Genomic DNA, 56,183 nt, shown 5'->3' with positions numbered 1-56,183 from the left:
CCCGGTGTTCCCGCCCCCTCCGGAACTGCCGCCGCTTCCTCCGCCAGAGCCTCCGCCGCCGGAGTTCCCTCCGCCGCTACCGCCTCCGCCGGCATTTCCGACGCCTGCGCCTCCGCCGCCTGCGCCGCCGCCACCGTTGTCGCCGCCATCGCCTCGGCTGTCAGCGACAGTGCCTCCTCCCGAGCCTCCAGCCTGACGGCCGGGCAATCCGGTTGCGGGGTTCACCCAGCCATCGTTGTACATGTAGTGGCTATCCGAGAAGCGGACGGCCGGCGGAGCGCCGACGGGTCCAAGGCGGCCCAAGGGAGCGGGGGCGACATTCACCGAGCCGGTGGCGGTCACGTCGGGCCCGAGTCCAGGATGCGCCTGCGGGACGAGCGCGCAGCTGCAGGTCTCCTCGCCCCGGATGATGCGAACGCGGCAATCGCCATAGGCTGACGGATTGGGAACCGCCGGCACGCATTGTTGAACTGGCCTCCGCCAATTCGCCGCCAGATCGGCTGCATACAAAGATGAGGAAGATGTCAGGAACAGACCGGTGCAAGACAAAGCGATAGCGTGCGAACGCTTCATGGTTCACCTACATAGTTGAAGATATGATGATTATCCGCGAATGAGCGAACGGCTTTGTAGAATGACGTTGCTTTAGGAATATCGTTCCCGAATTGGACTAAAAACTACTTTAAGTAGGAATGCTTGCTTGCGGGACTATCGCTGTGGTTGATAAATATAACTGGAATATTGCCAAGGTTAAAATGTTGGCTGTTGTTCGCTGTGAGAGCAGGTGGTCAATGCTTTCCGTTGCACCGTGCCTGCCAGAGCCAGACCGGCAGCGCACCGACGCGCCCGCGGATCGAAGTCTGAATGGTTCCGTCGAGCACGCCGGAATCGAAGACGGAGCAGGCTGCTCCGGCGGCCTCATATAGCTCGTCCGTGAGGGCGACATGGGCATGGTGGGCCGCCGCCACTTCCATCAACCGGCTTGCCACGTTCACCGTGTCGCCGATGGCAGTGATATGCTGATGGCTGCCGCCGCCCAGGCGCGATGCGACGATGACGCCGTAATGCGCCCCGATCTTGAACCCGATGCGCGACGAGAGGTGCTCCGGCAATGAAGCCAGCCAGGCTTGCATGCGCGAGCAGAGCCCGACGCAGGCCTCCACGGCATGGCAGGCATCTTCCGGGCCGGGCTCGGGCAGGCCGAAGATCAGCATTGCGCCGTCGCCCATGAAGCTGACGACAGGGTCGTGGTGGAGCACGGCCTCGTCATCGACGAGCGCGTGAAAACCCTTGACGATCTCCCGCGTCTCATCCGGGCTCAGGTCTTCGCTCAGACCCGTGAAGCCGGAAAGATCAATGAAAACCAGGGCAGCCTTCTGTCTGACCGGTTGCGTGAGGAAGCCTGGATCCTGCGCCAGCCGCGCGGCCAGTCGCGGCGGCTGGAACTGCCTGAGGGTGGAACTCTCCGCTGCGAACTTCTCCGCTCGCCGTCGGTCGAGCCAGAGGCGAGCCGCGCCAAAGAGGGTGGCCGGCGGCGCTGCTGCAGCCAGGGGAAGCGTGGCACTCAGCCAGATGCCATGCGAGAAGGCTATGGCCGTCGCGCCAATCCAGAGCAAGGCGACGGTGCCGATGAGCGCAAAACCCAGGGAACTGCGGTGCCAGGCGAGCAGCAGCACAAGGAGGATCGGCAGCAGAACGGCCACAGCGGCGTCGGCCATCCGCACGCGCCGGTCGCGGATCAGCCCGTCGCCTGTCGTTAGATGCGCAATCGCAGTGGCCATGACCTCCACTCCCGGCAGGACGGGATCGAAGGGCGTCGGAAAGACGTCGCCGCCTCCCGTGACGATGCCGCCCACCACCACGATCCTGTCGCGAATGTCCTCTGCGTTCGGCCTGTTGCGAAGGACCTCGATTGCGCTGATCGTGCGGATGGCGCCGCGCGGACCATAGAAGCGCAAAGGCAATGCGTAGCCGAGATCGGTGCCGATCCGAACCGGTCCGAGCATGATGAGGCCGCGGTCGAGGACGGGATCCTGCGCAATCGCGACGGAGGCTGCCCTTAAGGGAAATGAGGGGACCAGCTGCCCATCGGAGCGGAGCAGGAGGGGAATATGGCGCGGAGTGCCTGAGGGGTCCGTTGTGACATTGACCACGCCGAGGGCGGCGCGCATTCCAAGCGAAGATACAGGGACCAGCAGGTCTTTCGCCACCGGCACGCTCGCGAGATCGTTTCCATCCGAAAAGGAAAGGGTCTGGACGGCGCGCTCGAAAGTGCCCGCTGCGGCGAGCACGCTCGGCGTCTTTTCGAGGCTGCGGGCGAGGGCCTCGTCGCCGTCCTGTGGCCCGGCATCGACAAACAGAATGTCTATGGCCACGACCTTGGGGTTATGTCGTCCGATCCCGTCGAGGAGTTTTGCGACGGTGATGCGAGGAAGCGGGTAGGAGCCTGCCTCCTGCACCGTTTCGTCGTCGATGGCGACGATCGTCACCGTATCGGGCGCTGGCCGCTCGCCCTGGATCAGAAATCGCAGATCCGTCAATGTCCCTTCAATACGGTCGAGAAAGGAAATGCCGCCGCGCCAGTGAGAAAAGGCGAGGGACGCGCCCCAGAAACCCGCAAGTCCGGCTGCGATGAGAGTGGCGAAATGGCGCTTGCCGCGCATTGGTTCTTCAGCGCCCGAAGCGGGCCAGCAGGGCATTGGCGCGGGCAGCGGGCCAACGCCTGACCGTCAGGGGACCCGTGCCGGCTTCGACGTCGACGCCCTCACCGGGGCCGAGACGCACGCCGGTGCGGGCGGGGGGACGTCTGACCACGACCCGGCCGGTAACCACGAAGACTGAGCTTCGTCCGCCTGCCACGTCCACCACCCATTGCGTGCCGCGCACGGCCGCAATGGCCTGGGGCGTGAGAACGCGGAAGCCGCCTCGCCGGACGCTGTCCTGGACATCGATCAGGAGCGCGCGGCTGCGCAAGGTTGCGGAGTCGGGGCTGCCGTCCCCGCTGCTGTCGAGAAGCGTGTAATTGGCCCCGGCTTCGGCCTCGATCGTCAGCCCATCGCGGCAATGCAGAATCTGTCGCGCCGGAGCCCCGGCCGCTGGCTGCAGCACACAGGCCGGGGCCTGCGCTCCCGCTTCGAACGCCGCCAGCAGGAAGCCAAGAAGGGCGAATGCCGCCAGGGCCTGCGGGCTTGCGATGCGGACCGGGCAACGCGCCAATGCCCATCCCATGACATATCTCCCTGTTCGTGACAGGTGCTCCGCATGATAGCCCAGCTCGCCAAGGGAAGCAGGATATTCCGTATGATATGATCCTGAGACAGATGAAAGGCTCATTCCTTGGGCGTCACGGTGATTGCGATCCGCCCATCGGTCTGACGGTCGAACGTTGCCGCATATGTCGCATCCTGTCCGGAGGCTTCGCTTTGGCCTTTGTCGAGCGCGTCGTTCGTCAACTCCGAAATGAGTTCAACGCGTTTCTCCGCGGGAAGGCCAGGATCGAAGCTCACCACCGTTGCACCGAGAGACAGAACCGTATCGGTGATCGCCGCAACCGCATCCGCACCGGGGCGGTCCTGCAGGAGATCCGCTTCGAGCACAATTCTGCCGGTACGCGGCGGATTGGAGCGTCCCTGCACGAGAACAGCAACATGATCCGACGAGAAACGGCATTCCAGGCTGTCGCTTCCGCTGCAAGCCTCGAGTTTGAAGCGGAGATCCGAATCGACTTGCTTCAAAGCCTTGTTCGCAAGGGCGTCGAACTCCCGTGGCGATTTGCGGAAGGGCGCAGGAGAAGCGGATCCTTCCCCACCCATCGCGATTGCGAAGGCTGCCGTCACGAGCGCCTCGCGTCCTGCCTGTTTCATGCCGGCTCCGGAAAAGCTGCAAGAGCCGCCATTGCAATCTCGATCATGCCTCCCTCCGATACAGGAAAGTGCGGCGGACCATCGGCCTGCAAAGGAACGCAACGGTGAATCTCCGTGGCAGGCAATTCACCTCAGGAGGTAACCAGGACGGGCAATCGAAAGGGCTTTCGCATTGCGGATGAAATATTATCAACAGGAGGCGAGTGGATGACGCCTCCCAGAATTTTTTTGCCCGCGAGCCGGTCGGAAAAGATGCGGCTTTTCCAGGCTTTCAACCCCTTTCTTAATGCTTTCTCGCGATCCGTCCCGGAGTTCCGGTGCCTCGGACTCTTGGCGGACCGGGAATTGCTCTCTAAGATTCGTCCAAGCGAAGCAATGTGAGGACACGCTGATGGCGCGCAAGGATCTCGTGGCCCTTTACGGGCGACTCGGACTGATTGTCGCTGCGTTTGCGTTTATTGCGAGCATCGTTGCAGGACCTATCCTGCAGAGACTCTGGCTGTCGCCAGTGACCGTGTCGGAGCATAGCACCGAGCCCGTGTTCCGCTTGCCTGAGCCCGTGGCGCTCCAGGTCGAAAGTCAGGGCTAGCGCCCCGCTTCTTTTCCTTGCCGCAGCTCCTTAGGCGAGATCGCCTGCCAGAGGCGGGCATGTGGTTTTCGTTTCTCTCGAAATGACGCGATGAACATCAACAAGGTTTTGCGGCAGGAAACCCGGCAGGCGCTCGATGGCGCGCGCGAAATGATCCGTCACTACAACGGGTTGTATCCGCACGAGGATCTCGTACGCGATGTGCTGCGGATCTGCGATCGCCTGACGCCGGCGCTCATACCCCATCCGCGTCTCGACGAGACCAGGCGCATCGTCGAGGAACGGTGCGGCTTTCTCGTTCGCGTGGCGAATCGCTTTTCCGAACGCGATCCTGCGTCGATCGCCCTTGCGCGTGCGCAGGCCATCTCCGCCGTCGATCTCTTCCAGGATGCAGTGCTTGCATTGCGCCGGGCCTCCATTCCCGTTCCGCGAACGGGCATGTTGCTGAGGCGGAAAAGCCTCTGAAGACCCGGTGCGGTCGGACGGAGCGAAAGCCGTAGCTTGGCGTTGAACCTGAGGCGATATCGGGACCGAAGGGGAGGCGCACGGAATGACCAAGGCCAGAGATGCACTGGTTCAACGCCTTTGGCGCGGTCAGGACCCGCTCCGGGATTACCCGGCGCGACTCTACCGGCCCGACCGGCAGGGCTGGGGCTCGACCCATCACTATCTCACCGAAGCAATCGAGAGCCTGAAGCCTTCCATTGTCGTCGAAATCGGCGTCTGGAAGGGTAATTCCACCATCACGATGGCATCGGCGATGAAGGCGCTCGATCTGGATGGCGTCGTCATCGCAGTCGATACATGGCTCGGGGCCTGGGACCACTGGATCACCGACGAGTGGTTCGAGCACCTTAACCTCGTCAACGGGTATCCTGCGCTCTACCGCACCTTCGCCACGAATGTGGTCGAGGCCGGTCTGCAGGATTATGTGCTGCCTCTGCCGTTGGACTCCACCAATGCCGCCAATGTCCTCCGGCATTTCGGCGTGGAGCCGGATATCGTTCACATCGACGGCGGGCATGACTACAACGCCGTCGTCTCCGATCTCTCGGAATGGTGGCCCATGATCCGCCCCGGCGGCATTCTCATCGGCGACGACTATCCCTACTGGGACGGGGTCAGGACAGCCTTCGACGACTTCTTTGCGGAACTCGGCAAGACGCCGCTCGAATTCGATCCGCCCAAGTGCCGCATCACCAAGTAGGGCCCGCGATCGGGAGATGTGCAACCGGCATCGGCGAGCGGCGTTGACTTCCCTGCCGTCCACTACCCGTCTCAAGAGTTTGTCATGGAAGCGAAGCCCGCCGTGCCGCAGGATATCAGGCGGATCGACCTCTCCTTGCCGCCCTCGGCAGGGCTGCACGCGGTTCGCCTTATCGGCTGGGCCGAGGAGGCTGGGCCGGGCGGGCTGATCTATATAGCGGAGGATGAGCGCCGGGCGGAGCAGGTGGCGCAGGCCTTGAAGGGGCTGGCTCCGGATCTGGACGTGCATCTCCTTCCGCCTTGGGATTGCCTTCCCTACGACAGCGTGTCGCCCTCCCGCGAGGTGATGGGACGACGCACATCGGTTCTTCGCCGTCTGGCCGGGCCCGGACTGGGCCCGCACCTGCTGATCACGAGCCCGGCCGCTCTCGTTCAGCGTGTGCCGCCACGCGAAACCTGGGCGAATTCGACCTTTACGTTCAGAGCCGGTGAGGCCTATTCGCAGGCCGCACTTGAAACCTATCTGCATCGTACCGGCTACATCCTCGACGAGCGGGTCGACGAACCGGGCGAGGCTGCGATCCGCAGTCAGGTCATCGACCTTTTTCCGGCCGACAGCCGGCTCCCTTACCGGGCCGAGCACGACGAGGACCGTATCGTCGCGATCCGCTGCTACGATCCGGTTTCGCAGCGCACCCTGTCCGACGTCGAAACACTGGATCTGGAACCTGCTTCCGAGGTCCTCTTCGAGGATGCCCCTGGAGGTGATGAGCAGACCGAGCGCGCTTCTGGAATCGAACATCGCCTGCCGGAGTTCTATCCCTGTCTCGAGACCATTTTCGATTACCGGCCCGAGGCCGCAATGGTCATCGAGGAGCGAGCAGAGGAGCGGCGAAGGCTCGTGATGCAGCAGATTGCCGACGCCTACGAGAGCAGCACGCGATTTCGCAGGGAGACGTCCGCAATGCCGTCCGCCGTCGCGCCCGAGCGCCTTTTCATCCAGGATGACGAGTGGAATGCCTCGACGGCGCAACGCCGCCTCACGTTTCTTAAGTCGCTCCCTCGCGATGAGGCGGAGAAAGTCGCCGTTCCACGCTTTGCGCGCTTGCCGCGGCCGTCGCGGGCTCTAGCCGACTTCGCGCAGGCGCAGATGAAGGCAGGCCGGAAGATCGTTCTCGCAGCAGCGACGCGTCAGGATCTCAACAGGCTCAAGCGCCGGGTGCAAAATCTGCAGGTCGTGCCCGCGCTTGCCGAACACTGGCGCGAGGTTGCCGGTGGGGACTCCGGAGCATGGTTCATGCTGGAAGCTGACCTGACGGGCGGCTTCGTCGATCAGCAGAACGGCGTCGCCGTCATCGCAGCGCCTGACCTCTTGGGCAGTCGGACAACGCACGATTCCGAGCGCGAGGCCAATCTTGCTGCCCTGCAATTCACCGATCTTGAGTTTCGTATCGGCGACGCCGTCATTCATACCGATCACGGCATCGGCCTTCTGGAAGGGATCGAGACCATCTCCGTAGGGGAGACGGAAAGCCACGACACGATCAGGCTGTCCTATGCAGGTGATGACAAGCTCATGGTTCCCGTCGCCGAGATCGGTCGCATCTGGCGTTACGGGTCGGCTTCGGAATCCCTGACGCTCGACAAGCTGAATGGGGAATCCTGGCCGAAGCGACGGGAAAAGGTCGATGCCGATCTTCAGGAAACGGCGAGACGGCTGACCGAGACGGTCGAGGCCCGCAAGACCAGGAAACTCGAGCCGCTCGTTCCGCCGGGTCGCGATTACGAGCGCTTTGTCGCCCGCTTTCCGTATCCCGAGACGCCGGACCAGCAGCGCGCTATCGACGAGGTCCTCGACGACCTGACATCGGGCCGCCCGATGGACCGGCTCGTCTGCGGCGATGTTGGTTTCGGCAAGACGGAGGTTGCGCTGCGCGCGGCCGCGGCGGCTGCGCTTGCCGGACGGCAGGTAGCCGTCGCCGCGCCGACAACGGTTCTGGTGCGACAGCACCTGCGGACGTTCGAGCGCCGCTTCGCAGGCCTGGGCATCGAGGTGGCGCATCTCTCGCGCCTCGTGAAACCGGCCGAGGCGCGCTTGGTGAAGAAGGGGCTGGCCGACGGATCGATCCGCGTCGTCATCGGGACGCATGCGCTTGCGGCCAGGGGCGTGACCTTCAAGGATCTGGGTCTTCTCGTAATCGACGAGGAACAGCGCTTCGGGGTCGCCCACAAGGGAAAGCTGCGGGACATGGCGGCGGGCGGGCATATCCTGACGCTCACCGCAACGCCGATTCCACGCACGATGCAATCGGCCCTGGTGGGCTTGCAGGAACTCAGCATCATCGCGACCCCTCCGGCCCGACGCCAGCCGATCCGCACATTCCTGACAGCCTTCGATCCCGCGGCCGCTCGCGAGGCGCTGATGCGGGAGCGTCGCAGGGGAGGGCAGAGCTTCGTGGTCTGTCCGCAGGTGGAGGATATCGAGCCGATGCGAGAGCAACTGGCCCGGATCGTCCCGGAACTCGATGTTCTCGTCGCCCACGGCCAGATGCCGCCCGCCGAGACGGATGAGGCCATGGTGCGCTTTGCCGATGGCGAGGGCGACGTCCTGCTCGCCACCAATATCATCGAGAGCGGCCTCGACGTGCCGCGCGCCAACACCATGCTGGTCTGGCGCGCCGACAGGTTCGGTCTGTCGCAGCTGCACCAGTTGAGGGGACGCGTCGGGCGCGGGCGCGTTCGCGGTGCGGCGTATCTGCTGACGGAGCCGGGCCAGACACTCTCCGAGGCGACGGAAAGGCGCCTCAAGACACTGGAGGCGCTCGACCGGCTCGGCGCAGGCTTCGCCATCAGCGCGAAGGATCTCGACCAGCGCGGCGCGGGCGCGCTTCTGGGCGAGGAACAGGCGGGCCATATGAAGCTCATCGGGGCCGATCTCTACCAGCACATGCTCAAGCGCGCCCTGCGCGGCGAAGCCCTCGGCGACCACTGGACGCCTGAGCTCAATATCGGGCTCAACGGGACGATCCCGGAGGATTACGTCGCCGAGCCGGAGGTGCGGATCAATCTCTATGCCCGCCTTACGCGATCCGATGCGAGCGAAACGATCGACGATCTCGCCGCCGAGGTCGAGGACCGCTTCGGGCCCATGCCGGAGCCGGTGCAGAACCTGCTTGATCTCACGAACCTGAAACGGCTCTGCCTTCGCATCGGCATCGCCCGCATCGATGCCGGGCCGCAGGCCATTGCCTTGACATTCCGGCCCGGGGCCGTGCGCCGGTTCCCGGTCGAGCAGGTCATCGGCGATGCTCCGGACGAGCTTCGCTGGAGCGGCGAGCGGCTGATCTTCGAGCGTTCCGACGAGCGGCCCGAGAAGCGCCTGCAGCAGATCGTCGAACTGCTGGACCGTCTCGAGGGATGAACCTATTTCACCGACCCGACTTACCCCTGCAACCGATGGAAGGGCGAGGAGACGATGACGCCTGAGGAAATCAAGGAACTGAATGCAGCCCGCGAGAGCCTCGTGAAGCGCCGAAGCGAGATGGCGCGGCATGTTGCCGAAGCTCCGCTGCCCTCGGTCGAGATGGCCGAGGAGCTGACCAAGGTGCTCGTCGCCATCGAGACCCTGGATCGGGCCCTGAACGAGGCCGGACATCCCTATATGAGCCAGGGAATGGTCGATCAGTGGCAAGCCGGGGATTGAGGCCTTCCCTCACATCCTGATCCTGCCCACAAGGTCGAAGCCGTCTTCGGCCTTCGGCCTCAGCACGATCACCTCGCCCTCGGCCGGAAAGACATCCGTCAGCGCAGTGATGTTGACCTGATGCGTGACGAGGACCAGTACGCCCTCGGAGCTCCAGCCGCGGACGAGTTCCCGGACAGCCTCCGTCTGGGCCTCCCGATCTCCCCGGCTGCGGAAGAAGGAATCGAGAGGCGGATAGGGCTCGGCCCTGTCGCCGAAGGCGAGGCGGGCGGTGTCGAGCGAGCGGCACCACCGGCTCGAAAGCACCCGTGTGACGGGAATCTGCCTGTCCCCGAACGTCTCGCCCAGCTGGCGCGCCTGCTCCCGGCCCTCCTCGGAGAGATTACGTTGGGTGGAGCAGTCTTCGAGCTTGAAGCCTGCCGGGTCGCCGGTGCCCGGCGCGCGGGCATGACGGAGGAGGGCGACGGTGCCGCCATCGCGCAACGCCTGCCATGCGGCTTCCGATGCGGCGAGCGGCTGCGCGAGCGCTGTTGCAGCCAGGATCGTCAGGGCAAGAGCAAAGCGCATCGGTCACCTCCATGAAGGACGACACGGCAGATGGAGCAGGCTCGCGCGATGGGGAGGGGCTAAAGCATCGGATGGGATCCCAAAAGTGGACTTGCACTTTTGGGATCCCATCCGATGCTTTCTCTTATGATGACAGCATCGCTGAGTGCGGAAAACCGAATCCACTTTTCCGCACGATGCTCTAAGCGTCCGCGGCAAGATCCACGAGAATACCGACGAGCGGGTCCGCAGGCTCCGCGAGCCCGGCGATCACGTCGAAGTGATGCGCACCCGGCACTTCATGGTAGCGCGTGGCGACGCCCGCCTTGCCCCAGCCCTCGACGATGCTGTGCGACTGGCGCAGGAATTCGCTGCTCTCTGCGCCGCCGACCACGGCGACGAGGCGACCAGCTGCCGGAGGATCCCAGGCGAGGGGACTCATCTCACGAGCCTCACCCTCGTCGAGCCCGAGCGCCCGGTTGATCGAAGTCGGAATGAGAGGCGCGAGGTCGAAGAGGCCGGAGATCGGCATGGCGGACCGCACCGGCATCGGCGCAGGCGTGCGCCGCGCCATGAGGCAGGCGGCAAGGTGTCCGCCCGCCGAGTGACCGGTTGCAACGAGGGGGCGGCCGGTGCGCTGCATGACGAAATCCGCCGCCGCTTCGATCTCTGCGACGATGTCGGCGAGTTTCACGGAGGGGGCGAGATCGTAGCTCGGTATGGCGACCATTAGCCCCCGCTCGTTCGCCCCGCGCGCGAGGTGGCTGGACGACGACTTGTCGAAGGCCTGCCAGTAGCCGCCATGAATGAACAGAACGACGGGGCCGCCGCTGTCGCCGCCGGGCGGGTGGAACAGGTCGAGCCGGTGGCGCTCGCCCGGCCCATAGGCGAGATCGAGTTCGCAGGAGGCCTTTTCGCGGTAGGTGGCGGCATCCCGCTGCCAGCCTGCGATGTGGGCGGGATGATCGGGAACGCGGGCCCGGTTGTTGTATTCCGCCTCGAAGTCGATGTCGCTCACCATGCTGCGCCCCGTTCAGACGTGGAGATACCGGTCCTTGAGGCCTGCATCGGCCACCAGCTCCGCGCTCGTGCCGGTCCAGACCGAGCGGCCTTTCTCGATGATGACATGCCGGTCGGCGAAGCCTGCCAGCGCATCCACGTTCTTGTCGATCACCAGGATGGATTGCTGCTCGCCGCGAAGCCGCTTGAGACAGGACCAGATCTCCGCGCGGATCAGGGGTGCCAGACCCTCCGTCGCTTCGTCGAGGATGAGGAGCTTCGGGTTCGTCATCAGCGCGCGCCCGATGGCGAGCATCTGCTGCTCGCCGCCGGAGAGCTGCGTTCCCAGATTGCCGCGCCGCTCCTTCAGGCGCGGGAAGAGCTCATAGACCGAATCCAGCGTCCAGCGCCGGGCGCCGCTGCGGGCGGATGCGGTCGCAACGAGGTTCTCCTCCACCGTCAGGGTCGGGAAGATCTGCCGCCCTTCCGGCACGAGCCCGATGCCCGCCTTCGCCACGCGATAGGGTGCGAGCCCCGTCACGGCGACGCCGTCGAAGCGGATCTCGCCGCCGCGCGGGCGCAGCAGGCCCATGATGGAGCGCACGGTGGTGGTCTTGCCCATGCCGTTGCGGCCGAGCAGTGTCACGACTTCGCCTGCGCCGACATCGAGCGAGATGTCGAAGAGGACCTGGGCTGCCCCGTAGGATGCCTGGAGCTGGCGCACGGTGAGCATCAGACCGTTTCCTCCTCGCCGAGATAGGCGGTGCGCACGTCCTCGTTCGCCCTTACGCTTTCGGGTGTATCGGTTGCGATCACGCGGCCATAGACGACGACGCTGACCCGGTCGGCGAGCGAGAACACCGCGTCCATGTCGTGCTCGATCAGCACGATGGTGATGCGCCCCTTCAGACGCCGCAGCGTTTCGACGACCCGCAGGGATTCCTCATGGCCGGTGCCCGCCAGAGGCTCGTCGAGCAGGAGAAGCTTCGGCTCCGTCGCCAGCGCGATGGCAAGTTCGAGCTGCCGCTTCTCGCCGTGAGAGAGAAGACCCGCAGGGATGCTGGCGCGGCCACCGAGCCCGACCGTGTTCAGGTGCTGCATGGCGGGCTCGTTCAGCGCCTGCTCCTGTGCCGCGTTGCCGAAGAAGCGGAAGCTCGAGCCGTGCCGCGCCTGGACTGCGAGCGCCACGTTTTCGAGCGCCGAGAAGCCCGGCAGGATCGAGGTGATCTGGAACGAGCGGGCGAGCCCTCTCCTTACCCGCTGGGGCATGGAGAGATGGGTGACGTTCTCCCCATCGAACAGGATCTGTCCGGAATCGGAAGGCAGCATGCCGGAAATCTGGTGGATCAGCGTCGTCTTGCCTGCACCGTTCGGGCCGATGATGGCGTGCAGTTCGCCGGGCCTGATGGACAGGCTCACGTCGTCCGTGACGGCGAGCGCGCCATAAGCCTTCCGCAGGGAGCGCAGTTCGAGCAGGGGCTCAGCCATGGGAACCTCTCCGCAACACGCCCATGATGCCGCCTCGGGCGAACAGCACGATCAGGATCAGGATGGGGCCGAAGGCCATCTGCCAGTTTTCCGTCAGCCGCCAGCGGACGTCGTCGTTCAGGAAGAAGCTCGCCGCATGAAGCATTTCCGGCAGGAACTCCTCGAGGAGCAGGAATGCGGCGGCCCCGATGATCGCGCCATGCAGGGAGCCGAGCCCGCCGAGCACCACCATGAAGATCAGCTCGCCCGAGCGCTGCCAGGTCATGAAGGCCGGGCTGATGAACTCCGCCTGGTTGGCCATGAGGCAGCCTGCAAGTCCCGCGATCATGCCGCTGACGACATAGGCTGCAAGCTGGAAGCGGAAGGGCTGGAAGCCGATGGCCTCCATGCGCACGGCGTTCTCCTTCGTACCGCGCAGCACGCGCCCGAAGCGCGACGTGACGATGGCTCGCGACAGCAGATAGGCCCCGATGAGGCAGAGGAGGGTTGCGGCGTAGAAGGCGTAATCGTTCTCCAGGAATCCGGCGCCCGCCACGAGGCTGCGGGTCGGGAGCGTCATGCCGTCGTCGCCGCCATAGGGTCCAAGGGATGTGGCGAGGAAGAACAGCATCTGCGCGAAGGCGAGGGTGATCATGATGAAATAGACCCCCTTCGTCCGCAGCGAGATCGCGCCCGTCGCCAGCGCGAAAAGGGCGGAGGCCGCGAGCGCGACCGGGATCTGGATCAGCGCGTCCTCCACCCCATGGCTCGCCAGGATGCCGACGGCATAGGCCCCGATGCCGAGGAAGGCCGCATGCCCGAAGCTCACGAGCGCGCCGTAGCCGAGGATGAGATCGAGCGACATGGCCGCAAGGCCGAAGATCATCACGCGGGTGAGGAGCGAGAGGACATATCCCTCCGCACCCGAGGCGGAGGCCAAGAGGGGGGCGGCGGCAAAGGCGGCGAACAGAATGATAGGGATGATGTCGATCCGCATGCCCGAGGAGGGCGCCGGGGCTGTCTGCGTTCCGGTGAGTTCCGTCATGGCCGCGCGTTACCTTTTCACCGGGAACAGGCCGGAGGGGCGGAAGAACAGCACCGCCGCCATGAAGATGTAGATGAGCATCGGCGCAATCGCCCGTCCGGTCTGGCTCGCCGCCGAAGGGTCGAGAACGAGCCTGAGCAGGTTCGGGGCGAAGGAGCGGCCGATGGTGTCGACGAGGCCGATCAGGAGCGCCGCCAGGAAGGCCCCGCGGATCGAGCCGATGCCGCCGATCACGATCACCACGAAGGCCAGGATGAGGATGTTGTCGCCCATGCCGGGCTGGACCGAGAGGATGGGGGCGACCATGGCGCCCGCAAAGCCCGCGAGCATGGCTCCGAAGCCGAAGACGATCATGAACAGCCGCTTGATGTTGACGCCGAGCGCCGACACCATCTGCGGGTTCGTTGCGCCCGCGCGCACCAGCATGCCGACCCGGGTGTAATTGACGAGCACGTAGAGCAGGGCGGCGACGAGGAGGCCCGCCGCAATGATGGCGAGGCGATAGACCGGATAGAGCAGCCCGTCCGCGATCTCGACGGAGCCCGACAGGATCTCCGGCACCGGCACGCTGAGGGGGGCTGCGCCCCAGACGAACTTCACGCCCTGGTTCAGGAACAGGATCACGCCGAAGGTGGCGAGCACCTGATCGAGGTGATCCCTCTCGTAGAGATGACGGAAGATGAGCACTTCGAGAAGAAGCCCGAAGGCCAGCGCCGTCGGAAGGGCGAGGACGAGCCCCCAGCCGAAGCTGCCTGTCCACGCGCTGAAGGCCGCGATCAGGTAGGCGCCAATCATGTACTGGACGCCGTGCGCCAGATTGATGAAGTCCATGACGCCGAAGACCAGCGTCAGCCCGGCGGCGATCAGGAACAGGATGAGGCCGAACTGAAGGCCGTTCAGGGTCTGGATCAGAAGGAGGGTTGCGGTCATCGGCGCTTCACTGGCGGCGGACGTTCACCGGCGAGCCTTGGCTCGTCAGCCCTGCGGCGAGAATGCCGGCGGCGTACGCGGGATAAAGGGCCGCCCCGTATCAGGCGCAGGCCTGAACGGGGCGGGCAGGTGTCGGAATGCGGCTCAGTTCGTCGCCGCACATTCCTTCGCATAGGCGTCCGCGTAATCGTCGAACACCTTCTCGACGATCTCGGTCTGGAACTTGCCGTCGTCGCGCTTTCCGACCTTCACGAGGTAGAAGTCCTGAACGGGGAAGTTGTTTGCGCCGAACTTGAAGTCGCCGCGCAGGGACTTGAAGTCCGCCTTCTTGAGGGCGGCGCGCAGGGCCTCCTTGTCGTCGGTCTTTCCGCCCGTCGCCTTGAGGGCACTGTCGATGAGGAGCGCCGCATCGTAGGCGTGCATGGCGTAGGAGGCCGGCACGGAATTGTAGGCCGAAACGTAGTCCTGCACGAACTTCTTGTTCTGCGGCGTGTCGAGGTTCGGAGCCCAGTTGGAGCCGCCGAACATGCCGAGCGCCGCATCCTGCTGCGCCGGCAGCGTCGATTCATCGACCGTGAAGGCGGAGAGGAACGGCACGCGATCCGCAAGGCCCGCCGCGCGGTACTGCTTGACGAGGTTCACGCCCATGCCGCCGGGCATGAAGGTGAAGATCGCATCCGGCTGCAGCGCCGCGATGTTGGCGAGCTCCGACTGGAAGTCGAGGGTGTTGAGCGGAACGTAGGATTCCTCGACGATCTCGCCCTTGTAGTGCCGCTTGAAGCCCGAGAGCGCATCCTTGCCCGCCTGATAGTTCGGGGCGAGGAGATAAACGCGCTTGTAGCCGCGGTTCTCGGCGACCTTGCCCAGAACCTCGTGGTTCTGGTCGTTCTGGTAGGACGTCGCGAAGAAGTAGGGGTCGCAGCTCTTGCCGGCGAGGTTCGACGGGCCGGCATTGGGACTGATGTAGAAGGTCTTGGAGTCGGTGATCGGCTTGTGGGTGGCGACCGCCACGTTGGAGAAGATCGGCCCGACCACGAAGTCGACCTGGTCGCGCTCGACGAGGCCCTTCGCCTTCTGCACGGCAACGTCGGGCTTGAGCTCGTCGTCGACGACGATCAGTTCGACCTCGCGGCCACCGAGCTTGTTGCCGAGATCCTTCAGGGCGAGCTGGAAGCCGTCCCGCGCATGCTGGCCCAGAACCGCCGACGGGCCGGAGAGGGTCAGCAGCAGGCCGACCTTCACCTTTTCCTGCGCCAGGGCCGGTACGGCGGCGATGCTGAAGGCGGCCGCGAGGCCAAGGGTTTTGACAGTCAGTTTCATCATGAACTCCCGAATGGCTGTTCCCTGCGCACGGTGTGCCGTGCTGCGTGATTGTCTCCGGCGGACCTTGTGGCCTCTGCCGAGGTCGGCGGTACTCTGCCGTAATTTGAGCCTGCCGAACACTCCTTTCGTTCGAGCCGGTTGCCCGCATCCCCATGTTTGGGATTGCCAAGCAATATTTGAAGCTTTAAATAATTTTAAGATTTCTTCAAGCGGATTCCGCAGAGGAAGACAGGCGGGCTGACGGAGACGTGACCGGTGCTCACGGCAAGGTCTCCCGCAAAAAAAATCAAGACCAGAGGAGCGGACGATGGCGTACACGGCTCATGTCGACACCTTCGCGAGGGACAACCTTCCGCCTCCAGGCCTTTGGCCGACTTTCTTGTTCGACCGGCCGGAGCTGCAGTACCCGGACCGCCTCAACTGCGCTGCGGAGTTTCTCGACCGCTGGGTCCGGGAGGGCAGGAGCGACGAGCCCTGTCTGATCAGTCCCGCCGAGACGCTCACCTACCGCCAGCTTCAGGAGCGGGTGAACCGGATCTGCAACGTGCTCGTCCAGAAGCTCGGCTTCGTGCCGGGCAACCGGGTTCTGCTGCGCTCCGCCAACAACCCGATGATGGTGGCGACCTATCTTGCGGTGCTCAAGGCCGGAGGCGTCGTCGTCGCCACCATGCCGCTGCTGCGTGCGAGGGAGATCGCCTATCCGATCGCTAAGGCGAAAATCGCCATCGCCTTCTGCGACCACCGCCTCGCGGATGAGATGGAGCGTGCGAAGGCGCTGTCTCCCGACCTAAAGCACGTCGTCTATTGGGGCTCGGGAGCGCCGGACAATCTCGAAGGTCTGATGGAGGACGTGCCGCCTGACTTCGAGGCCGTGGATACGGCGGCGGATGACGTATGCCTCATCGGCTTTACTTCGGGCACCACGGGCGAGCCCAAGGGCACGATGCATTTCCACCGCGACATGCTGGCGATCTGCGACGCCTACGGGAAGAACGTGCTGCGCGCAGAGCCGACAGACCGCTTCATCGGTTCGCCGCCGCTCGCCTTCACCTTCGGGCTCGGCGGCATCGTGCTCTTCCCCATGCGGATCGGCGTATCGACGGTGCTTCTCGAGAAGGCGGGCCCGGACGATCTCCTGCCCGCGATCATGCAGTACAAGGCGACGATCTGCTTCACGGCGCCCACTGCCTATCGCGCCATGCTCTCGAAGCTCGACAACTACGACATTTCCAGCCTGCGCAAATGCGTCTCCGCCGGAGAGCCGCTGCCGAAGGGTACCTACGAGGCGTGGCGCGCCGCCACCAATATCCGGCTGATGGATGGCATCGGCGCAACCGAGATGCTCCACATCTTCATCGCCGCGCGGGAGGAGGAGATCCGTCCCGGCGCCACCGGCAAGCCGGTCCCCGGCTACGAGGCGCGGGTGGTGGACGAGGAGGGAAGGGAGCTTCCGCCGGGGAGCATCGGCCGCTTGGCCGTTCGCGGCCCGACCGGGTGCCGCTATCTCGCCGACGAGCGGCAGGCCAAGTATGTCCAGAACGGCTGGAACGTCACCGGCGACACCTATCTCATGGATGAGGACGGGTACTTCTGGTATCAGGCGCGCTCCGACGACATGATCATCTCGTCGGGCTACAACATCGCGGGGCCCGAGGTGGAGGCTGCGCTCCTGACACATCCGGCGGTTGCGGAATGCGGCGTGGTCGGCGCCCCGGACGACGGACGGGGCATGGTCGTGAAGGCCTATGTGGTCCTGCGCTCCGGCCACGCGCCGGGCGCCGACCTCACCAAGGCGCTCCAGGATCACGTGAAGGCCGAGATCGCCCCCTACAAGTATCCGCGCATCATCGAATTCGTGGAGGCTCTGCCGCGCACGCAGACTGGCAAGCTCCAGCGCTTCGCGTTGCGCCGCATGGCGCAGGAGCAGGGCAGGCCGGGTCTCGCCGCGAGCGCATAGGACGGCAGCCTGCCACGGTTGATCGGCAGTTATTTCAAGCTTAAAATAAATTCGGAAACGTTCGGATTGGGTTCTCATGAAAACGGCGATCATCGGCGGCGGCCCCGCGGGACTTTATTTCGCGATCCTCATGAAGAAGCTCCGTCCGGAGGCGGAGATCACGGTCTATGAGCGCAACCGCGCCGACGAGACCTTCGGCTTCGGCGTCGTGTTCTCCGACGCCACCCTCGACAATTTCGAAAAGCACGACCTGCCGAGCTATCAGCGCATCACGCGCGAATTCGCCTACTGGGACGACATCGCCATCCACTTCAAGGGAAGCGAACACCGCATCGGCGGCAACGGGTTCTGCGGCTGCTCGCGCCGCACGCTGCTCCTCATCCTGCAGGACCGCGCGGCCGAGCTCGGCGTGAAGCTGCGCTACGACGTGGACGTGGACGACGAGAGCCTGTTCAGCGATGCCGACCTCGTGGTGGTGGCGGACGGCATCAACAGCCGCTTCCGCGACCGCTATGCCGAGCACTTCCAGCCGGAGGTGGATCTTCGCCCCAACAAGTTCGCCTGGATGGGTTCGACACGGCCGCTCGACGCCTTCACCTTCATCTTCCAGGAGACCGAGTGGGGCCCGTTCATCGCCCACGCCTACCAGTACGAGGCGAACCGCTCGACCTGGGTCTTCGAGACCGACCCCGAGACCTTCGCCCGCGCCGGCCTCGACCGGATGAGCGAGCTGGAGTCGGCGGCGCTGATGGAGCGGATCTTCGGCTGGTTCCTCAACGGCCACAAGGTCCTCACCAACCGCTCGATCTGGCGCAATTTCCCGATGATCCGCAACAAGCGCTGGGTCATGGGCAACAAGGTGCTCCTGGGCGACGCCAAGGCCTCCGCGCATTTCTCCATCGGGTCGGGCACCAAGCTCGCCATGGAGGACGCGATTGCGCTCTACGAGGCCTTCCGCCGCGATTCCACCGTCGAGGGTGCGCTCTCGCTCTACGAGACGGGACGCCGCGAGGAGGTGGAGAAGACCCAGCACGCCGCCGACGTGTCGCTGGTGTGGTTCGAGCATGTGGCGCGCTTCTGGGATTTCGATCCCGTGCAGTTCGCCTTCGGCGTCATGACCCGCGCCAAGGCCATCACCTACGACAATCTGCGCCTGCGCGCGCCGGATTTCGTGGAGGCCGTCGACAAGACCTTCGCGAGCCAAGTGAAGGCGAGCGGCTTCGATGTCTCCGTCGAGAAGCCGCAGGTCCCCATGTTCCAGCCCTTCCGCCTGCGGGACATGGTGGTGCCCAATCGCGTCGTCATGTCCCCGATGGACATGTATTCGGCCACGGACGGCGTTCCCGGCGATTGGCATCTCGTCCATTACGGCTCCCGCGCCACGGGCGGCGCGGGACTCATCTTCACCGAGATGACCTGCGTCTCGCCGGAGGCCCGCATCACGCTCGGCTGCACCGGCCTGTGGAACGAGGAGCAGGAGGCGGCCTGGAAACGCATCGTCGATTTCGTTCACGCGAACTCGGCGGCGAAAATCTGCCTCCAGCTCGGCCATGCGGGGCGAAAGGGCGCGACGAAGCTCATGTGGGAGGGCATCGACCGCCCGCTCGAATCCGGGGCCTGGGACATCTGCTCCGCCTCGCCCATTCCCTACTTCCCCGACAGCAAGGTGCCGCGCCAGGCGACCCGCGCCGATATGGATCTTGTCAAGAGCCAGTTCGTGGCCGCAGCCGAGCGCGGCGACCGCGCCGGTTTCGACATGCTGGAGCTGCACTGCGCCCACGGCTACCTGCTGGCGAGCTTCATCTCTCCGCTCACCAACCGCCGCACGGACGAGTACGGCGGCTCCCTGGAGAACAGGTTGCGCTTCCCGCTCGAGATCTTCGACGCCATGCGGGAGGTGTGGCCCGCGAATAAGCCCATGTCCGTGCGCATTTCCGCCACCGACTGGGCCGAGGGCGGCGTTACTGGCGAGGATGCGGTCGAGATCGCCCGCGCCTTCTCCGAGCACGGCGTCGACCTCGTCGATATCTCCACGGGCCAGACCGTGCGCGAGGCGCGGCCGATCTACGGGCGCATGTTCCAGACGCCGTTCTCGGATCAGGTCCGCAACGAGGCGCAGGTCGCCACCATGTGCGTCGGCAACATCACCACGGCGGACCAGGTCAATACGATCCTGGCGGCCGGACGTGCCGATCTCGTCGCGCTCGGCCGGCCGCATCTGGTCGATCCCTTCTTCACCATGAAGGCGGCGGCATGGTACGGCGCGACCGACATCCACTGTCCGCCGCAATATCTCGCGGGCAAGGATCAGATCGTCCGAAACTCCGTGCGCGACCGGCAGGACCTCGAGGATCTCAAGATCAAGGCCAAGCCGAAGACCCGGGCCGAACTCAAGATGGAGGCCGGCGAGAAGCCTCTCGCTGCTGAATGACATGGGCACGAAAAGCTTAAAGGGCCGTCATGCCCTCGTCACCGGCGGCGGCCGGGGCATCGGACGCGCGGTGGCCGCCTCCCTTGTGAAGGCCGGCGCCACCGTCACCATCGTCGGGCGCAAGCCCGCTTCTCTGGACGAGGCTCTGAACGCGGGCGACGCCCATGCCGCCGTCATGGCCGACGTGACGGATATGGCGGCCGTGCAGGCTGCCGTGCATGAGGCCGTCGAACGGTATGGCCCCATCGACCTGATGATCGCCAATGCGGGCGCGGCGGTCTCTGCACCCTTCCTGAAGTCCGGTCCCGAAGTGTTCCGGAACATGCTGGACGTGAACCTCCTCGGGGTCACCAACGTAGTGCAGGCGGTCCTCGGCTCCATGAGCGAACGCGGCTTCGGACGTATCGTGGCCGTGGCCTCCACGGCAGGCCTCAAGGGCTATCCCTATGTGAGCGCCTATTGCGCCTCCAAGCACGCCGTCATCGGCTTCGTGAAGGCGCTCGCGCTCGAGACTGCGAAAACCGGCGTGACGGTCAATGCCGTCTGCCCCGGCTTCACGGATACGGATCTGGTGGCGGAGAGCCTCAGGACCATCATGGCGAAGACTGGCCGCAGCCGCGAGGAAGCTCTAAGCGAGCTGACGAGGCACAACCCGCAGGGCCGGCTTATCGACCCGGCGGAGATTGCGAATACCGTGCTCTGGCTCTGCGGCGAGCAGGCCCGTTCCGTGACCGGGCAGGCCATCGTGGTGGCCGGTGGAGAGATCTGACATGGACGACAGGATGATCCCCCTCGACGCCGAGACCAAGGCGGTCGAAATGCCGGAGCACCACCGGGACGAGCTGCGCCTGTGGCTTCGCCTTCTCACCTGCACCACCCTCATCGAAGGCGAGGTGCGCCGCCGCCTGCGCGAGAGCTTCGACGTGACGCTGCCCCGCTTCGACCTGATGGCTCAGCTCGACAAGGCCCCCGACGGCATGACGCTGTCCGACCTCTCCAGGCGCATGATGGTATCGAACGGCAACCTGACCGGTCTCGTCGACCGGCTCATGGCTTCGGGCCATCTCGACCGACGCGTCTCCTCGACCGACCGGCGGGCGCAGGTCGTCAGCCTGACGGAAGCCGGGCGGGCGGAGTTCCGCGCTATGGCGGCGGAGCACGAGGGCTGGATCGCCGAACTCTTCGCGGACCTGACCCCGAAAGACCAGAAGGACCTCATGCGCCTGCTCGCCAAGACCAAAGGGTCGGCCCGGCGCGCCATCGTGGGAGACGCCTCGTGACGACTTACGCCAACTCAGTCACCCTGCCGCTCGCTTCCTACGAGCCCCGGCACTTTCTGCTGTCGGTCGACGGGCCCGTTGCGACCGTCACGCTCAACCGGCCGGAAAAGAAGAACCCGCTCACCTTCGAGAGCTATCGCGAGCTGACGGATTTCTTTCACGCCTGCGCCAAGGACGATCAGGTGAAGGCCATCGTCATCACCGGGGCAGGGGGCAACTTCTCGTCCGGCGGCGACGTGTTCGAGATCATCGGGCCGCTGGTGGAGATGGACACCAAGGAGCTGACCGCCTTCACCCGCATGACCGGGGAGCTGGTGAAGGCGATGCGCGCCGCGCCTCAGCCCATCGTCGCCGCTGTCGAAGGCGTCTGCGCGGGCGCCGGCGCGATCATCGCCATGGCCTCGGACGTTCGGCTTGCCGCGCCCGGCGCCAAGGTGGCGTTCCTGTTCAACAAAGTGGGGCTCGCAGGCTGCGATATGGGAGCCTGCGCCATCCTGCCCCGCATCATCGGCCAAGGCCGCGCTTCGGAACTGCTCTATACCGGCCGCTTCATGTCGGCTGAGGAGGGGGAGCGCTGGGGCTTTTTCAGCCGTCTTGCCGATGCTGGCAGTCTCCTGAGCGAGGCCGGCGGTCTCGCGCGCGCCATCGGCACCGGCCCGACCTATGCCAACACCATGACGAAGCGGATGCTCGCCATGGAATGGGCCATGTCGGTGGAGGAAGCCATCGAGGCGGAAGCCGTGGCGCAGGCCCTGTGCATGACAACGGAAGACTTCGCCCGCGCCTACCGGGCCTTCGCCGCCAAGGAAAAGCCGGTCTTCCAGGGGGATTGAGATGATCGATGCAAGCTTTCTCTCCTGGCCGTTCTTCGAGGATCGCCATCGGCGCTTCGCTGAAGTTCTGGCTTCCTGGGCCGAGAAGGAGGTCAGCCTCGTGGTCGATCACCACGACGTTGATGCCTCCTGCCGCCGCCTCGTGCGGAGACTGGGCGAGGGCGGCTGGCTGAAGGCAGTGGTGCCGCAGGCCTATGGAGGGCTCTATCCCGCTTTCGACGTCCGCACCCTCTGCCTTGCCCGCGAGACCCTGGCCTATCGGGACGGGCTGGCGGATTTTGCCTTCGCCATGCAGGGCCTCGGCACGGGGCCGATCACGCTCTTCGGCTCGGAGGAGCTGAAGAGCCGCTACCTGCCGCCGGTAGCGCGGGGCGAGGCCATTGCCGCCTTCGCGCTCTCGGAGCCGGAAGCCGGTTCGGACGTGGCCGCCATGAGCACCACCGCAACGCCCGACGGGCCGGATCACGTCCGCCTGGATGGCGCGAAGACCTGGATCTCGAATGGCGGGATTGCCGACCACTATGTGGTCTTCGCCCGTTCGGGGGAGGCTCCGGGGGCGAAGGGGCTGTCGGCCTATGTGGTCGATGCGGAGACGCCGGGACTGACCGTCCAAGAGCGCATCGACGTGATCGCGCCGCATCCTCTCGCGACTCTGCGCTTCGAGGGCTGCCGGCTGCCCCTGTCGCAAAGGGTCGGCGGGCCGGGGGAGGGATTCAAGGTCGCCATGGGGACCCTCGACGTGTTCCGCTCCACGGTAGGCGCAGCGGCCCTGGGCTTCGCGCGCCGGGCCATGGACGAGGCCCTGAGCCATGCCTCCTCCCGCAAGCTGTTCGGTGCGCCCCTGTCCGACCTTCAGATGACCCAAGGCGCACTTGCCGACATGGCGACCGGGGTCGATGCGGCGGCTCTGCTCGTGTACCGCGCCGCCTGGACCAAGGATCAGGGCGCAGAGCGGGTCACCCGCGAAGCCGCCATGGCGAAGATGCAGGCAACCGAAACCGCTCAAGCCGTCATCGACAGGGCGATGCAGATCTTCGGCGGACTCGGCGTCACCAAGGGCGTGAAGGTCGAGGAGCTCTACCGCGAGATCCGGGCCTTGCGCATCTATGAGGGTGCGACCGAGGTCCAGAAGATCGTGATCGCCCGCGAGCTTCTGAAGATGCTGGAGGGCCAGCGCGCTGCGACAAGCCGCACGGCCGCCGAATAAGAAACGATGGAGAGACGCCAGTGACCGCCTTTGTGGGCTCAGCGGATAAACTCGAATCCGACGACGGACCCGAGACCCTTCACCCCCGAAACTGGCCCGTCCCGAAGGGCTATGCCAACGGGATGATGGGCGAGGGCCGTGTGCTCGTCACCGGCGGGATCGTCGGGTGGGACGAGAACGGCGTCTTCGCGGATGGCTTCGTCGCACAGGCGCGGCAGATCTTTACCAACATCTGCGCCATCCTGGCCGAGGGCGGCGCGCAGCCCCGGCATCTCGTGAGGCTCACATGGTATGTCGTCGACATCGATGAATACCTCGCCAATCTGCGCGAGCTGGGCCGGGCCTACCGGGAGGTGTTCGGCACCCATTACCCCGCCATGGCGCTCGTCCAGGTCGTGCGCCTCGTGGAGAAGGCGGCCCGGGTCGAAATCGAGGCGACGGCGATCGTGCAGCGTTCCGAATGACGCCCAGGCTGCCGCCGATCCTGTTGCCTGTGTGCACCGTTTCAACACAACGTTCACCTATGCCTAAAAAGGCATCAGGCTTGATCTAGTGTTACACAGGCCAAAGAGTGTGAATTGCGCCTGTGAATCCGCACAGGCTGCAGGTCTTCCATGCTCCGACTCAACGACAACCGTTCGGGCACCTCGTCCGAAGGCGAGCTCCATGACTATGCCGAGATGTTCGAGCTGGCGCCGGTCTCGCTCTGGCTCGAGGATTACAGCGGTCTCAAACGCCTCTTCGACGAGTGGCGTGAGGCCGGCGTCACCTCCTTGAGGGAGTACCTGCTGGCGGATGTGGGACGCGTAAAGGCCTGCTCGGATCAGATCCGCGTCCTCAAGGTCAACAGCAAGACGCTCAGTCTCTTCGAGGCGGACAGCCTGAACCATCTGGTGGAGAATCTCGGCCGTATCCTCAGCAAGGACATGTTCACGACCTATGTCGATGAGCTCGTTCAGCTGTGGGACGGAAAGGCCGAGATCTCCAGCAATACCGTGAACTACACCCTGTCGGGCAAGCGGCTCGACATCCAGCTGAAGGCAACGATCCTGCCCGGCCACGAGGACAACTGGGACCGGGTTCTCGTCGCAATCGAGGACGTGACGGAGCGCGAAACGGCAAGGCGCAAGCTGACCATCAGCGAGGAATATGCGCGGGGCCTCTTCGAGCACTCCCCGGTGTCGCTCTGGGTGGAGGATTTCAGCGCCGTGAAGCAGCTGCTCGACGAGGTGCGTCAGCAGGGCATTTCCGATTTCCGCGTCTTCACCGACGTGCATCCCGAATTCGTCGAGCGCTGCATGGCCGAGATCCGCGTCGTCGACGTGAACCGCCACACGCTCGAACTCTTCGCCGCCCCGGACAAGCAGATGCTCCTGCGCCGCCTCACCGACGTGCTCAGGGAAGAGATGAGTGACCACTTCCGGGAGCAGCTGGTCGATCTCTGGCATGGCAGGATCTTCCAGCAGCGCGAGGTCGTGAACTACACGCTGGACGGCGACGAGCTGCACCTTCACCTGCAGTTCTCGGTGCTCCCCGGCTACGAGCACGACTGGTCCCTGGTCCAGGTGGCGCTGACGGATATCACCGCCCGCAAGCGAGCCGAGGCCTATTTGGAATATCTCGGCAAGCACGACGTGCTGACCAAGCTCTACAACCGCTCCTTCTTTGCCGACGAGCTGAACCGCCTGGAGCGCAAGGGCCCGTTCCCCGTCACCATCATCATGATCGACCTGAACGGCCTGAAGGCCGTCAACGATCAGCTGGGTCATGCCGCGGGCGACGACCTGCTGCGCCGAGCGGGCGAAGTGCTGAGCAAGGCGGTCGACAAGCCGTCCTATGCGGCCCGCATCGGCGGAGACGAGTTCGCGCTGCTTTTGCCGGCCACTGACGAGCGCGACGGCAAGACGGTGCTGGAGAGCATCGAGAACCTGCTCGAGGTCAACAACCAGTTCTATTCCAGCCTGGAGCTAAGCTTCGCCATGGGCGCGGCCACCAGCCAGCCCGGCGAGCGGCTGGAATCCGTGGTGACGCGGGCCGACCTGATGATGTACGAGGCGAAGCGGGCCTATCATAAATCCATCAAGGATGGCAGCCGGGCCGCAGCATCATAACGCGCGGGATTCCGCTCGTTGGAGGGGATTCCCGGTTGGGCTAGGATGAGGGCGGGCGATCTTCTGGCCAGAACGATGAACGGGAGGATCCCATGACCATCTCTTCGCGACGGCCTCTCCGCGAGGCGGCAGCGCCCCTGGTCGCTGCCCTTCTCGTCGTCCTGTTCGTCGCCCTTCAGTTCCTCGGATCGCCCCAGGCCCTCGGCAGTCTCGGCTTCATCGCTCCGGCGCAGACCTCGAGTCCCCGGGCGACCCTGGAGGGCTTCCGGGCCGACGTCTCGCAGGCGACGGCCCTGCTCATGGGGGCCTACCGGCAGAACGTGTCCGAGCCGGGCGTCTCCTGGAGCGAGAGCGTTTCAGCAAAGGTGGCGGAAGCCGATGCCCTCCTGGCAAAGGCCTCCCGGTCCCTCGATCTGCGAGACATTCCGCCGGTGGAGCTCGAGCACCGGCGGCTCGAATCCGTCCTTCTCCTGCAGGAGGTCCTCGACCGGGTGCCCCTGCCGGACCCGAGCGCCGTCCCCGGAGACGGGGAGATCGCGGCAAAGCCGGTGCCGGCCTGGAATGTGCCGGGCACGGAAATCAGGATCATCCGCATCGCCGACGGGCCGCGGGCGGGGGAGTATCTCTTCTCCAGCGAGACGGTTCTGCGGCTGGAGGACTTCTATCGCCTGATCCGCAGTGAGCCGAAGCTGAGCGGCGTTCCGGGCGATTTCTACGACTTCTTCAGCCAGTCGCCCGGCCACCTGCTGCCGCCGAAATGGTACAGCCTCGTCGAGGCTCTGCCGGCTCCGCTGAAGGTCGAGATTGAGGGCCAGGCGGTCTGGCAATGGATCGCCTTCGCCCTGGTGACAGGCCTCGCCATCGGCGCGGTCCTTGGCATGCGCTCTCTGGCACGAGGTGCCGGCTCCTCCCGGAGCGGAACGGTGCAGCTCCTGCCGCCGATGATCCTGCCGGGCAGTCTCGCGGTGGCCGCTCTGTTCGTGCGCTATATGACCGACAGCCAGATCAACCTGACGGGCCGGGTCAACAACGGTGTCGAGGAGATCGCCCAGGGGATCGCCTACATTGCCATGATCTGGGCGGTTCTCGCCTTCTCGAACGCCCTGGCGGGACGTCTCTACTTCTCCGCCACGAAGAGCATCGACGCCCACCTCGCGAGGGCCGCCGTGCGCATCGGGGGGATCGCGGTCGCTCTCGTGCTCCTGATCTACGGCGCCTCCCATCTTGGCATTCCTCTCGCAGGCCTTCTGGCAGGTCTCGGCGTCGGCGGTCTGGCCGTCGCCCTTGCCGCCAAGCCCACCCTGGAGAACTTCATCGGCGGCCTGATCCTCTATGCGGACAGGCCGGTGCGCGTGGGCGATCTCTGCCGGTTCGGCAATCTCGAAGGCAGGGTCGAGGAGATCGGGATCCGCTCGACCCGGATCAGAGGGCTCGACCGGACGCTGATCACGATCCCGAACGCCACCTTCGTGAACATGAACATCATCAACCTGACCAGCCGCGACCGGATGCCCTATGACCGGGTGGTCGGCATCCGCGCGGCCGATACCGCAGCCATCCGCCACGAAATTGAGGCCGTCGCAGCCCTGGTGGCGGAGCATCCGAAGATCGAGCCCGGCTCGGTCCAGGCGCGGCTGCGGGAAGGACACGAGGAAAAGCCGAAGGTGGAGATCCACGCCCTGATCGCGACCTCGAAATGGGACGACTTCCTGAGGATCCAGCAGGAGATCGATCTCATGCTGCGGGACAGGATGCTTGCCGCGGCCAGAGCCGAGGAGGCTCCCTCGGCCGACAACGTCGTGCCGCTGAAGGACCCGGCCTGAGCCAGTCCCCGCGCCCTCAGATGTCGATGGCGACGATCTCCGCCTGACCCTGTCCGACAGGCACGGTGTCTCCGACCTCTTTCCCCATGAGGGACTGGGCGAGCGGAGAGACATAGGAGATGGTGCCCTGGGCCGGGTCGGCCTCGTCCTCTCCCACGATCCGGTAGCTCTGCTGGCGGCCACCGTCCCGCTCGAAAGTGACCTTCGAGCCGAAGCGGACGTGCTCCGTATCCGTGGGAACGGGAGCGACCTCCGCCGTCGTCCGGCGCAGGGACCAGTAGCGCAGGTCGCGGGAGACGCGCGCGATCTCGGCCTTGTCGTCCGCTTCCTGGGCCTCGGCGAGACGCTTGTTCAAGGCCTCGATCTCCTCGTCCATCCGGGCAAGGCCCGAGGGCGTGACGAGATGATGCGGGCTGACGGTCCGGTCGGGCAGATCCTCGAAGGCTTCTCCGCCTTCGGATTCGCGAACAAAGGCACGGCTCATCGAGGTTTCCTCCGTTCTGTCACGCCTCGTCTTTCCCAGAAGTGGAATCCAGGTCCGGGGCGATGCTTGAGGAGGTAACGGCTCGAACTCTGCTTAAGTTTCCCGAATTAGCCTTTATTGCTTCGCTTGCCTCAGGCGGCCGACAATTCCGCCCGGGAAGGCATAGACGCTGATGATGAACAGGGCGCCGAGCCAGAGGAGCCAGCGATCCGGGTGGATGAGGATGGGAAGGATCGGAATACCCTCCAGGGCTTCGCTCCCGGCCGCCATGAGCACCTGCAGGTAGCTCTGCGCCAGGACGAACAGGGTCGCGCCGATGACGGCCCCGTACATGGTCCCCATGCCGCCGATCACGACCATGAGCAGGATGTCGATCATGATCGAGAAGGAGAGGGTCGTATCGGGCCCGTTATAGCGCAGCCACAGGGCCATCAGCGCGCCCGCGACCGTCGCGGCGAGCGCCGAGAGCACGGAGGCGGCAGTCCGGTAGGCGACCACCCGGTAGCCCAGGGCCTCGGCGCGGAACTCGTTCTCGCGGATGGCCTGGAGCACGCGCCCGAAGGGCGAGTTCACGATGCGCAGCAGAAGCAGGAAGACGAAGAGCGCGACGAAGAAGATCAGGTAATAGGCGAGGATGCGCCCGTTGACCGTGACGCCGAAGAGCTGGTCCTCGAGAGGGCGGAAGGCGGGGCGAAGCTCGAAGGGAAGCTGGAACGACAAGCCGTCCTCGCCGCCCGTGATCTCCGACATCTGGGAGGCCAGCACCGCGACGGCGGAGGCGACAGCAAGGGTGATCATCGAGAAGAAGATCGCCCGGACCCGCAGCGACAGGAGGCCGATGGCGGCGGCCAGGACGGCTGAGAGAGCAAGAGCTGCCACAAGGCCGATCCCGGCTGAGGCCCAGGTGGGCTCGATTTGCTCCAGCGCAATGGCGATGCCGTAGCCGCCGATGCCGAAGAACATGGTGTGGGCGAAGGAAACGATGCCGGAATAGCCGAGCAGAAGGTCGTAGCTCGCGACCAGAACGATGAAGACGCAGATCTTCGCCGCCGTGCTGAGGGGCTGGCTTCCCGAGAACAGGAAGGGGGTTGCTGCGAGGACCAGGAGGATGGCCAGCAGAATGAGGCTCAGGACCCACGACCGCGGGGGATCCGACGAGAGGATCCGGCTGAAGAACCCGCTGCGGCGGGTCTCGTCGGGAGGGAGTGTGAGGGCGGAGGACATGCTCATCGGCGCGCTACCGGAAAGAGGCCCTGCGGACGCCAGATCAGGACGAGGGCCATCACGAGGATGTTGGAGATGAGCGCCAGCTTCGGCGCGACGAAGCCGACATAGTTCGCCACCAGCGCGACCAGGATCGAGCCGACGAAGCAGCCGCCCACGGAGCCGAGGCCGCCGACGATGATGACGATGAAGACCAGCACCATCACCTCCATGCCCATGCCGGCGGTGAGGGTCTGGCGGTAGAAGGCCCACATGACGCCGCCGAGACCGGCCAGCGCAGAGCCCGCCACGAACACGCTGACGAAGAGGCGGCGAATCCGATAGCCCAGGGCCTCCACCATTTCGGGGTTCTCGACCCCGGCCCGGATCAGGAGTCCGATGCGGGTGCGGTTGAGCAGCAACTGCATGCCGATGAAGACGACGAGGCCGATTCCGACCGCGACGACCCGGTAGCGCTCCACGACGATGTCGCCGAAGACGAAGGCCCCGCGCAGGGTCTCCGGCAGAGGGATCGGGATCGGAGAGGCGCCCCAGATGGCGTGGATGGCCTGCTCGGCCACGATCAGGCCGCCCATGGTGACCAGGATCTGCTTGAGATGGCTGCCATAGACCGGGCGGACGATGACCCGCTCGAAGACCGCCCCGACAACCCCCGTCACGGCCATGGCCGCGACGATGCAGAGACCCAGGAGGGCGAGGTTCAGCCCGAGGGATTCCGCCGCTGCCCAGCCGGCCAGAGGCCCCAGGACGAGGAGGGTGGCGTAGGCTCCGAGCGAGATGAAGACACCGTGGCCGAAATTGATGATGTCCATCAGGCCGAAGACGAGGGTCAGCCCCGAGGCCATCAGGAAGATCATCATGCCCATGGCGAGACCCGCCACGGTGAGCGTGACCCAGGTCGAGCCGCTGCCGACGAAGGGCAGGGCGGCGAGGGCGAGGGCCGGCACGAGGAGAAGCGGAAGCCAGTCCGTCTTCGTGCGCGGCAGCTCGGCGGTCGCGGAGGTATCGACGGCCATATCGGTCATTGGTGAGCATCCAGAGAAAGGCCGAGCAGGCGCTGTTGCAGGGCTTTGTCCGCCACGAGATCGCTCATGGCGCCGGAATGCACGATGCGGCCATCGTCCATCACCAGCACATTGTCGCCAAGGGCGGAGGCCGCATAGAAACTCTGCTCCACGAGCAGGATCGTCTCGCCGGCTGCCTTGAGGGCCTTGAAGGCCTCGATCATGCTGCGCACCATCACGGGCGCGAGGCCCTTGGTGGGCTCGTCCACCAGCAGGAGGCGGCGCGGCTCGGCAATGGCGCGGGCAATGGCCAGCATCTGCTTCTGCCCGCCGGAAAGATTGCCGGCCGGCAGGTTCCAGAACCGCTTGAGGGCGGGCAAGAGGCCGAGGATCCAGTCGAGGCGCGCGCTGTCCACGGGGCCGCTGCGGGCCGCCAGCACGATGTTTTCGCGGACGGTGAGATCCGTGAAGATGCCCATGGATTCCGGCACGTAGGCGATGCCCGAGCGGGCAATGTCCGGGGTCGACATCGCCGTGATGTCCTTCTCCCCGAAGCGGATCTCGCCGGAGGAGGCCTTCCAGAGCCCCATGATCGTGCGCAGGGTTGTCGTCTTGCCCGCTCCGTTGCGCCCGAGCAGCATGGTCAGCTCGCCCTCGGGAATGTCGAAATAGACACCGTGCAGGATGTGATAGGGCCCGACATGGGTGTGGACGTCGCTCAGCTTGAGGAGGGGCTCAATCACGGGCGGCCTCCAGTCCGAGATAGGCTTCCTGCACCACCGGCGATGCGATGACCTCTGCCGGTTCGCCGTCGGCGACGAGCGCGCCGTTGTGAAGAACCACGATGCGGTCGGCCAGCGAGCGCACCACGTCCATCTTGTGCTCCACGAGGAGGACGGTGGCGTCCCCGCGCTGCTTGATGTCGTTGATGAGTTCGAGCACCGTCGGAACCTCGTCGACGCTCATGCCTGCGGTCGGCTCGTCGAACATGAAGACCTTCGGCTCCATGGCGAGGAGGAGGGCGACTTCGAGCTTGCGCTGGTCGCCGTGCGAAAGGGCCTTGGGAGCGATGTGGCGCCTGTCCTCGAGGCGCACCCTTTCCAGGATGTCCTCGGCCTTCTCGATGAGGTCGCGGCGGCTGTTCCACACTTTGAGCAGCGACCATCCGGCATCGGCCCGGCTCTGGACCGCGAGGCGGATGTTCTCCAGCGCCGTCAGGTCGGGAAAGAGGTTGGTCAGCTGGAAGGCGCGCCCCAGGCCCTTCTTGGCCCGGGCGGAGGCGGGCAGGGCGGTGATGTCCTCGCCCCCGACGATCACTTCGCCCGACGTGGCGCGAAGCTGGCCGGAGATGAGATTGAAATAGGTGGTCTTGCCGGCGCCGTTCGGGCCGACGATGGCCGTGAGCGTGCCGGGAGTGAACCGGCACGACACGTCGTTGACGGCCACGTGGCCGCCGAAGCGAATGGTAAGCCCGCGCGTTTCCAGCGCGGGCGATTTCGTCGTCTGGATCACAGGTCTGCTTAGCGCTTGTTCCGGACCGGGATCGGCATCTTGTCGGCCGGGATCGTGGCGAGGAGATCGAGCAGGTCGTTCGCGTCCTTGCCTTCACCCTTGACCTTGAAGTGGTACATGGGCTGCAGCGCCTGGTGATCCTCCTTGCGGAAGGTCATGGTGCCCTTCGGCGTCTCGAAGCTCATGCCCTCCATGGCTTTGACGAGTTTCTCCGGATCCGTCCCGCCCGCCTTCTCGATGGCGGTCAGGGCAGCGGAGGCCGCAGCGAAGCCGCCCGCGGTGAAGAAGTCCGGCGGCGCATTGAAGCGCTTCTGGTGCTCGGCCACGAGCCAGTCGTTCATCGGGTTCTTCGGGAAGGCATGGTAGTAGTAGATCGCGCCTTCCATGCCGGGATAGTTCTTGTAGATCTGCATGGCGGGCAGGATGTTGCCGCCGGGGGCGATCTCGATGCCGAAGCGCTCCGGCTTGAGGTCGGCGATCTTCGGCAGCGGATGCTGGCCGGCCCAGATGATGTTGATGATCTTCTTGCCCGGCTTGTCCTTGAGCGCGTCGAAGATGCGCTGGGCGGAAGCGGTGAAGTCGGTGGCGTTCTGCGGAGCGTATTCCTCGAACACGACCTTCGCATTCGGACGGATCTTACCGAGCGCGTCCTTGAGCGCGGCGACGCCATCGCGGCCGAAGGCGTAGTCCTGCGCGAGCGTCGCGATGGATACCTCTCCGCTCTCCGGGATCGCAGCGGCTGCGCCGTAGGCGTCCTGCGTCGAGTTGCGCGAGGTGCGGAAGATGTAGCGGTTCCACTTCTCGCCGGTGATGGCGTCGGCGACCGCAGGCTCCACGATCAGAACCTTTTGGTACTCCTCGGCGACCGGCAGCATGGCGAGCGCGGCGGCCGAAGAGGTCGTGCCGACGGCGATATCCACGTTGTCGTCGTTATAGGCCTGCTCCAGCAGGGTCTTGGCGAGATCGGCCTTGAGCTGGTCGTCCTTCACGATGACGTCGATCTTGCGACCGTTCACCATCATGGTGCCCTTGGTGAGGTATTCGAGCCCCATTATGAAGCCGGCTTCGGTCTGCTTGGCGTAAGCCTCCAGCGGGCCGGTCTTGCCGGCGATCAGGGCGATCTTGATATCTTCGGCGAAAGCAGCGGTCGCGAAGAAAATTCCTGCCGTGGCGGCAGCGATTTTGAGTTTCAGGCGCATCGGACTCCCCGTGTTCTTATGGCGCCATTGACCGCTCTGCGCCTCCGCCTGTCAAGTTCAACTCTTGGACCCGCTGTGGAGGGGAAAGCTGACGAAACGGCACAGGTCTCAGGCTTCTGGCAGCACCGGGGGCTCGATGTCCTTGGCGACACGCCCACGCCGTGCTGCCTCGCGCTCCAGAAGAAGCAGGACGATCCCGGCTCCGCAGATCACGGCGGCACCGACGAGAGTCCAGAACTGGACGATGTCGCCGAAGGCGAGATAGCCGAGCACGATTGCCCAGACGATGAGGGTGTACTGATAGGGCGCGACGACCGAGGCGGGCGCGATCTTGAGCGAGCGGTTGACGCAGGCATGGGCCGCCATGGAGACGATGCCGAGGAGGAACAGGGCCGCGAGGTCGAGCGGTCCCGGCGTGACCCAGGCGAGGGGCGCGGCCACGATGCCGAAGATCAGCGTGCCGATGATCTGGCCCAGAACGAGCGTGGCGTCATGGGTCTCCCGCAGCATGCGGGTCGTGATCATCAGCAGGGAATAGAACACGCTTCCCGCAAGCGCGATGAGCGCCGGCAGGGACAGGGTGGCCGGAGAGGGGCGAAGGGCGATGAGCACTCCGACGAAGCCGACGGCAATCGCGAGGATCCGCGGCGCATCGAGCCTCTCGTCGAGCCAGAAGAAGGCAAAGGCCGCCACATAGATCGGCCCGGCGAGGTAATAGGTCATGACGTCCGCCAGCGGCAGATAGGTCACGGCCCAGTAGAAGCAGGCGACCTCGAGTGTCGACAGGGTGATGCGGACGGCGTGGAGCCCCGGCTGGGGAGGAATCCTAAAGGGAACGTTCTGCTTGCGCATGATCGGCAGGAGAACGGCGAGCGCCGCGATGGAGCGCAGCAGCAGCACCTGACCCACGGAGTACGTGGCGACGAGCCACTTCCCCATGACGTCGTTGACCGCGAAGAGAAAGACCCCGAGCAGCATCAGGCCGATGCCGATGAGAGCGCCGGAGCGGATCGCCTGTCCCGGCGGGAGCACGTGCCTGGTCATGGGCGGCAACCGCAACGGTTCGCCCGGCGGACGGCCCGGCCGATTGCAGTGGAATGGATCTTGGAAAGGGACATCGAGGGACGACTCTGCCCGCAGCCGAGAGGGTTCGCTCTCAATATCGAAGCGCCGGCAATTCACAAGCCCCTCCTACAGGGGGGCTAGAAAGTCCTGGCTCCGTTCACCGGGAGCATGATGGCGTAAAGCGACGTGGTGGCGCAGATGTAGAGGCGATTGCGCTTCACGCCCCCGAAGACCACGTTCGCCACGATCTCGGGCACCAGAACCTTGCCGAGCAGGGTGCCGCCCGGATCGTAGCAATGGACGCCGTCGCCCGCGCTCGCCCAGATCCGCCCGGCTTCGTCCAGCCGGAAGCCGTCGAAGAGCCCGTCGGTGCAGGTGGCGAAGACGCCGCCTCCCGTCAGGCTGCCGCTGTCCGTGAGATCGAAAGCGCGAATGTGGCGGGGGCCGTCCACAACATGCGTTGCGCCCGTATCCGCCACATAGAGGCGCTTTTCGTTGGGCGAGAAGGCAATCCCGTTGGGACGGACGAAGTCGTCGGCGACGACGGCGATGTCGCCGCTCTGCGGATCGACGCGATAGACATGGCAGCCGCCCATCTCGCTCTGCGCCTTGTGGCCCTCGTAATCGGAATCGATGCCGTAGGCCGGGTCCGTGAACCAGATCGAGCCATCAGATCTCACGACCACGTCGTTGGGGCTGTTGAGGCGCTTGCCCTGGTAGTGACTGGCGATGACGGTGATGGAGCCGTCATGCTCGGTGCGGGTCACCCGTCGGTTGCCATGCTCGCAGGTCATGAGCCTGCCCTGCCTGTCCACCGTATTGCCGTTGGAATAGCCCGAGGGAGCGCGAAAGACGCTGACGGCGTTCGACGTCTCGTCGTAGCGCATCATGCGGTCGTTGGGCACGTCGCTCCAGACGAGATAGCGGCCCGCCGGGAAATAGGCGGGGCCCTCCGCCCAGCGGCATCCCTCGGCCAGCTTCTCGAGCCGCGCCGTCGGGATCACCAGGTTCCGGAAGCGCTCGTCCAGAATAACGGCCACGTCCCTGAACATCGAAAACCCGCGCCTGTATCAATGAGCCAGGATGACGGGCATCGTCGTGTTGCTCAAGATGTGGCTCGTCGCTCCCCCGAAGAACATCTGCCTGAGGCGGCTCTGCGTATAGGCGCCCTTCACCAGGAGGTCGCAGCCAAGCGCGGCCGCCTCGGCCAGGATCTTCTCTCCGGGCCTGTTGGCGGTGTCCGTGACCGTCACCGCTTCAGCGGGCATGTCGCGCATTCTCAGGAAACGGGCCAGCTCCGCGCCCGATGGGCCCGGAACACCCCAGTCCTCGATCTCGAGAATGACGATGCGGCGGGCCTTGGAGAGGATCGGCATGGAGCCCAGGATCGTGCGCGCCGTTTCGGTGCTGCGGTTCCAGGCGATCACGACGGTTTCGCCGATGCTCCGCGGTGAGTTGGGAGGAGAGATCAGAACGGGGTGGCCGGTCTCGAAGAGGGCCGCCTCGACGGTGGAGAGGCGCGTCTGGCCGTTCGATCCGTCGGGACGTCCGACGACGATCACGTCGAAGACACGTCCATAGGCTCCCAGGAACGCATCCTCCATCAGCCCGTCCTGCCGCCAGCCGAAGCCGAGGCCGCCGAGGCCCGCGGAACGGGGGATCTCCCGCGTGACCATGAAGCCCTCGAAGCGCTCGCGACAAGTGCGGGCGATCTCGATGCGGTTCTCAGGCGTGATGGGCGAGGGAACGCCGATGGCGATATCCACCGGCAGGACCACCGGATAATCCGGGGTGATGGCGATCCCCTCAATATAGCTGTCGAACATCCGGCCCAGCAGAAGCGCCGCTTCCAGTTGAGGCTCGAGGATGCCGTGGTCTTCGACCGGAATGAGAATGCTTTTCATGAGATTATTGTCGCGCTTAAATCCCTTGCCGACAAGGGGTCCCGACGAAGGTCGGGGGCGGGGTGGGCGCTCCTATGGGATCGTGAAGTCTCCGGGCTGCCAGGAAACCTTCGGATAAAGAGGGTTCATCTCTTCCAGTGTCGCCTTGACGATGGAGGCGACGGCGGCGTTGCGGACCCACTTCCGGTCGGCCGGGATGACATGCCAGGGCGCCCATGGGGTCGAGCAGCGGTGCAGCATGGTCTCGTAGGCGTCCTGGAAGTCGTCCCAGTGCTGCCTGTCGTCGAGGTCGCCCGCATCGAACTTCCAGTGCTTCTTCGGGTTGTCGAGCCTCTCCTGCAGGCGCTCTTTCTGCTCGTCCTTCGAGATGTGCAGCATGAACTTGAGAATCGTCGTGCCGTTCTCCACCAGCATCTTCTCGAAGGCGTTGATCTGCTCGTAGCGCTGCTCGATGACCTGCGCAGGAGCGAACGACCTCACCTTCGCGATCAGCACATCCTCGTAATGGGAGCGGTTGAAAATGCCAATGGTCCCGCGGCGCGGGCAGACGGCATGGACGCGCCAGAGATAATCGTGCGCAAGCTCGGTCTCCGACGGCTTGCGGAAGGCCGTGACCGAGACGCCGAGAGGGCCGGTCGCATTGAACACGCTGCGGATGGTGCCGTCCTTGCCCGAGGTATCCGTCCCCTGCAGTACCACGAGGAGCGCCCGCGAGCCCTCCGCATAAAGGCGGTCCTGCAATGCGTCGATGTCCTTGGCGAGGGCGGCGGTGGCGGCCTTGGTCTCGCTTTCGCCCTCGAAGAGCGAGGCACCGCGCGGATCGCATTCCTTCAGGCGGACGCGGTCCCCCGGCTTCACCAGGACCTTGTCCAGCAGGGCACGAACGTGATCCGTCATCCTTTGCTCCTCATCTCCCGACAGGACGATAGAGCATGGCGCTGCGAAAGGAAGATCTGGATGGCGGCGGGATACGCCTTTACGGCTCCGCGCACGCGGCTTACCAAATGGGCACCCGTGACGTTCGCAAAGGCGCCTTCCATGCTCGCCCTCTACTACTATCCCGGCAATGCCAGCCTCCTGCCCCACATGATGCTGCGGGAGATCGGCGCACCCTTCGAACTGCGCCTCGTGGACCGGAGCCAGAATGCGCAGAAGAGCGCGGACTATCTCAGGCTCAACCCGAATGGGCGCATCCCAGTGCTGGTCGATGGCGATCTCGTCCTGTTCGAGACAGCCGCGGTCGCGCTCCATCTCGCGGACAAGTTCCCGGAGGCGGGCCTCGCCCCCGCCATCGGCACCAAGGAGCGGGCCGAGTTCTACAAGTGGATGATCCATTTCACGAACACGCCGCAGGCGGAATATCGCGCCTGGTTCTATCCGCACGAGCACACCACGGATGAAGCCGCAGTGCCGAGCGTCAAGGCGGCGGCGGAGCAGCGCCTCTACCGCATGTTCGACGTCATTGCCGAGCAGCTCGGCGACAGGGCATGGCTCTTGGGCGACCGCTTCTCCGCCGCCGATCTCTTCCTGTTCATGCTGATCCGCTGGGGACGCGGCATGCCGCGCCCGCCGCGCAGCATTCCCGCCCTGAACGCCCTGGCCGAGCGTGTCGTCGCACGGCCCGCCGTGCAGGAGGCTTTCGCCGCAGAGGGGATTCAGGCGCCCCTGTTCTGAGCGCTCACGTCTTCCGGCGCGGGGTTTCCGGCAGGACCTGATCGATCCTGCCGATCTCCGCCCAGGGATCCTGTTTCAGGGATGCGAGGCGCTGGCCCAGGTTCCGGACGGTGAAGCCGTTCGGCCTGATATCGGGCGTCAGCTCCTCCCAGGCGAGCGGCGTGGCAACGGGCGCGCCGGGCCGGGCGCGGGTCGAGTAGGGGGCGACCGCAGAGGCCTCCCGGTTGTTGCGCAGATAATCGATGAAGATCCGGCCCTCGCGCTCCTGCTTGACGGATGTGGTCGTGTAGCGATCCGGCTCATCGCGCGCCATGGCCTCTGCGAGGCCTCTCGTGAAGGCGAGGGTCTCCTTCCAGGTGGCCTTCGGCTTTACCGGCGCGACGACATGAAGCCCCTTGCCTCCGGTCGTCTTGACGAAGCTCTCCAGGCCCAGAGCCCTCAGGCGCTCGCGAACGGCGCGGGCCGCCTCGATCACATGGGACCATTCCAGGCCGTCTCCCGGATCGAGATCGAGGATGAGGCGGTCGGGGCGCTCCAGATCGGCCATGGTCGCGCCCCAGACATGCATCTCCAGGACGCCCGACTGCACGAGGGCGACGACGCCCTGAATATCCCGGACAGTCAGGATCTCCTGCTCATCCGGCGCCGGGGTGCGCTGGATGAAGCCGCTGATGCCCGCCCAAGGGTGGCGCTGCACGAAGCATTTCTTCTGCGCGCCGGCAGGGCAGCGGATCAAGGTGAGGGGACGGCCTGCCAGATGCGGGAGGACCCACTCGGCGATGCTCACGTAGAACTCGGCCAGTTCCCGCTTCGTGAGGCCCTGGTCCTCCCACAGGATCCGATCCGGATTTGTGAGAGAGACCCCGGCCACATCCGCGGTTTCGGGCTTGGTTCCTTTGCGTTCCGAGGAGGCGCGTTTCTTCGCAGGCGGCGCTTGCCGCCTCGCCTTTCCGGTTCGCGCGCCAGGGGCGGAGGAAGTGTCGTCAGCGGGCTTTGCCATGGCGCCGAGTCAAATCCGCGCCAGGCTTTCGGTTCCGGCCTCAGGAGGCCAGGGGCTCGCCCTGGGCTTCGGCCTTGCTGCGCTCGCTGAGGAAGGCGGCTGCGATCAGGTCGCGGGTGTAGTCCTCCTGCGGACGCTCGAAGATCTGCTCGGCCGTGCCGCGCTCCACCACCTTGCCGCTCTTCATCACCATGATCTCGTCGGAGAGCGCGCGCACGACTGCGAGATCGTGGCTGATGAAGACATAGGCGAGGCCATGGGCCTTCTGCAGGCCGCGCAGCAACTCCACGATCTCCTTCTGCACCGAACGGTCGAGAGCCGAGGTCGGCTCGTCGAGAACGACCAGCTTCGGGTGGAGGATCATGGCGCGGGCGATCGCGATGCGCTGCCTCTGGCCGCCGGAGAATTCGTGAGGGAAGCGGTTGCGCCAGGCGGGATCGAGCTGGACTTCCTCGAAGGCCTGGGCCGCCCGCCGGTCGCGCTCCTTGCGGGAGATGCTGGGCTCGTGGACCAGAAGTCCTTCGGTCACGATCTCGCCTGACGTCATGCGCGGCGAGAGAGAGCCGAACGGGTCCTGGAAGACAAGCTGGAGATGCCGCCGCAGGGGCCGCATGCCGGACCGGTCGAGCGGCATCAAGTTGCGATCCTCGAAGCGAACCATGCCGGAAGCCTGCTGGAGCTTCAGGATCGCACGGCCCAGCGTCGACTTGCCCGATCCGGATTCGCCCACCACGCCCACCGTCTCGCCGGCGCGCACCGTGAGGCTCACGCCGTCCACGGCGCGAAGCACATGGGTGGTCGTGCCGAACAGGCTCTTCTTCAGGCCGAAGGTGACCTCGACGTTCCTGGCGTCCAGCACCATGGGCGCATCGGCCGAAACGGGCTCCTTGCGTCCCGTCGGTTCGGCGTCGATGAGCATCTGCGTATAGGGGTGCTTCGGCGCGGCGAAGAGGTCGCCGGTCCGGCCGCTCTCCACCACCTCGCCGCGCTTCATCACATAGGTGCGGTCGGCGAACCGGCGCACGACGCCGAGATCGTGGGTGATGAAGACGATGGACATGCCGAGGCGCTTCTGGAGATCGGCCAGAAGCTCGAGGATGCGCGCCTGGACCGTCACGTCGAGAGCCGTGGTCGGCTCGTCGGCGATCAGCACGTCGGGATTGTTCGCGAGCGCCATGGCGATCATCACGCGCTGGCGCTGGCCGCCGGAGAGTTCGTGCGGATAGGCGTCGATCCGGCGGGCAGGGTCCGGGATCTGCACGAGTTCCAGGAGCTCGATGGCGCGCTTGCGCGCGTTGCGCTTGCTCATTCCGCCATGAGTCGTCAGCGGCAGGCTGAGCTGGTCGCCGATCCGGTAGAGCGGATCGAGCGAGGTCATGGGCTCCTGGAAGATCATGGTGAGCTTCGAGCCGCGATAGCGGTTGAGCTTCTCGGGAGACAGGCCCACGAGCTCCTCTCCGCGATACTTCACCGAGCCTTCCGCCCAGCCGTTGGAGGCCAGCAGGCCCATGACGGACATCATGGTTTGGCTTTTGCCGGAGCCGGATTCTCCGACGATGGCGACGGTCTCGCCGGGATTGATGTCGATATCGATGCCCTTCACCGCATGAAGGATGCCATCGCCCGTGCGGAAGCGGACGTGGAGATTGCGGACCGAGAGAACGGGTTCTGTCATGTCAGCGATCCTTCGGGTCGAGCGCATCGCGCAGGCCGTCGCCGATGAAGTTGAGGCAGAACAGGATCGCGACGAGCGTGAGGGACGGGTAGATCAGCATCCAGGTTGCGCCCTGGATGTTCTTGGCGCCCTCCGAAATCAGGACGCCGAGGCTGGTATTGGGCTCCTGGACGCCGAGGCCGAGGAAGGACAGGAAGCTCTCCAGCAGGATCACCTTCGGCACCAGAAGAGTCATGTAAACGACCACGGGGCCGAGCGTGTTGGGGATCACGTGACGGCGGATGATGCCCTTCGTCTCGACGCCGAGGGCTTCCGCGGCCTGCACGTATTCCTGCCGCTTGATCGAGAGCGTCTGCCCGCGGACGATGCGGGCCATGTCGAGCCACTCCACCGCGCCGACGGCGATGAACATCAGGATGAAATTGCGGCCGAAGAACACGACCAGCATGATCACGAAGAAGATGAAGGGCAGGGAATAGAGAATGTCGACGATGCGCATCATCACCAGATCGACCCGCCCGCCGAGATAGCCCGCGGTCGCGCCGTAGATCACGCCGATGAGGATGGCGACGAAGGTGGCGAGGAGGCCGATGGCGAGCGAGATCTGCCCCGCCTTCATGGTGCGGGTGAGCAGGTCGCGGCCGTTGGTATCCGTGCCGAAGAAGAAGTATTGCCGCTTGATCGGCACATCGACGACGAGCCGCCGTCCTTCCTCCAGGCGCTCCACGACCTGGGCGGTGCCGAACAGGTCGGAGCGCTCGAAATAGGCCAGAAGCCGCTCGTCGATGGGGCGGCTGCTCGAGCTGACCAGCGTGACGCGCAGGCTGTCGTCCCCGATGACGATGTTCTCCGGCTTCGCGCGCACCCGCGATCCAATCCTCTCGAGATTGGGCTCGATCTGATCGGGCTTGGGGTAGGCCTCCAGGCTGGCGGGCACCTTCACGTACTCGCTGTAGACGCGGTCGAAGGGATGTCCGGTGAAGAAGGGCCCGAAAATGCAGGCGATGGCGATGAGGCCGAGGACGACGATGCTGGTGACCGCCGCCTTGTTGTGGAGAAGCCGCCCGCGGGCCTCGGCCCAGAGGGAACGCCCCGCAACCGGGCCTTTCATGGTTTCGACAGGAAGAACTGCGCCTTGAGCCATGGCAAAACTCAATCGTAGCGGATGCGCGGATCGATCAGGGCATAGAGGATATCGACCACGAGGTTGAAGAGGAGAACGAAGACCGCAATGACGACGACCGTGCCCATGACGAGGGTGTAGTCGCGGTTGAGCGCGCCTTCGACGAAGTAGCGTCCGATGCCCGGCAGGCCGAAGATGGTTTCCACCACCACCGAGCCCGTGAGGAGCGCCGCAGCCGCCGGGCCGAGATATGACACCACGGGAAGCGCCGCACCGCGCAGGGCGTGGACCACGATCACCCGCGTGGGCAGCCCGAGGGAGCGGAGCGTGCGGATGTGGTTGGAGCGCAGGTTCTCGATCATGGCCGCGCGGGTCATGCGCGCGACGACCGCGATCTGCGGCAGCGCCAGCACGATCACCGGCAGAACGAGATGGCTCGGGCTCCCGTAAGCCCAGCCTGCGACCGGCAGCCAGGCGAGGGCCAGGCCGAAGACGATCTGGAGGACCGGAGCGACCACAAAGTTCGGGATGGTCAGGCCGAGGGCGCCCATTCCGGTCACGGTGTAGTCGACAGCGCTGTTCTGGCGGAAGGCCGCAATGGCGCCGAAGGTCCCGCCGACGATGATGGCAAGCGACAGGGCCAGCGCGCCCAGGGTCATCGAGACGGGAAGCCCGCGCGCAAAGAGTTCCGCGACCGAGAAATCGCGCAGGATGAAGGAGGGGCCGAAATCCCCGCGCATGACGGCGCTGAGATAGAGCCAGTACTGCTCGATCAGCGGACGGTCGAGCTGGTAGATCCGGTTGAGGTTCTCCATCACCTTCGCTTCGAGCGGACGCTCGAGATCGAAGGGGCCGCCGGGCGCGAGCCGGATCAGGAAGAACGAAATCGTGACGATGATGAACAGCGTCGGAATGGCCGCGAAGAGGCGGCGGGTGATGAAGGAGAGCACCTGAAAGCTCCTCCGTCTCGAATAAAAAATGAAAATGCAAAAAGGGGCGGCCTGAAAAGCTCAGGCCGCCCCCATCTGCAGGTTCTTACTGGGTCTTCGAGAGGAAGCGGCTCGGGTAGACGCCGCGCGTATTCTGCACGAAGCCCTTGATCTTCGGCGAGATCAGGTTGCTCTTGCCGTAGTACATGATCGGGATCCAGGGCATGTCCTTCATGAGGATGGCCTCGGCCTTTTTCATGATGTCTGCGCGCTTCTCGAGATCCAGCTCCTTTGCGGCGTCCTCAAGAAGCTTGTCAAACTCCGGATTGTTATACTTGCCGTAGTTGAAGCCCTTGCTGTCGCTCTTGAGCAGGAACAGGAAGTTGTTCGGATCCGAGTAGTCGGCGATCCAGCCGTAGCGGGCGATGTCGAAATCGCCGCCGTCGCGCAGGTGAGCGAAGTGCGTCTTGCCGTCGGTGTTGATGAAGGAGGTCTCGACGCCGAGCTGCTTCCACTGATCGGCGATGGCCACGACTGAGTTCCGGTTGTTGTCCGTCGTGTTGTAGCGGATCTCGACCTTCAGCGGCTTGCCGGGACCGAAGCCGGCTTCCTTGAGAAGCGCCTTGGCCTTGTCCTCGCGGTCGATCGGCGACATGTCCTTGTAGTCCATGTAGGCCGGCTCGCCGTAATTGCCGATGCCCGGGGGCATGAAGGAGTAGCCGGGCTGCATGGTCTCGCCCCAGATCTGCTCGGCGATGAACTCGCGGTCGACGCCCATCGAGAGAGCCTGACGCACGCGGACGTCGTTGAACGGAGCCTTCGACGAGTTCGTCACGAGGTACCAGGTGCCGAGATACGGGCCGAGCTTGACCTGATCGCTGAAGCGCTGCTTGAGCGACTTGATCTGGTCGGCCGGGAGCTCGTCCATCGTGTCCAGCTCGCCGGCCTCGTAGCGGCGCACGGCCGCGGCAAGGTCAGGATGCGGGATGAAGTTGACGGTGTCGATCTGGACGTTCTTGGCGTCGCGGTAGTTCTCGTTCTTCACGAGCTTGATGTGCGAGTTCGGGACGAACTCGGCCAGCTTGTAGGCGCCGTTCGACACCATGTTGCCGGCCTTCACGAAGTCCTTGCCGAACTTCTCCACTGAGGCCTGGTGAACGGGCAGGCTGGTCTGGTGGGTCAGGAGCTCGATGAAATAGGGGGTCGGATTCTCAAGGGTGATCTCGACAGTCTTGTCGTCGACGGCCTTCACGCCGAGCTCTTCGAGCTTGCCCTGGCCCTTGTTGATCTTCTCAGCATTCTTGATCGGGTACAGGATGTTCGCGTATTTTGCGCCTGTCTCCGGATTCATGATGCGGCGGTAGGAATAGACGAAGTCGGAGGCCTTCACCGGATCGCCGTTCGACCACTTGAGGCCGTCGCGGAGTGTGAAGCGGTAGGTGAGGCCGTCGTCGCTGACTTCCCATTTCTCGGCCTGGCCCGGAACCGCCTCGCCCTTGGCGTTGTAGGTCACAAGGCCTTCGAGAAGGTCGCGCAGGATGTGGGCTTCCTGGACCGTTGAGGTCTTGTGGGTATCGAGCGTCTCGGGCTCGCCGGTATTGCCGCGGTTATAGACGACCTGGGCCGATGCGGCGCCCATGAGGGCGGCTGTGGCGACGGCTGCGAGCGCCGTGCGTTTGATCCATGATGACATTAGACGCGTTCCCTTTTTGCTGTTCTCTTGAAGCCAAAAATGCCTCGGTCCAAGCCGATAAGGCAGCGACCTTGTCCTATTTGTTGTTCAAACAACTGTTTATGTCCAGTACTATCCTGGCGATTTCTGAAACTTAGTTCGGTACCGCTTCCGGGCTCGTAGAGAGGCTTCACGCGCCGGTGTCGGAGACCAGTCCGGCGGCTTCGACCCCGCCTGTCGCGGCAATCTCGTCATTGTCAGAAGTGTCGCCCGAGACCCCGACGGCTCCAAGGATTTGGCCCTGCCGGTCCTTGATCAGGGCCCCGCCGGGCACGGGGACGAGCAGGCCGCCGACCGCATGGGTCGCGGAGGCGATGAAGAAGGGGCGGTCCACCGCCATCTTGTTGAGCGCGCGGGAGCCGACCCCGAGGGCCAGGGCGCCGTAGGCCTTGCCCATGGCGATCTCGGCGCGCTTGAGGCTGGTGCCGTCCTCCGAGAGCAGCGCCTTGATCGCGCCGCGGGCGTCGTAAACGGCCACGGACAGGGGCTTGAAGGATTTCTCCCGGCCGGTTTTCAGGGTCGCAGCGGCGATGGTCTGGGCAATCTGCAGGGTGAGCTCGGTCATCCCGTTCCTCCTTTGGCGGGTCAGTTCTTGGGCGTAGAGAGCAGGTGGTCCCTAGCGGGTTGCGGCTTCCCGCGCTTCGAGCCATGTCGCCACGGCCCTCCGCTCCTCCAGGGTCATCTCGGTGATGTTGTTGGGCGGCATGGCATGGGTCAGGACGCTCTGGATCCGGATCAGCTCCGCATGGCGGGCGATCTCCTCGGGCGTATCGAGGCGCACACCCTTCGGCGGAACGGGAATGCCCTCCCAGACAGGCCCCTCCATATGGCACATGGAGCAGCGGGACTGGATCGTGAGAACGGCCTCGTCGAAGGCGGCGGCGAGCTCCACCGGCTGTCCGTCCGCCGGAGCCGCGGCCAGGTTGGCGTTTCCCGGCTTGCCGATGATGGAGAGCCAGACCGCGAGCGCGACGCAGGCCGCCGCCACGCCCCAGGTCCACCAGGGTGACCCCTTGTCCGCGTGGCGGGAATTGAAGAAGTGCCGCACCAGCGCGCCGGCGATCAGGATGAGCCCCACGATCCCGACCGCATAGCGCGACGACCACGCCAGCGGATAATGGTTCGAGAGCATCAGGAAGATCACCGGCAGGGTGAGATAATTGTTGTGCGTGGAGCGCAGCTTCGCCTCTTTCCCGAGCTTGGGGTCGGGCGAGCGGTCGGCCAGGAGATCGGCCACCACCTTCTTCTGGTTCGGGATGATGACGAAGAACACGCTCGCCGACATCCAGGTGGCGATCATCGCACCCGTATGAAGAAAGGCGGCGCGGCCGTTGAAGACCTGGGTGAAGGCATAGGACGCGGCGAGAATGTAGAAGAACAGCACGATTCCGAGCACAAGGCCGTTCTTGCCCAGGGGAGAGCGGCACAGGCCTTCATAGACCAGCCAGCTCACGGCGATGCCGCCGATGCCGATGGCAGCGGCCTGCCAGGGGGCGAGGACGAGCACCGACGGGTCGATGGTGTAGAGGCTGGCCTGGAGATAGTAGATCCAGACGATCAGGAAAAAGCCGCTGATCCAGGTGGAATAGCTCTCCCACTTGAACCAGGTCAGGTCCTTGGGCATCTCGGGCGGCGCCACGAGATATTTGCGCATGTTGTAGAAGCCGCCGCCATGGACCTGCCAGGCCTCGCCGCCGACGCCTTGCGCCAGCCCCTCCCGCTTCTTCAGGCTGAGATCCAGATGGATGAAGTAGAAGGACGAGCCGATCCAGGCGATGGCCGTGATCACGTGGATCCAGCGGAGGATCTGACTGATCCATTCGGAAATTTGCGGGTCGAACATGCAGCAACTTGAAATGAAAAGGAAAATATAGCCTAGAGCGCCCCTTCCGTTTGCGGAAGGTCCGCCAGCCGCCTTTTTCAACAGGGAACCCGGTCCCGCGAGGCCCTCGCTTCGCCCCGCGTCGTCGGAATGCCGCTTGACGCCAGGGCGGCGGACCGAAAGATTCCTGATCGAGACGACTGATTTTCCCGCTCCTGAGAGGTTTCATGGGCCGCCTGTCCACCCATGTCTTGGATACCGTCAACGGCAAGCCCGCGAAGGGCGTCGCCATTGAGCTCTTCGCCGTCGAGGGCGGGCAGCGCCGCTCCATTGCCCGCACGAGCACCAATGCCGACGGGCGGACCGATGCGCCCCTGATGGCGGGCGATGCCTTCAGGACGGGAGCCTATGAGCTCGTCTTCGAGGTCGGCGCCTATTTCAAAGGCCTCGGGACCCCGATGGCCGATCCGCCTTTCCTGGACATCGTGCCGATCCGCTTCGCCATCGCGGAGCCTGATGGAAACTACCACGTGCCGCTCCTCGTCTCGCCCTGGAGCTACTCCACCTATCGGGGAAGCTGACCGTGCCCGAAACCTCCTATCCCCGCGACCTCGTCGGCTACGGCCGCACGCCGCCCCATCCCCGCTGGCCGAACGACGCCCGGATCTGCGTCCAGTTCGTCATCAATTACGAGGAAGGGGGCGAGAACAACATTCTCCACGGCGACAGGGCTTCCGAGGCCTTTCTGTCGGAGATCGTCGGGGCGCAGCCCTGGCCGGGCCAGCGGCACATGAGCATGGAGTCGATCTACGAATACGGCTCCCGCGCCGGCTTCTGGCGGCTGTGGCGCATGTTCACGGAGCGCAACATGCCCGTGACCGTCTACGGGGTCGCCACCGCCCTCATGCGAAACCCGGAAGCCGTGGCCGCCATGAAGGAGGCGGACTGGGAGATCGCGAGCCATGGCCTCAAATGGATCGACTACCGCGACTTCTCCTCCGACGAGGAGAGGGCGCATATGCACGAAGCCATCCGCATCCACACGGAGGTGACCGGCGAACGCCCCCGCGGGTGGTACACGGGCCGCACTTCGGAGCACACCAACCGCCTCGTGGCGGAGGAGGGCGGCTTCCTCTACAGCGCCGATTCCTACGCGGACGAATTGCCCTACTGGGAGGAGCACGGCCGACGCCGGCAACTCATCGTGCCCTATACGCTCGACGCCAACGACATGCGCTTCGCGACGCCCCAGGGCTTCAACTCCGGCGACCAGTTCTATGCCTACCTGAAGGACACCTTCGACACGCTCTATGCGGAGGGCGAGACCGCGCCGAAGATGATGTCGGTGGGCCTCCATTGCCGCCTCGTCGGGCGTCCGGGCCGCGCGGCTGCTCTCGCCCGCTTCCTCGATCATGTCGCGTCCCACGAGGGCGTCTGGGTCGCGCGCCGCATCGATATCGCCCGCCACTGGATCCGTCACCACCGCCCTGTGGACCTGAAGCCGAGCGTCATGAGCCGGGCCATGTTCGTGGAGCTTTACGGCGATGTCTTCGAGCATTCGCCCTGGATCGCGGAGCGGGCTTACGATGCCGGGCTCACCTCCACCCAGGACACGGCGGAGGGCCTCCACGCCGCCATGGTCCATGTGCTCTCTGAAGCGGGCCGCGAGCAGAAGCTCACCCTCATCCGGGCGCATCCCGATCTCGCCGGACGGCTGAAGCTCGCCGACCTGACCGCCGATTCCCAGAACGAGCAGGCCTCGGCGGGCCTCGACAGTCTGACGGAGGAGGAGCGGGACCGATTCCTTGCGCTCAACGACCTCTACAAGGAGAAATTCGGCTTCCCCTTCATCATGGCGGTCAAGGGCCGCTCGAAGGAGGAGATCCTGACAGCTTTCGAGGAAAGGCTTGAGCACGATCCAGGCGAGGAGTTCGACACGGCCATCGTCCAGATCGAGCTGATCGCACTCCTCAGGCTCAAGGACCGTCTGCCGTCCCTGGCCGAGGTGTTCTCGACCCTGGCCTGACGCACATCAAAGACTGTTTTGAAGGAAATCCCATGAACCAAGATATGCCCCGGATCGTCGACCTCGACCGAGATGAGGTCAAGCAGGGGCTGGCCGATGGCTCCATCCTCCTGGTGGACGTGCGCGAGCCCCACGAATTCGCCGCGGGACACATTCCGGGCTCGGTTTCGAATCCCCTATCGTCCTTCGATCCGTCGGAGCTGCCCGGGGGCAAGCGGATCGTCTTTTCCTGCGCCGCCGGCGTGAGGTCGGTCCGTGCCATCGAGTTCGCGCAGGCCGCCGGGCGGGACCTCCACGAGCATTACAAGGGGGGCTTCAAGGACTGGGCGGCTGCAGGCGAGCCGGTTGAGTAGCTGGCAATTCCGGTAGCGGCACTTCACGGAGATGTGTTCTCGGCAAGAGTGCTCAAGCTTCGAGAGTTGTGCGCTAATGCCGCATGCGGATGGGGGCCCCGTGAGAAGTCCCCCCAAGCGGGATCCACAAGAGGGTAATATCTACATGAAGCGTTCAATTTTCGTCGCCGGGCTTCTGGCGTTCGGCGTCACCGCGGCCATCGCGCAAGGCAATGTCGTCGAACAGCGCCAGGCCCTCATGAAGGAGATGGGAGCCCAGGTTCGCACGCTCGGCGGCATGCTGCGCGGGCAGGCTCCCTTCGATCTCGCCCAGGCCCAGTCCGGGCTCAGGATTCTCGCCGAGAACTCACAGAAAGCCCTGCCGCTCTTCCCCGAAAGCTCGAGGACCGTCGAGAAGACCGGCGCCCTGCCGGCAATCTGGGAGAACAAGGCCCATTTCGATTCCATCTTCCAGAAGATGAACCAGGATGCCCAGGCTGCCCTCGCTTCCGTCAGGGACGAGGCTTCCTTCAAGGCGGCGATGCCCGGCGTTCTCCAGAACTGCGGCGCGTGCCACAACACCTTCCGCCAGAAGACCTGAGGACGGCGCGGATCCAATTCGGGCGGCCGTCAGGGCCGCCCTTCTTGTTTTGAGGGCAGGGATGCGAAAAGCGATACTGGCGTTGTTGGTCCTGATCGTTCTGGGCGCTTTGGGCTTCTGGGCCCTGACGTCCCCGCAGGCCTACGCCGTTATTCGCGGCGACGAGGCGACGGCGTGGGAAGCGGCTGTCGCGCAGGGGCGCCAGCCCGATCTCGAGAACGGGCGCAGTCTTTTCTATGCAGGAGGCTGCATCTCCTGCCACGCCACGCCGAACCAGGACGACAAGCTGCGGCTGGGCGGCGGCTATCCGCTGAACTCGCCCTTCGGCACGTTCTACGTCCCGAACATCTCGCCCCATCGGCAGGATGGGATCGGGGCCTGGAGCACGGCCGATTTCATCCGCGCCATGCGCGAGGGCATATCTCCGGACGGACGGCATTACTATCCAGCCTTTCCATACACCTCGTATCAGAGAATGCCGGCGGAGGACCTGGCCGATCTCTTCGCCTTCATGATGACGCTGCCGGCCGTGGAAGGCCGCGCGCCGGCGCATGACCTGCCTTTCCCCTACAACATCCGCCGCGGGGTCGGCGTCTGGAAGCTCGCCTTCCTGGACGGGCAGGTCTTCGTGGCCGATCCGACGAAACCGGCCAGCTGGAAGCGGGGCGCGTACCTGGTGAACGGGCCGGGCCATTGCGCCGAGTGCCACAGCGAGCGCAACGCTGCGGGCGCCATCATCGAGGAGAGGCGTTTCGCCGGCGGGCCCGATCCGGAGGGCAGGGGCGTCGTTCCCAACATCACGCCTCACCCGACCGGCATCGGAGGATGGTCTGCGGGCGAGCTGAAGACCCTGCTCAAGACGGGCGAGACGCCCCTCTTCGATACGGTCGGCGGGCCGATGGGATCGGTTGTGGCCAACACGGCCCAATTGTCCGATGCCGACCGTCGGGCGATGGCGGAGTACATCCTGTCCCTTCCGCCACGGGAAGGGTTCAAGGCGGCCGAATAGGGGTTCGGCCGCGGCCGGACCTCAGTCCATCACGGCCGCCTTGAGAATGCAGACCATGGAAGCGCGTCCGGGCTTGTCGCCGATGCAGCGCACGGAATGCGGACGGTCGCAGCGATAGCGCAGGGTTTCGCCGGTCTTGGCCTGCTGGACGACGCCGCCCACCTCGACCTCGAACTCACCCTCCAGAACGGAGAGGCACTCGACGGATCCCCGCTGGTGGCCGTCGGAATCGAGGGCGCCGCCCGGCTCCGCCTGGACGTCGTACCATTGCAGCCACTCGATGGTCTTCAGCCAGCCGACGATGGCGAGGCGCACCTTGCCGTCTTCGGAGACCAGGATCGGGGTGTCGGCCTTGGACGACTTCTCGATGAAGGGCTCCTCGTCCCCGGATGCCAGCACGCGCTCGATGGACACGTCGAGGGCCTGGCTCAGCCGCCAGATGGTCGCGAGCGTCGGGTTGGTCTCGTTGCGCTCGATCTGGCTGATGATCGACTTCGCCACGCCGGACTGCTCGGCAAGCTCCGACAGGGACAGGTTGTAGGCCTTGCGCAGGCGCTGGATGGTCTTGCCCATATTGCCGGACAAGACCTGGGCTCCCGTTTCCAGTTCCCGGTGCCGTTCCTTGCCCTCGACGCCCATCGTGCCCGCCTTATGTCCTGAAAAACCGAACGTTCGTTCCTCAAAACGGTTGTGCGGTAACAGACGGACCGGGTCAAGCACCCGGGAGGTCGCGGAGCCGCTTTTCCCTCAGACGCCGGGCCTCTGCGGGGCGGCGGCGAACTCCTTCGTGCGCATCATCCCGAGCCGATGCTCGCGCCAGACGATGAAGAGACCCGTGGCGGCGACGATGGAGGCTCCGATCAGCATGGTGACGGTCGGAAGGTCGCCGAAAACAAACCAGCCGAACAGGAGCGCCCAGATCATCGTCGTGTACTCGAAGGGCGCGATCACCGAGGTATCGGCGAAACGGTAGCTCTGGGTGAGCAGGATCTGCCCGATTCCCCCCAGAATACCGCCGACGACGAACAGGGCGAGATCCATGGCGTCGGGCTTGCGCCAGCCGAGGAGGGCTGTGCAGAGGGAGAGGACCGAGGCCAGGATGAAGAAATAGAAGACGATGGCGCCGGTCTTCTCGGTGGCCGTCAGGCGGCGCACCTGGATCATGGCTCCGGCCGAACAGAAGGCGCCCGCCAGGGCGCAGACGGCGCCGAGGGTCGGCCCCCCGCTCAGGCCGCCGCTGAAGGTGCCGACGTTCAGGTAGGGCGCGAGCATGATCAGGACGCCGATGAAGCCCACTGCGACGGCGGACCAGCGATAGGCCCGGACCTGTTCCTTCAGGATGAGCGCTGCGAGGATCACGACGATCAGGGGCGATGCGTAGCCGATCGCGATCGCATCGTGGAGCGGCAGATAGGCGAGGGCGGCAAATCCCAGATACATGCCGCTTGTGCCGATGAGCCCGCGCTTGAAGTGCCCGGCGATGTTCTTCGTCCTGATGGAGTTGATGAGATCACCCTGCCAGAAGAGCCACGCCATGAGCGGCAGGATGGCGAAGGACGAGCGGAAGAAGACGACCTCTCCTACCGGGTAGCGCGCCATGAGCGTCTTCAGCGTGGCCGACATCATCGTGAAGACGAGGGCGGAGAGGACTTTGAGGGATATCCCCAGGAGAGGTTTCACAGGAAGGAGGTCGCTTGAATCGGGAGTAGCAACCAATCACGCGAAAGCCCCCGCGTGAAGACCTGCGAAGCACGAAATGCCTGCGCTCAGCGCATGAGGTCCGGGTCGGCTGTCACAAAATTGCAAGGATAGTGTCACCGGGACGAGATGCGAATCCGGTTTGGCTTGAAGGGAAAGCCAAGTGAGGACGCCGCATGGCCCAAGAGTTGAATGCTGTTCGCGTGCGTACATTGTTCCTGTCGGATCTCCACCTCGGCACCAAGGGGTGCCAGGCGGACGCCCTGCTGGAGTTTCTCAAACGATACGACGCCGACACCATCTATCTCGTCGGCGACATCGTCGACGGCTGGCGGCTGAAGTCGGGCTGGTACTGGCCCCAGGCGCATAACGACGTGGTGCAGAAGCTTCTGCGCAAGGTGCGCAAAGGCGCGCGCCTCGTCTATATCCCGGGCAATCACGACGAATTCTTCCGCGATTACATCGGCGTGCATCTCGGCGGGATCGAGCTCGCGGATTATGCCCTCCACGAAGCCGCCGACGGAAAGCGCTATCTCGTCATTCACGGCGACCAGTTCGACCTCGTGGTGCGGCACGCCCGCTGGCTCGCCCTGCTCGGCGACGGCGCCTATACGGCGGCGCTCTTCATCAACACCCATCTGAACATCGTGCGGCGCAGGCTCGGGCTGACCTACTGGTCCCTGTCCTCCTGGGCCAAGCTGAAGGTCAAGAACGCCGTCAACTACATCAGCCGTTTCGAGGAGCTGCTGGCGGCCGAGGCAAAGCGCCACGAGGCCGACGGCGTGGTCTGCGGCCACATCCACCATGCGGTCATGCACGAGCAGCTCGGCGTGTCCTACGTTAATACGGGCGACTGGGTGGAATCCTGCACGGCGGTCGTCGAGCATTACGACGGGGCCTTCCAGCTGATCCGCTGGACGGAGATGCAGCGGGAGGTTCAGCTCGAAAAGCAGCCGGCCCGCGAAGCAGTCGCCGCTGCGCTGCGCGAAAGGGTGGCCTGATGCGCCTTCTGGTCGCCACCGATGCGTGGCGTCCCCAGGTCAATGGGGTCGTCCGCTCGCTCGAATACATGGCGGCCGAGGCGCCCCATTTCGGCGCCGAGATCGTCTTTCTGACGCCGGACCGCTTCCGCTCCTTCCCGATGCCGACCTATCCGGAGATCCGCCTATCGCTGACGGGCCCCGGGCGCGTCGCCCGCATGGTCGAGGAGATCGCGCCCACGCATATCCACATTGCGACGGAGGGGCCCATCGGGCTTGCCGTGCGCTTCGTCTGCAGCCGGCAGGGACGGGCCTTCACCACCAGCTATCACACGCGCTTTCCCGAATATGTCGCGGCCCGTACGCCGATCCCGCAAGCCTGGTCCTACCGCGCGCTGCGGCGGTTCCACCGCGCCTCCCGCGCCATGATGGTCAGCACGCCGTCGCTCGAACGCGAACTGACGGTGCGGGGTTTCAAGAACATCGTGCGCTGGACACGGGGCGTCGACACGGAACTCTTCCGGCCCCGCCCCGAGCGGGTGCTGGAGGTGACCTCGCCGGTCTTCCTCTATGTCGGCCGGGTCGCCGTCGAGAAGAACCTCGAAGCCTTCCTGTCCCTCGACCTTCCCGGCACGAAGGTGATCGTGGGCGACGGACCCGCGCGGGCGGAGCTCGAAGGAAAGTACCCGGAGGCCCGCTTCCTCGGCGCCCTCACCGGCGAGGACCTGGCGCGGGTCTATGCCTCCTCGGACGTCTTCGTCTTCCCAAGCCTCACGGATACCTTCGGCATCGTCCTGCTCGAGGCGCTGGCCTCCGGCCTTCCCGTCGCCGCCTTTCCCGTGACGGGTCCGGCGGACGTGATCGGCGCCTCGGGCTGCGGCGTTCTCAAACCCGACCTGCGGGAGGCGGCTCTCGAAGCCCTCGGGATTCCGAAGGACAGATGCCGGGCCTATGGGGAGACCTTCACCTGGCGCGAGAGCGCGCGGCAGTTCTTCTCGAACATCGAATCCGCCATCGAAGGGGAGAGCGCCCGCTCGGCTCCGGTCCTCGACCCGGACAGCGTGCTGCAGGCAGGGTGAGGACGTTCCAGCGTCACTGGAAAGTCCTTCCTGAGATCTGCCAGAGAATGCCCTTATCGGCATTCATGCACCGTGTTATGGCTCCGGCATCCCACCTCCGGCCGATTCCAGAAGGCCTTCCCCCCGATGCCGCCGTTGAAAGCCCTCGAAGTCCGCCTCGGCTCCCTGCAGGCCGCGAGCTTCGTCAGCCATGGGGTCTACCTGCCCTTCTTCCCTCTCTGGCTCCAGAGCAAGAACCTGTCGCCTACGATCATCGGGCTCATCATCGCCGTCCCGGTCATTGTGCGAATCCTCGCGACGGCTCCCCTGATGAGCCTGGCCGACCGCTCGTTCGGCGCAAGGCGGCTGCTCCTGGCGAGCCATACGGGGCAGGTCCTTGGTTTTCCGCTTCTTCTGCTTGCCGATGACAGCATGGCGATCATGGGCCTCGTCGGCCTCATCGCCGTCGCTCAGGCCTGCATCATCCCGGCCAACGACCTCGTCTCGACCAATGCGGTCCAGCGTCATCCGGGCCTGAACTACGGCCGGATCAGAGGCTCGGGCTCGGTGTCGTTCTTCATCGCCAACATCGTGGCCGGCTACTTGGTCGGAGCCTTCGGTGCGAATGTGGTGGTCGTCGCCCTTGCGCTCATCCCGCTCCTGGGCATCGCGGCAACCCTGGCGGCCGTTCCGCAGGAAGTGCCGGAAACCTCCGCTCCCGTCGCAAAGCAGGTATCCTCCAGCGCGCCCAAACTGCCGAAGGCGCTCTGGCTCGTCCTGATCGCTGCCGCCGTTACGCAAGGCAGCCACGGCGCGCTGAACGCCTTCGCCAGCATCTACTGGCGTTCGCTCGGCTTCTCCGATGCGGTCATCGGCTATTTCTGGGCAGTCGGCGTCATCGCCGAGATCCTGGTCTTCATCTTTCTCGGCCGGGCGGTGGGGCGCGGATCGGGCCTCGGTCTCATCCTCATCGGGTCGGCGGCGGCGGCGATCCGGTTCACAGTCCTCTCGCTCCATCCGGGGCTTGCCCTCACCTTCGTTCTCCAGGCCATGCACTGCCTGTCCTTCGCCGCCACCCATATCGGCACCATGGCGGCCCTGGCCGCCCTGTCGCCGAAACATGCCCGCGGGCGGGCTCAGGGGATCTACGGCTCCCTGGCTGCCCTGGTCATGGCCGGTTCGACCATGGCGAGCGGCGTGATCTACAACGAGGCGGGGGCGGCCGTCTTCGCCGCGATGGCCCCCCTGGGAGCCATCGGCTTCGTCCTCATGCTGGTGGCGGTCCGGATGCTGAAGGCTCAGCCCCAGAGGGCAGGCTCTGGCGGGTAGACGATGCTGCCCTCGTAGTGCAGCCCCGGCTCCCGATCCCGCGCGAGGAGAAGCGGCCCGTCGAGATCGACGAAGCGGGAGCGGGGGGCGAGCACCATGGCAGGGGCCATGGCGAGCGAGGTTCCCACCATGCACCCGATCATGAGGGAGAACCCGCGCTCCTCCGCCGCATCGGCCAGGGCCAGGGCTTCGGTGAGGCCGCCGGTCTTGTCCAGCTTGATGTTGATCACGTCGTAGAGGCCGACAAGCCTGTCGAGGCTTGGCCGGTCATGCACGCTCTCGTCGGCCAGGATCGGGACGGGACGGGAGATTCTGGAAAGATAGCCGTCGGCCTTGGCGGGGAGGGGCTGTTCGACCAGGGCATAGCCTGCCTCGGCGCAGGCGGCGAGATGCGCCTCGATGTTCTCCTCGGTCCAGCCCTCGTTGGCATCGGCGATCAGGGTCGCCTGGGGTGCGGCCTTTCGGACGGCGGCGATGCGCTCGAGATCGCCTCCGGGCGCGCCGAATTTCACCTTGAGGATCGGCCGCTCGGCCGCCCTGGCGGTGGCCTCCGCCATGGCTTCCGGGGTATCGAGGCTGATCGTGTAGGCCGTGGTCGCAGGCGGCCAGCGGGTCAGGCCGGCGGTCACATGGGCGCGGATGCCGGAGCACTTGGCGTCCAGATCCCAGAGGGCGCAATCGACCGCATTGCGGGCCGCTCCCGCCGGCATGAGGCCCTGCAAGGCCTCCCGGGTCAGCCCGGCCTCGATCTCCGGCCTGATTGCTTCGATGGCCGCCGCCACGCCTTCGACCGTCTCGCCGTAACGGGGGTAGGGCACGCATTCCCCATGCCCGACAGCCCCGCCCTCGGCGATGGTGGTGGTGACCACAACGGCCTCCGTGCGCGAACCCCGCGCGATTGTGAACTTGCCGGCGATGGGGAAACGGTCGATGGAAACGGTCAGCTGGCGCATTCTCTGGTCATCCCGTGAACTTCGGCTCGACTTGTGGCGCAGCAACACGCTATCACCAAGCGGAATCAACGCCGGAAGGATGACAGTGGCGCAGAGCACCTTGGCTCCAGAGCCGCAAGTGAAAATTGAGCGCGCCGGGGACCGGGTGACCGCCAAGCTTTCCGGGCCCTGGACGGCCGGGCACGCCAGGCAGATCGAGGCCTGGGCGGAGCAGGTTTCTGCGGAGGCGGGCCAGCACCACGTCATCATCGACCTCGGCCGCGTGCAGCATCTCGACACCCTGGGCGCCTGGGTTCTCGACCGGACCCGGCATGACCTCGGGGAGCGAGGCCTTGCAGCGGATTTCGCCAATGCCTCTCCGGAGCAGCAGATCCTCCTGAACGAGGTGGCCTATCGCGGGTTTCAGGAGCAGCCGCAGATCAGGCGCTCCCTTTTCTCCGGGTTCCGGGACCGGCTCATCGATTTCTTCGCCGATATCGGCAAAAGCATTACAGGGGCGGGGCAGGATCTCGTCAGTGGCGTCGCCTTCCTGGGCGA

Annotated in this window: 55 protein-coding genes (2 of these 55 cut by a window edge); 25 read left to right on the top strand and 30 right to left on the bottom strand. The window is 65.1% G+C overall.

Annotation, left to right across the window (positions count from 1 at the left end):
* Positions 1-438, top strand: partial view of a hypothetical protein gene (locus LG661_RS05460; RefSeq protein ID WP_230530864.1) — the 3' portion only. The gene continues 225 nt to the left of window position 1, outside the view; the window shows 438 of its 663 coding nt (coding positions 226-663); its start codon lies off the left edge, out of view; it ends in the stop codon at positions 436-438.
* Between the two features lie 350 nt (positions 439-788).
* Here the strand turns inward: LG661_RS05460 and LG661_RS05455 are convergent, their stop codons facing one another.
* The 3 genes from LG661_RS05455 to LG661_RS05445 form a co-directional block, all read right to left on the bottom strand.
* Entirely contained in the window at positions 789-2,663 is a 1,875-nt protein-coding gene (locus tag LG661_RS05455) for a CHASE2 domain-containing protein (protein WP_230530863.1), read from the bottom strand.
* A 7-nt stretch (positions 2,664-2,670) separates the two neighbouring features.
* Positions 2,671-3,228, bottom strand: coding sequence for a FecR domain-containing protein (locus tag LG661_RS05450; RefSeq protein WP_230530862.1), 558 nt, complete (start codon positions 3,226-3,228; stop codon positions 2,671-2,673).
* Positions 3,229-3,329: 101 nt separating this feature from the next.
* A complete protein-coding gene (locus tag LG661_RS05445; RefSeq protein ID WP_230530861.1) occupies positions 3,330-3,863 on the bottom strand; it encodes a hypothetical protein in 534 nt (177 codons plus the stop codon).
* A gap of 391 nt (positions 3,864-4,254) precedes the next feature.
* Here LG661_RS05445 and LG661_RS05440 point away from each other — a divergent pair, with 391 nt between their 5' ends.
* From LG661_RS05440 to LG661_RS05420, 5 genes are all read left to right on the top strand, one after another.
* The gene (locus tag LG661_RS05440; protein WP_230530860.1) at positions 4,255-4,452 is read left to right on the top strand and encodes a hypothetical protein; all 198 of its coding nucleotides are present in this window, start codon (positions 4,255-4,257) and stop codon (positions 4,450-4,452) included.
* 90 nt (positions 4,453-4,542) lie between these two features.
* Positions 4,543-4,917, top strand: a complete 375-nt coding sequence (locus tag LG661_RS05435; RefSeq protein ID WP_230530859.1) for a hypothetical protein — start codon at positions 4,543-4,545, stop codon at positions 4,915-4,917.
* Positions 4,918-5,002: 85 nt separating this feature from the next.
* Positions 5,003-5,659, top strand: coding sequence for a class I SAM-dependent methyltransferase (locus LG661_RS05430; protein ID WP_230530858.1), 657 nt, complete (start codon positions 5,003-5,005; stop codon positions 5,657-5,659).
* Positions 5,660-5,743: 84 nt separating this feature from the next.
* Positions 5,744-9,079: a transcription-repair coupling factor gene (gene mfd / locus LG661_RS05425; protein ID WP_230530857.1), complete on the top strand. Its 3,336-nt coding sequence runs from the start codon at positions 5,744-5,746 to the stop codon at positions 9,077-9,079.
* 54 nt (positions 9,080-9,133) lie between these two features.
* Complete coding sequence (locus tag LG661_RS05420) at positions 9,134-9,361, top strand: hypothetical protein (protein WP_230530856.1); 228 nt, start codon at positions 9,134-9,136, stop codon at positions 9,359-9,361.
* 9 nt (positions 9,362-9,370) lie between these two features.
* Here LG661_RS05420 and LG661_RS05415 read toward each other — a convergent pair whose 3' ends face one another.
* From LG661_RS05415 to LG661_RS05385, 7 genes are all read right to left on the bottom strand, one after another.
* Positions 9,371-9,928, bottom strand: coding sequence for a histidine phosphatase family protein (locus LG661_RS05415; protein ID WP_230530855.1), 558 nt, complete (start codon positions 9,926-9,928; stop codon positions 9,371-9,373).
* A 181-nt stretch (positions 9,929-10,109) separates the two neighbouring features.
* A complete protein-coding gene (locus tag LG661_RS05410) occupies positions 10,110-10,928 on the bottom strand; it encodes an alpha/beta hydrolase (protein WP_230530854.1) in 819 nt (272 codons plus the stop codon).
* Positions 10,929-10,940: 12 nt separating this feature from the next.
* Entirely contained in the window at positions 10,941-11,639 is a 699-nt protein-coding gene (locus LG661_RS05405) for an ABC transporter ATP-binding protein (protein ID WP_230530853.1), read from the bottom strand.
* The gene (locus tag LG661_RS05400; protein ID WP_230530852.1) at positions 11,639-12,394 is read right to left on the bottom strand and encodes an ABC transporter ATP-binding protein; all 756 of its coding nucleotides are present in this window, start codon (positions 12,392-12,394) and stop codon (positions 11,639-11,641) included. Before LG661_RS05400 ends, LG661_RS05405 begins: the two co-directional genes overlap by 1 nt.
* On the bottom strand, positions 12,387-13,418 hold the full coding sequence (locus LG661_RS05395) for a branched-chain amino acid ABC transporter permease (protein ID WP_230530851.1): 1,032 nt from the start codon (positions 13,416-13,418) through the stop codon (positions 12,387-12,389). Before LG661_RS05395 ends, LG661_RS05400 begins: the two co-directional genes overlap by 8 nt.
* 9 nt (positions 13,419-13,427) lie before the next feature.
* Positions 13,428-14,348, bottom strand: coding sequence for a branched-chain amino acid ABC transporter permease (locus LG661_RS05390; protein WP_230530850.1), 921 nt, complete (start codon positions 14,346-14,348; stop codon positions 13,428-13,430).
* 144 nt (positions 14,349-14,492) lie between these two features.
* Entirely contained in the window at positions 14,493-15,668 is a 1,176-nt protein-coding gene (locus LG661_RS05385) for an ABC transporter substrate-binding protein (RefSeq protein WP_230530849.1), read from the bottom strand.
* Between the two features lie 310 nt (positions 15,669-15,978).
* On the opposite strand from LG661_RS05385, the gene LG661_RS05380 reads away from it, so the two are divergent.
* The 9 genes from LG661_RS05380 (at position 15,979) to LG661_RS05340 (ending at position 27,313) form a co-directional block, all read left to right on the top strand.
* Positions 15,979-17,628: a benzoate-CoA ligase family protein gene (locus LG661_RS05380; RefSeq protein WP_230530848.1), complete on the top strand. Its 1,650-nt coding sequence runs from the start codon at positions 15,979-15,981 to the stop codon at positions 17,626-17,628.
* Positions 17,629-17,704: 76 nt separating this feature from the next.
* A complete protein-coding gene (locus tag LG661_RS05375; RefSeq protein WP_230530847.1) occupies positions 17,705-20,059 on the top strand; it encodes a bifunctional salicylyl-CoA 5-hydroxylase/oxidoreductase in 2,355 nt (784 codons plus the stop codon).
* A gap of 1 nt (position 20,060) precedes the next feature.
* Positions 20,061-20,828, top strand: a complete 768-nt coding sequence (locus LG661_RS05370; protein WP_230530846.1) for an SDR family NAD(P)-dependent oxidoreductase — start codon at positions 20,061-20,063, stop codon at positions 20,826-20,828.
* 1 nt (position 20,829) lies between these two features.
* Positions 20,830-21,339 carry a MarR family winged helix-turn-helix transcriptional regulator gene (locus LG661_RS05365; RefSeq protein WP_230530845.1) on the top strand — a complete coding sequence of 170 codons (510 nt, stop codon included), beginning with the start codon at positions 20,830-20,832 and terminating at the stop codon, positions 21,337-21,339.
* Positions 21,336-22,172 carry an enoyl-CoA hydratase family protein gene (locus LG661_RS05360; protein WP_230530844.1) on the top strand — a complete coding sequence of 279 codons (837 nt, stop codon included), beginning with the start codon at positions 21,336-21,338 and terminating at the stop codon, positions 22,170-22,172. Before LG661_RS05365 ends, LG661_RS05360 begins: the two co-directional genes overlap by 4 nt.
* Before the next feature lies 1 nt (position 22,173).
* Positions 22,174-23,379 carry an acyl-CoA dehydrogenase family protein gene (locus LG661_RS05355; protein WP_230530843.1) on the top strand — a complete coding sequence of 402 codons (1,206 nt, stop codon included), beginning with the start codon at positions 22,174-22,176 and terminating at the stop codon, positions 23,377-23,379.
* 32 nt (positions 23,380-23,411) lie between these two features.
* A complete protein-coding gene (locus tag LG661_RS05350) occupies positions 23,412-23,843 on the top strand; it encodes a RidA family protein (protein ID WP_230530920.1) in 432 nt (143 codons plus the stop codon).
* Positions 23,844-23,993: 150 nt separating this feature from the next.
* The gene (locus tag LG661_RS05345) at positions 23,994-25,490 is read left to right on the top strand and encodes a sensor domain-containing diguanylate cyclase (protein ID WP_230530842.1); all 1,497 of its coding nucleotides are present in this window, start codon (positions 23,994-23,996) and stop codon (positions 25,488-25,490) included.
* A gap of 92 nt (positions 25,491-25,582) precedes the next feature.
* A complete protein-coding gene (locus LG661_RS05340; RefSeq protein ID WP_230530841.1) occupies positions 25,583-27,313 on the top strand; it encodes a mechanosensitive ion channel family protein in 1,731 nt (576 codons plus the stop codon).
* Positions 27,314-27,329: 16 nt separating this feature from the next.
* Here LG661_RS05340 and greA read toward each other — a convergent pair whose 3' ends face one another.
* From greA to LG661_RS05290, 10 genes are all read right to left on the bottom strand, one after another.
* A complete protein-coding gene (gene greA, locus LG661_RS05335; protein ID WP_230530840.1) occupies positions 27,330-27,797 on the bottom strand; it encodes a transcription elongation factor GreA in 468 nt (155 codons plus the stop codon).
* 114 nt (positions 27,798-27,911) lie between these two features.
* Positions 27,912-29,021 carry a branched-chain amino acid ABC transporter permease gene (locus LG661_RS05330; protein ID WP_230530919.1) on the bottom strand — a complete coding sequence of 370 codons (1,110 nt, stop codon included), beginning with the start codon at positions 29,019-29,021 and terminating at the stop codon, positions 27,912-27,914.
* Between the two features lie 2 nt (positions 29,022-29,023).
* The gene (locus tag LG661_RS05325; protein ID WP_230530839.1) at positions 29,024-30,046 is read right to left on the bottom strand and encodes a branched-chain amino acid ABC transporter permease; all 1,023 of its coding nucleotides are present in this window, start codon (positions 30,044-30,046) and stop codon (positions 29,024-29,026) included.
* Positions 30,043-30,765 (bottom strand): ABC transporter ATP-binding protein, encoded by a 723-nt coding sequence (locus LG661_RS05320; RefSeq protein WP_230530918.1) that lies wholly within the window; start codon positions 30,763-30,765, stop codon positions 30,043-30,045. Before LG661_RS05320 ends, LG661_RS05325 begins: the two co-directional genes overlap by 4 nt.
* Positions 30,761-31,537, bottom strand: a complete 777-nt coding sequence (locus LG661_RS05315) for an ABC transporter ATP-binding protein (RefSeq protein ID WP_230530838.1) — start codon at positions 31,535-31,537, stop codon at positions 30,761-30,763. Before LG661_RS05315 ends, LG661_RS05320 begins: the two co-directional genes overlap by 5 nt.
* A gap of 8 nt (positions 31,538-31,545) precedes the next feature.
* The gene (locus tag LG661_RS05310) at positions 31,546-32,736 is read right to left on the bottom strand and encodes a substrate-binding domain-containing protein (protein ID WP_230530837.1); all 1,191 of its coding nucleotides are present in this window, start codon (positions 32,734-32,736) and stop codon (positions 31,546-31,548) included.
* 108 nt (positions 32,737-32,844) lie between these two features.
* The gene (locus LG661_RS05305; RefSeq protein WP_230530836.1) at positions 32,845-33,780 is read right to left on the bottom strand and encodes a DMT family transporter; all 936 of its coding nucleotides are present in this window, start codon (positions 33,778-33,780) and stop codon (positions 32,845-32,847) included.
* A gap of 158 nt (positions 33,781-33,938) precedes the next feature.
* The gene (locus LG661_RS05300; RefSeq protein ID WP_230530835.1) at positions 33,939-34,853 is read right to left on the bottom strand and encodes an SMP-30/gluconolactonase/LRE family protein; all 915 of its coding nucleotides are present in this window, start codon (positions 34,851-34,853) and stop codon (positions 33,939-33,941) included.
* Positions 34,854-34,871: 18 nt separating this feature from the next.
* Positions 34,872-35,705, bottom strand: coding sequence for a universal stress protein (locus LG661_RS05295; RefSeq protein WP_230530834.1), 834 nt, complete (start codon positions 35,703-35,705; stop codon positions 34,872-34,874).
* A 72-nt stretch (positions 35,706-35,777) separates the two neighbouring features.
* Positions 35,778-36,602 carry a polyphosphate kinase 2 family protein gene (locus tag LG661_RS05290; RefSeq protein WP_230530833.1) on the bottom strand — a complete coding sequence of 275 codons (825 nt, stop codon included), beginning with the start codon at positions 36,600-36,602 and terminating at the stop codon, positions 35,778-35,780.
* Positions 36,603-36,662: 60 nt separating this feature from the next.
* Here LG661_RS05290 and LG661_RS05285 point away from each other — a divergent pair, with 60 nt between their 5' ends.
* Positions 36,663-37,379, top strand: a complete 717-nt coding sequence (locus LG661_RS05285; protein WP_230530832.1) for a glutathione S-transferase family protein — start codon at positions 36,663-36,665, stop codon at positions 37,377-37,379.
* 4 nt (positions 37,380-37,383) lie between these two features.
* Here the strand turns inward: LG661_RS05285 and ligD are convergent, their stop codons facing one another.
* The 7 genes from ligD to LG661_RS05250 all read right to left on the bottom strand — a co-directional run bounded on the left by ligD (position 37,384) and on the right by LG661_RS05250 (position 45,681).
* Positions 37,384-38,379 carry a non-homologous end-joining DNA ligase gene (ligD, locus tag LG661_RS05280; RefSeq protein WP_230530831.1) on the bottom strand — a complete coding sequence of 332 codons (996 nt, stop codon included), beginning with the start codon at positions 38,377-38,379 and terminating at the stop codon, positions 37,384-37,386.
* 40 nt (positions 38,380-38,419) lie between these two features.
* The gene (locus tag LG661_RS05275; protein WP_230530830.1) at positions 38,420-40,054 is read right to left on the bottom strand and encodes an ABC transporter ATP-binding protein; all 1,635 of its coding nucleotides are present in this window, start codon (positions 40,052-40,054) and stop codon (positions 38,420-38,422) included.
* A 1-nt stretch (position 40,055) separates the two neighbouring features.
* Positions 40,056-41,198 carry an ABC transporter permease subunit gene (locus tag LG661_RS05270; RefSeq protein ID WP_230530829.1) on the bottom strand — a complete coding sequence of 381 codons (1,143 nt, stop codon included), beginning with the start codon at positions 41,196-41,198 and terminating at the stop codon, positions 40,056-40,058.
* An 8-nt stretch (positions 41,199-41,206) separates the two neighbouring features.
* Positions 41,207-42,127, bottom strand: a complete 921-nt coding sequence (locus tag LG661_RS05265) for an ABC transporter permease subunit (RefSeq protein WP_230530828.1) — start codon at positions 42,125-42,127, stop codon at positions 41,207-41,209.
* Positions 42,128-42,212: 85 nt separating this feature from the next.
* Entirely contained in the window at positions 42,213-43,799 is a 1,587-nt protein-coding gene (locus LG661_RS05260; RefSeq protein ID WP_230530827.1) for a peptide ABC transporter substrate-binding protein, read from the bottom strand.
* A gap of 169 nt (positions 43,800-43,968) precedes the next feature.
* Positions 43,969-44,403 (bottom strand): GlcG/HbpS family heme-binding protein, encoded by a 435-nt coding sequence (locus LG661_RS05255; protein WP_230530826.1) that lies wholly within the window; start codon positions 44,401-44,403, stop codon positions 43,969-43,971.
* Between the two features lie 51 nt (positions 44,404-44,454).
* Positions 44,455-45,681 carry a urate hydroxylase PuuD gene (locus LG661_RS05250; RefSeq protein WP_230530825.1) on the bottom strand — a complete coding sequence of 409 codons (1,227 nt, stop codon included), beginning with the start codon at positions 45,679-45,681 and terminating at the stop codon, positions 44,455-44,457.
* Between the two features lie 206 nt (positions 45,682-45,887).
* On the opposite strand from LG661_RS05250, the gene uraH reads away from it, so the two are divergent.
* From uraH to LG661_RS05225, 5 genes are all read left to right on the top strand, one after another.
* Entirely contained in the window at positions 45,888-46,241 is a 354-nt protein-coding gene (gene uraH / locus LG661_RS05245; RefSeq protein ID WP_230530824.1) for a hydroxyisourate hydrolase, read from the top strand.
* Between the two features lie 2 nt (positions 46,242-46,243).
* The gene (gene puuE / locus LG661_RS05240) at positions 46,244-47,686 is read left to right on the top strand and encodes an allantoinase PuuE (RefSeq protein WP_230530823.1); all 1,443 of its coding nucleotides are present in this window, start codon (positions 46,244-46,246) and stop codon (positions 47,684-47,686) included.
* Between the two features lie 32 nt (positions 47,687-47,718).
* On the top strand, positions 47,719-48,039 hold the full coding sequence (locus LG661_RS05235) for a rhodanese-like domain-containing protein (RefSeq protein ID WP_230530822.1): 321 nt from the start codon (positions 47,719-47,721) through the stop codon (positions 48,037-48,039).
* A 145-nt stretch (positions 48,040-48,184) separates the two neighbouring features.
* On the top strand, positions 48,185-48,619 hold the full coding sequence (locus LG661_RS05230; protein ID WP_230530821.1) for a c-type cytochrome: 435 nt from the start codon (positions 48,185-48,187) through the stop codon (positions 48,617-48,619).
* 61 nt (positions 48,620-48,680) lie between these two features.
* Positions 48,681-49,628, top strand: coding sequence for a c-type cytochrome (locus LG661_RS05225; RefSeq protein ID WP_230530820.1), 948 nt, complete (start codon positions 48,681-48,683; stop codon positions 49,626-49,628).
* A gap of 21 nt (positions 49,629-49,649) precedes the next feature.
* Here the strand turns inward: LG661_RS05225 and LG661_RS05220 are convergent, their stop codons facing one another.
* A complete protein-coding gene (locus LG661_RS05220; RefSeq protein ID WP_230530819.1) occupies positions 49,650-50,267 on the bottom strand; it encodes a helix-turn-helix domain-containing protein in 618 nt (205 codons plus the stop codon).
* Positions 50,268-50,375: 108 nt separating this feature from the next.
* Positions 50,376-51,308 (bottom strand): DMT family transporter, encoded by a 933-nt coding sequence (locus LG661_RS05215; protein WP_230530818.1) that lies wholly within the window; start codon positions 51,306-51,308, stop codon positions 50,376-50,378.
* Positions 51,309-51,502: 194 nt separating this feature from the next.
* Between LG661_RS05215 and LG661_RS05210 the strand changes: the two genes are divergently transcribed.
* The 3 genes from LG661_RS05210 to LG661_RS05200 all read left to right on the top strand — a co-directional run bounded on the left by LG661_RS05210 (position 51,503) and on the right by LG661_RS05200 (position 54,693).
* Entirely contained in the window at positions 51,503-52,327 is an 825-nt protein-coding gene (locus LG661_RS05210) for a UDP-2,3-diacylglucosamine diphosphatase (protein ID WP_230530817.1), read from the top strand.
* Positions 52,327-53,385 (top strand): glycosyltransferase family 4 protein, encoded by a 1,059-nt coding sequence (locus LG661_RS05205; RefSeq protein ID WP_322098841.1) that lies wholly within the window; start codon positions 52,327-52,329, stop codon positions 53,383-53,385. The genes LG661_RS05210 and LG661_RS05205 overlap by 1 nt, the downstream gene beginning before the upstream one ends.
* Before the next feature lie 126 nt (positions 53,386-53,511).
* Positions 53,512-54,693 (top strand): MFS transporter, encoded by a 1,182-nt coding sequence (locus LG661_RS05200; RefSeq protein WP_230530816.1) that lies wholly within the window; start codon positions 53,512-53,514, stop codon positions 54,691-54,693.
* Here the strand turns inward: LG661_RS05200 and dgcA are convergent.
* On the bottom strand, positions 54,663-55,646 hold the full coding sequence (gene dgcA, locus LG661_RS05195) for an N-acetyl-D-Glu racemase DgcA (protein WP_230530815.1): 984 nt from the start codon (positions 55,644-55,646) through the stop codon (positions 54,663-54,665). The two genes, LG661_RS05200 and dgcA, sit on opposite strands and share 31 nt — an antisense overlap.
* Positions 55,647-55,725: 79 nt before the next feature.
* On the opposite strand from dgcA, the gene LG661_RS05190 reads away from it, so the two are divergent.
* Positions 55,726-56,183, top strand: partial view of an ABC transporter permease gene (locus LG661_RS05190; RefSeq protein ID WP_407666662.1) — the 5' end (the start) only. 715 nt of this gene lie beyond the right edge of the window; the window shows 458 of its 1,173 coding nt (coding positions 1-458); it begins with the start codon at positions 55,726-55,728; its stop codon lies beyond the right edge, outside the window.

The sequence above is a fragment of the Microvirga roseola genome (assembly GCF_020866965.1).
Classification (GTDB): Bacteria; Pseudomonadota; Alphaproteobacteria; order Rhizobiales; family Beijerinckiaceae; genus Microvirga; species Microvirga roseola.
Note: the sequence above shows the minus strand (reverse complement) of the source record. Positions and strands in the feature narration are given on the sequence as shown.

Excerpts from the sequence above, each read along its gene's own strand:
- LG661_RS05440 (WP_230530860.1), top strand. The coding sequence starts at position 4,255 with ATGGCGCGCAAGGATCTCGTGGCCCTTTACGGGCGACTCGGACTGATT.
- LG661_RS05330 (WP_230530919.1), bottom strand. The coding sequence starts at position 29,021 with ATGTCCTCCGCCCTCACACTCCCTCCCGACGAGACCCGCCGCAGCGGG.
- LG661_RS05260 (WP_230530827.1), bottom strand. The coding sequence starts at position 43,799 with ATGTCATCATGGATCAAACGCACGGCGCTCGCAGCCGTCGCCACAGCC.
- LG661_RS05300 (WP_230530835.1), bottom strand. The coding sequence starts at position 34,853 with ATGTTCAGGGACGTGGCCGTTATTCTGGACGAGCGCTTCCGGAACCTG.
- LG661_RS05365 (WP_230530845.1), top strand. The coding sequence starts at position 20,830 with ATGGACGACAGGATGATCCCCCTCGACGCCGAGACCAAGGCGGTCGAA.
- LG661_RS05235 (WP_230530822.1), top strand. The coding sequence starts at position 47,719 with ATGAACCAAGATATGCCCCGGATCGTCGACCTCGACCGAGATGAGGTC.
- LG661_RS05285 (WP_230530832.1), top strand. The coding sequence starts at position 36,663 with ATGGCGGCGGGATACGCCTTTACGGCTCCGCGCACGCGGCTTACCAAA.
- LG661_RS05420 (WP_230530856.1), top strand. The coding sequence starts at position 9,134 with ATGACGCCTGAGGAAATCAAGGAACTGAATGCAGCCCGCGAGAGCCTC.
- LG661_RS05415 (WP_230530855.1), bottom strand. The coding sequence starts at position 9,928 with ATGCGCTTTGCTCTTGCCCTGACGATCCTGGCTGCAACAGCGCTCGCG.
- LG661_RS05295 (WP_230530834.1), bottom strand. The coding sequence starts at position 35,705 with ATGAAAAGCATTCTCATTCCGGTCGAAGACCACGGCATCCTCGAGCCT.
- LG661_RS05220 (WP_230530819.1), bottom strand. The coding sequence starts at position 50,267 with ATGGGCGTCGAGGGCAAGGAACGGCACCGGGAACTGGAAACGGGAGCC.
- LG661_RS05370 (WP_230530846.1), top strand. The coding sequence starts at position 20,061 with ATGGGCACGAAAAGCTTAAAGGGCCGTCATGCCCTCGTCACCGGCGGC.
- LG661_RS05380 (WP_230530848.1), top strand. The coding sequence starts at position 15,979 with ATGGCGTACACGGCTCATGTCGACACCTTCGCGAGGGACAACCTTCCG.
- uraH (WP_230530824.1), top strand. The coding sequence starts at position 45,888 with ATGGGCCGCCTGTCCACCCATGTCTTGGATACCGTCAACGGCAAGCCC.
- LG661_RS05310 (WP_230530837.1), bottom strand. The coding sequence starts at position 32,736 with ATGCGCCTGAAACTCAAAATCGCTGCCGCCACGGCAGGAATTTTCTTC.
- LG661_RS05255 (WP_230530826.1), bottom strand. The coding sequence starts at position 44,403 with ATGACCGAGCTCACCCTGCAGATTGCCCAGACCATCGCCGCTGCGACC.
- ligD (WP_230530831.1), bottom strand. The coding sequence starts at position 38,379 with ATGGCAAAGCCCGCTGACGACACTTCCTCCGCCCCTGGCGCGCGAACC.
- LG661_RS05345 (WP_230530842.1), top strand. The coding sequence starts at position 23,994 with ATGCTCCGACTCAACGACAACCGTTCGGGCACCTCGTCCGAAGGCGAG.
- LG661_RS05290 (WP_230530833.1), bottom strand. The coding sequence starts at position 36,602 with ATGACGGATCACGTTCGTGCCCTGCTGGACAAGGTCCTGGTGAAGCCG.
- LG661_RS05385 (WP_230530849.1), bottom strand. The coding sequence starts at position 15,668 with ATGAAACTGACTGTCAAAACCCTTGGCCTCGCGGCCGCCTTCAGCATC.
- LG661_RS05400 (WP_230530852.1), bottom strand. The coding sequence starts at position 12,394 with ATGGCTGAGCCCCTGCTCGAACTGCGCTCCCTGCGGAAGGCTTATGGC.
- LG661_RS05375 (WP_230530847.1), top strand. The coding sequence starts at position 17,705 with ATGAAAACGGCGATCATCGGCGGCGGCCCCGCGGGACTTTATTTCGCG.
- LG661_RS05275 (WP_230530830.1), bottom strand. The coding sequence starts at position 40,054 with ATGACAGAACCCGTTCTCTCGGTCCGCAATCTCCACGTCCGCTTCCGC.
- LG661_RS05355 (WP_230530843.1), top strand. The coding sequence starts at position 22,174 with ATGATCGATGCAAGCTTTCTCTCCTGGCCGTTCTTCGAGGATCGCCAT.
- LG661_RS05325 (WP_230530839.1), bottom strand. The coding sequence starts at position 30,046 with ATGACCGATATGGCCGTCGATACCTCCGCGACCGCCGAGCTGCCGCGC.
- LG661_RS05395 (WP_230530851.1), bottom strand. The coding sequence starts at position 13,418 with ATGACGGAACTCACCGGAACGCAGACAGCCCCGGCGCCCTCCTCGGGC.
- LG661_RS05445 (WP_230530861.1), bottom strand. The coding sequence starts at position 3,863 with ATGAAACAGGCAGGACGCGAGGCGCTCGTGACGGCAGCCTTCGCAATC.
- LG661_RS05250 (WP_230530825.1), bottom strand. The coding sequence starts at position 45,681 with ATGTTCGACCCGCAAATTTCCGAATGGATCAGTCAGATCCTCCGCTGG.
- LG661_RS05405 (WP_230530853.1), bottom strand. The coding sequence starts at position 11,639 with ATGCTCACCGTGCGCCAGCTCCAGGCATCCTACGGGGCAGCCCAGGTC.
- LG661_RS05340 (WP_230530841.1), top strand. The coding sequence starts at position 25,583 with ATGACCATCTCTTCGCGACGGCCTCTCCGCGAGGCGGCAGCGCCCCTG.
- LG661_RS05305 (WP_230530836.1), bottom strand. The coding sequence starts at position 33,780 with ATGACCAGGCACGTGCTCCCGCCGGGACAGGCGATCCGCTCCGGCGCT.
- mfd (WP_230530857.1), top strand. The coding sequence starts at position 5,744 with ATGGAAGCGAAGCCCGCCGTGCCGCAGGATATCAGGCGGATCGACCTC.
- dgcA (WP_230530815.1), bottom strand. The coding sequence starts at position 55,646 with ATGCGCCAGCTGACCGTTTCCATCGACCGTTTCCCCATCGCCGGCAAG.
- LG661_RS05410 (WP_230530854.1), bottom strand. The coding sequence starts at position 10,928 with ATGGTGAGCGACATCGACTTCGAGGCGGAATACAACAACCGGGCCCGC.
- LG661_RS05450 (WP_230530862.1), bottom strand. The coding sequence starts at position 3,228 with ATGGGATGGGCATTGGCGCGTTGCCCGGTCCGCATCGCAAGCCCGCAG.
- LG661_RS05200 (WP_230530816.1), top strand. The coding sequence starts at position 53,512 with ATGCCGCCGTTGAAAGCCCTCGAAGTCCGCCTCGGCTCCCTGCAGGCC.
- LG661_RS05390 (WP_230530850.1), bottom strand. The coding sequence starts at position 14,348 with ATGACCGCAACCCTCCTTCTGATCCAGACCCTGAACGGCCTTCAGTTC.
- LG661_RS05455 (WP_230530863.1), bottom strand. The coding sequence starts at position 2,663 with ATGCGCGGCAAGCGCCATTTCGCCACTCTCATCGCAGCCGGACTTGCG.
- LG661_RS05270 (WP_230530829.1), bottom strand. The coding sequence starts at position 41,198 with ATGGCTCAAGGCGCAGTTCTTCCTGTCGAAACCATGAAAGGCCCGGTT.
- LG661_RS05205 (WP_322098841.1), top strand. The coding sequence starts at position 52,327 with ATGCGCCTTCTGGTCGCCACCGATGCGTGGCGTCCCCAGGTCAATGGG.
- greA (WP_230530840.1), bottom strand. The coding sequence starts at position 27,797 with ATGAGCCGTGCCTTTGTTCGCGAATCCGAAGGCGGAGAAGCCTTCGAG.
- LG661_RS05225 (WP_230530820.1), top strand. The coding sequence starts at position 48,681 with ATGCGAAAAGCGATACTGGCGTTGTTGGTCCTGATCGTTCTGGGCGCT.
- LG661_RS05210 (WP_230530817.1), top strand. The coding sequence starts at position 51,503 with ATGGCCCAAGAGTTGAATGCTGTTCGCGTGCGTACATTGTTCCTGTCG.
- LG661_RS05230 (WP_230530821.1), top strand. The coding sequence starts at position 48,185 with ATGAAGCGTTCAATTTTCGTCGCCGGGCTTCTGGCGTTCGGCGTCACC.
- LG661_RS05430 (WP_230530858.1), top strand. The coding sequence starts at position 5,003 with ATGACCAAGGCCAGAGATGCACTGGTTCAACGCCTTTGGCGCGGTCAG.
- LG661_RS05435 (WP_230530859.1), top strand. The coding sequence starts at position 4,543 with ATGAACATCAACAAGGTTTTGCGGCAGGAAACCCGGCAGGCGCTCGAT.